Source organism: Agrobacterium radiobacter, assembly GCF_040801995.1.
GTDB lineage: Bacteria > Pseudomonadota > Alphaproteobacteria > Rhizobiales > Rhizobiaceae > Agrobacterium > Agrobacterium radiobacter.
Genome location: NZ_JBEGHX010000001.1, coordinates 992,700 through 1,047,245 on the forward strand (window position 1 = coordinate 992,700; position 54,546 = coordinate 1,047,245).

Here is a 54,546-nt window from a genome sequence, read left to right on the forward strand (position 1 = left end):
GGGTGCTTGCCGATATCGCGCGGCAGGTTGATGAGCGCCAGAGCCTTTTCGTGGTCGATATCTTCAGGCTTCCAGCCCTTGGGCAGCGAGGAGCGCTTGGCCTCCTTGCCGTCGCCACGCTGGATATAGGGCCCGAAACGGCCAGAGCGGAGCGTGAGCTCTTCTCCAGTCATCGGATCGGCGCCCAGCGCCTTCGGCTCGTTCGATGCGGCAGCTTCGGCTTCCGAACCGTCCGAGGTCAGCTGGCGTGTATAGTTGCATTCCGGATAGTTGGAGCAACCGACAAAAGCACCATATTTGCCGAGCTTCAGCGAAAGATTGCCGGTGCCGCAAACCTGACAGATGCGCGGATCGGACCCGTCCTCGCGCTTGGGGAAGACCAGCGGCGCCAGAACCTCGTTCAGCGCATCGAGAACGTTGGTGACGCGCAGTTCCTTGGTATCTTCGATCTGGGCGAAGAAATCCTTCCAGAAATCACGCAGAACCTGCTTCCAGTCCAGTTCGCCGGCGGAGATGCGGTCGAGCTTTTCTTCAAGGGCTGCGGTGAAATCGTATTCGACGTACTTGGTGAAGAAGCTTTCGAGGAAAGCCGTCACCAGCCGGCCGCGCGAATGCGGTATCAGCTTGCGTTTGTCGACGACGATATATTCGCGGTCGCTCAGCGTTTTCAGCGTCGCCGCATAGGTGGAAGGACGGCCGATGCCGAGCTCTTCCATCTTCTTGATCAGCGAGGCTTCCGAATAACGCGGCGGCGGTTCGGTGAAATGCTGGCTGGCATTGATCTTCTGCTTGGCGAGGTTTTCGCGTTCGTTGATCGGCGGCAGACGGCCTTCGTCATCACCGTCGTCGCTCTGCTCGCCATCTTCCTTCTGGTCGGTATAGGCGGCGATGAAACCGTCGAAACGGATCACCGAGCCGACGGCACGAAGACCGGCCTTTTCGCCGTTCTTGTCGGCAAGGATTTCCACCGTGGTGCGTTCGATTTCGGCAGAGGCCATCTGGCTCGCAATGCCGCGCTTCCAGATCAGGTCGTAAAGGCGCAGCTGATCGGGATCGAGGTAACGCTTCACCTGATCCGGCGTGCGGTTGAAATCGGTCGGGCGGATCGCTTCGTGCGCTTCCTGGGCGTTCTTGGCCTTGGTGGAATAGAAACGCGCCTTTTCCGGGACGTAACGGTCGCCGAACTGCTCGCCGATGGCAAGGCGGGCGGCATCGATCGCTTCCGGCGCCATCTGCACGCCGTCGGTACGCATATAGGTGATCAGACCGACGGTCTCGCCGCCGATATCGATGCCTTCGTAAAGCTTCTGCGCCACCTGCATGGTGCGCGAGGCGGAAAAGCCCATGCGCGAGGAGGCCGCCTGCTGCAGCGTCGATGTGGTGAAGGGCGGGCCGGGATTGCGCTTGACGGGCTTCGCCTCGACGCTGTCGACCACATAAGTCGCGCCGTCCAGCAGCGTCTTCAGCCGGTTCGCGTCTTCGCCGGTCTTGATCGCGCGGTTCTGCAATCGCTTGCCGTCAGCGGAAACCAGCTTGGCCTCGAACTCGTCACCGCGCGGGGTCTTCAAAAGCGCGCTGATATTCCAGTACTCTTCGGAAACGAAACGCTCGATCTCGGATTCGCGGTCACAGACGAGACGCAGCGCAACGGACTGCACGCGGCCGGCCGAGCGCGCGCCGGGCAGCTTGCGCCACAGCACCGGCGACAGGTTGAAGCCGACGAGATAATCCAGCGCACGGCGGGCGAGATAGGCGTCTACCAGCGGAATGTCGATGTCGCGCGGGTTCGCCATGGCATCCAGCACCGCCTTTTTGGTGATGGCGTTGAAGACCACGCGCTTGACCGGCTTGTCGCCGAGAACGCGCTTCTTCTTCAAAAGATCGAGAACGTGCCAGGAAATGGCTTCACCTTCGCGATCCGGGTCGGTTGCGAGAAAGAGGCCGTCGGAGGATTTTACCGCATCGGCAATATCCTTCATGCGCTTGGCGGAAGCGCTGTCGACTTCCCAGGACATTTCGAAATCCTGGTCGGGCAGCACCGATCCGTCCTTGGCAGGAAGATCCCTCACATGGCCAAAGGATGCAAGAACCTTATAGCCCGGGCCAAGATACTTGTTGATCGTCTTGGCTTTGGCAGGAGATTCTACGACGACGACATTCATATTGTTTTTCTCTGGAACTGGTCCGTTAACATGGCCGGATCGCCGCGCGATGCCGCAATTGGCCTTCTTTATATTTCGACATGGACAGGTAATGCGCGCGGGTCAAGAGGCAAGGCCGATTTTATCACTCCAAGGTGATTGCAACCTATGGATAATCTATTGTTGTATTGCAATCTTTGGTAAATTGGTTATGATGGGCAACATCATTTGAATCTACTTAATGCTCTTCGTTTCAGGCGTAATTCTTAGGATAAATATATGGTCCCGAACGCAACAAACAATAATGCCGACAATGAAGGGACCAGAGAGAACTTGGCTTACATTCGCCAGATGCTGGCGGAGCTGCGCCAGGTCGCCAGCCGCGAGGGCGCCGACATGCTGTGTTATCTAATCGAGATGGCCTATGTCGAAGTCGGTGATATCCAGAGCGGACGACGCAAGCTGTCAATCCGCGATGAAGAGCGACACGCGCCCCCCGGCATGCCGGTTTAGACGTCCTGCAATATCAAGCTCCAGCAGCACCAGATGAACGGTGGCAGCGGAGAAACCCGTGTGACGGATGATATCGTCCGTTTCCACGGGCGAGGGACCGAGAGCGGCGGCGATGATGCTGCGCTCGTCGTCCCCTGGTGGTGACATCTCCGTGTCGGATCTCGGTTCCTCGATCTTGCGGTCATAGGGCAGTTGCGGCTCCATCAGCGGTCGCAGCGCCTCGAGAATATCGTCGGCCCCCGTGGTCAGCATCGCCCCTTCCTTGATCAGCCGGTTGGTGCCCTCGCAGCGTGCATCAAGTGGGGAGCCGGGCACGGCAAAAACCAGCCGTCCCGCTTCGCCGGCGAGACGCGCCGTGATCAGCGAACCCGAGCGCTCCGCCGCCTCCACGATGACGACGCCGAGCGAGACGCCTGATATCAGGCGGTTGCGGCGCGGGAAGTCACGCGCGCGCGGTTCCCAGCCGAAGGGCATTTCACTGATCGTCGCGCCGCCCTGATCGTATATCTCCTGCAACAGCCCGAAATTTTCCTGCGGGTAAGGACGGTCGAGACCGCCTGCCAGCATGGCAACCGTGCCGGTTGCAAGGCTTGCCCGGTGCGCCGCCGCATCGATGCCGCGCGCCAGACCGGAGGCGATCGCATAACCGGCCCGCCCGCAATCGCGCGCCAGCATGGCGGCGAATTTAGCACCGTTGATGGAGGCGTTGCGCGAGCCGACGATGCCGACGCAGGGCCTTGTCGCCGCATCCGCCGATCCCTTCATGGCGATCAGCGGTGGTGCGCCATCCAGATGTCGCAGGGCAGGCGGGTAATCCGGTTCGCCGATGCCGATGAAACGCGCGCCGAATTTGTCAGCGGTTTCGATCTCGCCTTCCGCCTCCGCCTGTGTCGCGATGCGCGGGCTGCGGGAGGAGCCGCCCCGCCGTGAAAGCTCGGGCAGGGCGTCGAGCGCCTTTTCGGCGCTGCCGAAATGATTGATGAGTTCGCGGAAGGTAACGGGACCGATATTGTCGCTGCGGATCAGCCTCAGCCAGGCGACACGCTGCCGCGCGGAAAGCTCTATGCCCTGCCGTGTCGTTTCCTCATGCGGCATGGCATATCCTCAAATGGGTCTCAGCCCTTTTGCCCGATCCTGCTTTCAGTGCCTGCCAGCAGGCGCGTAATATTCTCGCGGTGTTTCCACCAGGAAATAACGCTGAGCAGCGTCACCAGCAGCGCCGTCTTTTCAGGTCCGAGCACCCAGAGGGCCACAGGAATAACCAGCATGGCAAGCAGCGCCGACAGCGAGGAATAACGGGTGATGAAGGCGGTCGCGAGCCAGATCAGGGCAAAGGCCAGCATCATCAGCGGGGCTACGCCCAGGAGCACGCCGATATAGGTGGCCACACCCTTACCGCCCTTGAAGCCGAGCCAAACCGGAAACAGGTGGCCGAGAAAGGCGAAGAAACCGGCGACCAGCGAAGCCTCATAACCCCAGAGCGCATTGGCGACCAGCACGGCCGCCGTGCCCTTCAGCGCGTCAAGCAGCAGGGTAGCCGCCGCAAGTTTCTTGTTGCCGGTGCGCAGCACATTGGTCGCGCCGATATTGCCGGAGCCAATCTTGCGCACGTCGCCCAGCCCCGCCATGCGGGTGAGAATGAGGCCAAAGGGGATGGAACCGAACAGATAGCCAATCAGCGCTGCCAGCGCGAGAAGGGCAGGCGCCGTCTGCCAGTCAGTCAAAGCACTCATTCAAACGTCCCCTCTGTCGCGCCGGCCGCGTGATCTCTGTTGGTGATCTTATGCCAAGGAATGAACGGCTTTGCCAGCCACATAAGTGGCGACCGCGCGGCCGCTGAAACGGGCATCCTCGAACGGCGTGTTCTTGGATTTCGAGACCAGCTGTTCCTTGGCCACAAGCCACGGTTCGTCGAGGTCGATCAGCGTGATATCGGCCTTCGCGCCAGCCTTCAGCGTTCCCGCATCCAGTCCGAAAATTTTGGCCGGGCGGGTGGAGAGCGCATCGATCAACCGTATCAGCGGAACCTCGCCGCTGTGATGCAGGCGCAGCGCCGCCGCTAGCAGGGTTTCAAGCCCGATCGCGCCGCTCGCCGCATCCGAAAACGGCAGGCGTTTGGTATCGACATCCTGCGGGTCGTGCGAGGAGACGATGATATCGATCGTGCCGTCCTTCAGCGCTTCCACCATGGCTTTGCGGTCGTCTTCGGCGCGCAGCGGTGGCGAGAGTTTGAAGAAGGTCCGGTACTCGCCGATATCGTTCTCATTGAGGGTGAGGTGATTGATCGAGATGCCGCAGGTAGCCTTTACGCCCCGCTGCCGCGCAACGCGGATCGCTTCTGCCGATTCCGGAACGGAAATCTTGGCGGCGTGGTAGATCGCCTGCGTCAGCCCGGCAATGCGCAGGTCGCGCTCCAGCGGAATGATCTCGGCTTCCTTCGGAATGCCCGACAGACCGAGCCAGCTTGCGAAAAGCCCTTCATTCATATCGCCGCCGCCGATATATTTGTCGCGGGTTTCAAGCGCGATGACGGCGCCCAGTTCGCGCGCATAGGTCATGGCGCGGCGCAGCACCAGCGTGTCGGAAAGCGCCCTGCGGCCGTTGGTGAAGGCAACTGCACCGGCTTCCTTCAACATGCCGATCTCGGTCATTTCTTCGCCGTTCAGACCCTTGGTCAGGGCTGCTGCGGGATGGACGTTGACGAGCGCCTTGTCGCGCGCCGTCTTTTTCACATATTCGACCAGCGCGATATCGTCGATGACTGGATCGGTGTCGGGCATCATGATGATGCTGGTGACGCCGCCGGCCGCTGCCGCGCGCGAGGCGGATTCGATGGTTTCGCGGTGTTCGGCACCCGGTTCTCCGACGAAGACGCGGGCGTCCACCAGGCCGGGAACGGCCAGCAGCCCCTTGCAGTCGCGCACCGTCGCACCCTCAGGTGCGCCCTGATTATGCGCATCCTTGCCGGCTGCGAGAATAGCGCCATCGGAACCGATGACGATGCTGCCGGTCTCGTCGAGATTACGGGAAGGATCGACGATGCGGAGATTGTTGAGAACGGTAACGGCACTCATACGCGCTCACCCTGATTTTGCGAGACAAGCAGGGTTTCCATGACGGCCATGCGCACGGCAACCCCCATTTCCACCTGGCTTTCGATGACGCTCTGCGGACCGTCGGCCACTTCTGAGGCGATTTCCACGCCGCGGTTCATCGGGCCGGGATGCATGACCAGCGCATCCTCTTTCGCCGCTTTCAGCTTCTCGGCATCGAGACCGTAGTAATGGAAATACTCGCGCACCGAAGGCACGAAGGAACCGGACATGCGTTCACGCTGCAGCCGCAGCATCATCACCACGTCGGCATTCTTCAGCCCTTCCTTCATGTCGTGGAAGACTTCCACGCTCATGTCGCGAATGCCTGATGGTAGAAGCGTGGCAGGGGCGACGACGCGCACGCGCGCGCCCATCTGGTTGAGCAGGATGATGTTGGAGCGAGCCACGCGCGAATGCAGCACGTCGCCGCAGATCGCCACCGTGATACCCGAAAGCTGGCCCTTGGCGCGACGGATGGTCAGCGCATCGAGCAGGGCCTGTGTCGGGTGCTCGTGCTGGCCGTCGCCGGCATTGACCACGGAGCAGGCGACCTTCTGTGCGAGAAGAGCGGCGGCGCCGGCGGAGGAGTGGCGCACGACCAGCACATCCGGGCGCATGGCGTTCAGCGTCATCGCCGTGTCGATCAGCGTCTCGCCCTTCTTCACCGAGGAATTGCCAACCGACATGTTCATCACGTCTGCGCCGAGGCGCTTTCCGGCAAGCTCGAAGGAGGATTGCGTGCGCGTCGAGGCTTCGAAGAACAGATTGATCTGGGTGAGGCCCCGGAGCGTCGAGGTCTTTTTCTCGCGCTGGCGGCTGATTTTCACCGCCTCATCGGCCTTGTCGAGAAGCAGGGTGATATCCTGATGGGAAAGCCCCTTGATGCCGAGGAGATGGCGATGGGGGAAGAAGACCATGCGGTTTGCCTCCTGACGGGCGCCGCATTTTCCCGTGAAAATGCCCGGAACGCCCGAATGCTGATCCGTGCGCTCCCATTCGCTGTGAACACGCCTCAGGAGTGCCGCGGAATTCGGTCCTGCGCTCTATAGAGATTGCACGGTCGCGGGGCAAGCGCCCGCAACCCCTGAAATGAAAACATGGCGATGTTTCCCCAACCCTAGTGGACAAGTGGCCTGACGATGGTCCGAGCATGCATCAGATGACGCCATGCTCCTTCAAAAGCGCCTGCTCGTCGCCTGACGCCCAGCCGAAAACTCTCGGCGCTCCTTCCAGCCTCTGGACAAAATAGTGAACATCGAAGTTGATTGCGACATCCGATTGTTGCTTGCGGGTAAAGTTCGCTGTCCAGGCAACGTGGGCGACGCAATGATGTTCATCGATCGGCGAGATACGGATATTGCGGATCCGAATCTCCTTCGTTCCGATCGCTCGATAGCGGTCATAACCCTTCTTCATGACCTGCTTTAAGTGGTCGTCGTTCTTTCCGGTCATCACTCCGGCAGGGGATGCGGCGATGAAGTCGGAGGCATAGAGGGAGGCGACCTCCTCCATATCCATGTCGCCTTTGAGAGACTTGTTGAAAAATCGCTCATACCGCTCGAAGAGCTTTCTCACGCTGGTCTCCATGGTTTCCTCCCCCTGTGCAGCCGTTCAGCAAGTCGCCAACCGAAAAAGCCCGTCGCAAGTTCCATATCAGGCGGCGGCCTATGCAGAATCTCTGACGATGGTGCTTCAAACGGGATCGGATGCCTGCCGCAAGCGGAGCGGATTGACCGTGCGGAACCCGACATTTGGTCCGGGTTGGGAATGTTTCGCCGCTTGCTTTATATCATGGCGCCGCCCTGCGGCATTGGGCAGTTTCGGGTGGAATTCTCGGGCCAGATCCGGCCTTTGACGCAGTTGACTGGAATTATCGCAATGCATTCCTATTCTGTTTTCGCCCTGGCCGTACTGGCCCTGCTTTTGACGCCTGGCCCGACGAACACGCTTCTGGCGCTTTCCGGTGCCGGTCGTGGTGTCCGAGCGTCGCTGCCTTTGATGATCGGTGAAATCGCCGGCTATCTGCTGGTCATCCTTGCGCTTGCTGTGCTGTTTTCCGATTTTCTGAAGATGCATACGGGCCTTGCGCAGGCCATCAAGCTCTGTGCCGCCATCTGGGTCGCATTTCTGGCCGTTCGGCTGTGGACCCTGCCGTCTTCGGCGCCAATCGGTGAGGCGATCACTCCTCGTCGGGTTTTCGTCACCACCTGTCTTAACCCGAAGGGGCTGATCGTCGGCCTTGTCTTGTTGCCACAGGCGCCGCTGACCCAGATATGGCCATATATACTGCTGTTTTCTGCTCTCGTGGCTTTCGCGGCGCTTGTGTGGCTGTTTGCAGGGGCGCTTCTCATCCGCCATGCGGGCCAGTCTTCGCCGAGGCTCGTGCGCGGCACCGCCTCGGGCTTCCTTCTGGTGCTGTCGCTCGGTCTTGCCGGAAACGTGTTTGGCATTCTCTAGGCCGGATACCTAAATCAGGGGCACTCCCGAAAAATGCTGAAAGCGGCGGTTTAATCGTCTCAATCGCTTCCTGCGGGTGGAATTATGCAATATCACCCCACTATGCAACGCCAGTACAAAACAGCTAGAAGCAGCGGATGACCCAGAATTCCCGGACAGAAGAAACGCTCGCCGAACTGAACCAGCCAAGCCTCTGGTCCGGTATCAACGCCTATCGTTCCGATCCGCTGATCGTCGATCTCACGTCCGGCCTGTCGCGCAATCTGAGGGACGAGTTCGACCAGCTCGGCCGCTACGTCACTTCGCATGAGGCGCAGGAGCTGGCGCGCATGGCCAATCAGGGCGTGCCGCAGCTGCACACCCACGGCCCGCGCGGCGAACGTCTGGATCAGGTCGAGTTCCATCCCGCCTGGCACGCGCTGATGCGCCGTTCCATGTCATCGGGCCTGCATTCCAGCGTCTGGGAGAACTCTCCCGATACGCGCGGCAATGAACACAAGGCGCGCGCCACGAAATTCTACCTGACCTCGCAGCTCGAGGCTGGCCATCTCTGCCCGCTCACCATGACCAGCGCCTCCGTTGCCGCCATCATGGCCTCGCCGCGCGTGCAGAAGGAATGGGCGCCGAAGATCCTGTCGCGCAAATATGATTCCTCGCAGAAACCGGGCCTGCAGAAAACCGCCGTCACTATCGGCATGGGCATGACGGAAAAGCAGGGCGGCACGGATGTGCGCGCCAATCGCACCACGGCGGAGCGGGTGGGTGAGGGCATCTATCGTCTGTCCGGCCATAAATGGTTCCTCTCTGCGCCGATGAGCGATGGTTTCGTCATGCTCGCCCAGATGGGCGACGGCATGGGCTGCTTCCTTGTGCCGCGTTATCTGGAGGATGGTTCGAAGAACGGCCTGCACTTCCAGCGCCTGAAGGACAAGCTCGGCAACCGCTCCAATGCATCAGCCGAAGTCGAATTCACCGATGCGTTCGGTTATCTGCTGGGCGATCCCGGCAGCGGCATCCGCACGATCCTCGACATGGTGACGCTGACGCGGCTGGACTGCGCGCTGGCATCATCAGGCATGATGCGCGCCTCGCTTGCCGAAGCGGTGCATTACGCCCGCGGTCGTTCGGTTTTTGGCAAGATGCTGGTTACCCAGCCGATCATGACGCGCGTTCTCGCCGACATGGCGCTGGATGTGGCGGCCTCCACTGCGCTCTCCTTCCGGCTGGCGACGGCGTTTGATGCCGCCCGCAACAATCCGGCCGAAGCCGCCTATGCGCGGGTGATGACGCCCATCGTGAAATACTGGTGCTGCAAGATCGCGCCGGCCCTCATCTACGAGGCCATGGAGTGCCTTGGCGGCAATGGTTACGTTGAAGAGCGGCCGATTGCCCGCCACTATCGCGAAGCGCCCGTCAACGCCATCTGGGAAGGCTCCGGCAACGTCATGGCGCTGGATGTGCTGCGGGTTCTCCAGCGCGGCAAGGACCTGTTCGATCTCGTCTTCCAGACGCTGGAGCGTGATCTCGGACCTGCCGGCAAGAAGACCACCGACGTGCTGCGCGCCGCGATCGCCCTTGCCGAACGTGACGAGGGGGCGGCCCGTCTATTGGTGGAGCAGTTTGCACTCGCGGCCGCTGCCGCCGAGCTTTGCCGCCTTGGCGCCGGCAAGATCGCCGATGCCTTCCTCGAAACCCGTCTGGCGGGCGGCTGGCGGCATACTTACGGCATGCTCGATTCCCGCTTCGATCCGAATTATATAATCGATCTTCTTTATCCGCCTGCATCTTGACCGATGCATGCGGATGAAGGTTTTGCAGTCCTGGCGGGAGGGGTCTCGGATTTGACAAACAGCAATGGCGTAAGGCGTGTTCTTATCTGTCACGACAGCTTCGCGCATCGATGCGCGGCAAGGGAAGGCGGCTGCCAATGCTGACCTTCCGTTCCGCCCGCGCTGAGGATGAAGACGCGCTCTACGCCATAAGCCTTGCCACCGGCGATGCCGGGCAGGATGCTACCCCGCTTTACAATGATGGCCGCATGGTCGGGCACATCTATTCCGTGCCCTATCTGCATCTCTGGCCCGATGCCGTTTTTGTGGCTGAGGATGAGGAGGGTGTGTGCGGTTATATTGTCGGCGCGCTCGATACGGCGGTGCACGAAGAGCGGCTGGAGCGGGAATGGTGGCCGCATCTGCGTACTCTTTACCCCGATCCCGGCGGCGACCAGCAGACATGGGACGCCGATCAGCGCCGGGCCCAGTTCATCCACCATCCGCGCCGCACGCCCACCTGGCTCACCGATCCGTTTCCGGCCCATATTCACATGAACCTGCTGCCGCGCACGCAGGGCAAGGGCGGCGGCACCCGGCTTCTGTCGCGCTGGCTCGATATGGCAAGACAGAACAACGTCTACGGCATCCACCTCGGCGCCAGCGAACGCAACCATGCGGGCATGCGCTTCTGGGAAACCCGTGGCTTCAAACGCCTCGAAAGCCATGAGACGCCCGGCAGCGTCTGGTTCGGCATGGCGCTGGAATAAACCGGCTGATTCCGCGGAGCATGGGTTCGGGATTGTTCACGTCGGCTACCCTTCATCCACAGGAACCTTCCGTCCATCCGCCCCGCCACATTGTTCTTCCCTTCATGCTTTGTTAACCCGTTGAGAAAGGCCTTTCAGAAAACGGGTAGGGAATCATGCTGGCGACCGCAGAGGCGATTTCAGCCGACAGACCGGAAAAGCGCATCAAGGATCGCGCTCAGACCGAGAAGGCGATTTTTAACGCGGCGCGATCGCTGCTCGCCGAAGAGGGATTTCAGGGTTTCGGCATCAACGCCGTCGCACGCCGCGCCGGCTGCGACAAGCAGCTGATCTACCGTTATTTCGGCGGCCTCGATGGCTTGATCGAGGCGATCGGCGAGGATCTCGGCTCCTGGGTGAAGGATCGCATTCCCGAGGACACCGGCGGCATGTTTCTTTTGACCTATGGCGATCTCATGGAAAAGCTGGCGCTTTATTTCATGGATGCGCTGCGCAGCGATCCTCTCGTCTGCAAGATCATCGCCTGGGAAGTCTCTGACGGTTCACCGCAGGTGCGTCAGCTGGCCGAAGCCCGCGCCAAGTCGCTGGGCAAGTGGCTGGAGCGCATGCGCGGTTCGCTGGCGGCGCCGAAGGGCGTGGATACAGCGGCGGTCAATGCCGTGCTGTTCGCCGCCATCCAGCACCTCGTCATCTCCGCTGCCACCAGCGGCCAGTTTGCCGGCGTGCCGCTCAAATCGGACCGGGACTGGGACAAGATCTCCACTGCCGTCAAAAGACTGGTGCGTGGTGTTTACGGCTGAACCGGCTTCAGCAGGTGTAGGGCGGTCACGTTCAGGACCAGCGCGTTAAAGAAAAATCAGCCATGTTTTCACCCGGTCGGCAACCGCCCGGCGCATCCGGTCGTTCACGGGATCACATGCTTTTCCACATGCCGGCCGCCCGTCATTAACCATAATGACAGCTTTCATTTGCCTCGCCCGGGCTGCCGGTCCAGTGTGGATTAACGAAATGTTAACCATGCGCAATGACTGCGCATAAGGGAGCCGCAAGTGAGCCGCTGGACAGCTTTAGGCGTCATGATGACGTTTTTTGTGATGCTGCCGTTGGATATCGACGTGCCGGCGCTGAACCTCTGCCTGATGGCCGTGGCGCGCTGGGCGGTGCTTGCTGGCTTTCCCGATGCGGTGTTGGCGCGGGGGCAGGTGGCATGAAGTGGTTTCTGATACTCTGGGCCGGTCCCGTCGCATTGCTGGGCAGCTGGTACTGGCTTTCCTATTACGACATGAGCTTCGGCTTCTACATGCTGACGCGGCAGACCCATGATCTGGTGTTCGAGATATACGGCAATATTCTCGGCCTGCCACCGGAAAGCCTGCCGCCGCTGGTGGCGCGCGCCATCGCGCTAGACAGTCTGATCGTTTTTGCGTTTCTCGCATTCCGCAAGAGAAAGCAGATTGCCGCCTGGTGGCAGGGCCGTCAGTCGGCCGCGCGGGTGAGTGCGGAAAGCCTGTCCAGCGCGCCCTGAAGAATGAAGCTCGCGGCGGCCGAATCGATACGTTCGGCCCGTTTGGCGCGTGAGACGTCCATTTCCAGCAATGCGCGCTCGGCCGCGACTGTTGAAAGCCGCTCATCCCAGAAGATGAAGGGCAGGGCGGTTTTTTCACCCATGGTGCGCACGAAGGCGCGCGTTGCCTGCACGCGGGGACCGGCCGAACCATCCATGTTCATGGGCAGGCCGATGATGAAGGCGGAAACTTTTTCCTTTTCGGCGAAGGCCAGCAGCACTTCCGCATCCTGCGTGAATTTCACCCGTTTGATGACCGGACGCGGCGTTGCAAAGCGCCGCGACAGGTCTGACATGGCAAGCCCGATGGTCTTTGTGCCGAGGTCGAGGCCGGCAATTGCCTGCGCGGGCTGAAGCGTCTGCGCCAGTTCCTCGATGGTGAGTATTGCCATGTCGCGCGCTGTCCTTACCGTTTGCGGACGAATTCAGTGCGCAGCACCAGACCCTTGACCGCATCATGCCTGCAATCGATCTCTTCCGGATTGTCTGTCAGACGGATCGACTTGATGACGGTGCCCTGCTTGATGACCGTGTTGGTGCCCTTGACCTTCAAATCCTTGATCAGGGTGACGGAATCGCCATCTTCAAGCACATTGCCCGCCGCATCGCGTACTTCATTCGCACGCGCCGCTTCTGCAGCCAGTTCGGAGGCCGGTCGCCATTCACCGGTCGCCTCGTCATACACGTACTCGTCATCATTTGCGGCCATGGTCGCCTCTCTTAAATATTGGTAGTGCGGTTGTTCAGGCCGTCCTATGTCATAATATACCGGTAATACAAAGGAGAACTTCCCATGAAAATCACCTGGCTCGGCCATTCCGCCTTCCGCCTCGAAAACGGTAGCGCGAAGATCCTCATCGATCCGTTCTTCACCGGCAACCCCGGTTTTGCCGGACAGGATGGGAAGTCGGCGGCCGAAGGCATCACTCATATTCTCCTGACCCACGGCCATGGCGACCATGTCGGCGACACCGTTCAGCTTGCGCGCGAGACGGGTGCAACCGTACTGGCCAATGCCGATCTTGCCGCATGGCTTTCCGCCAAGGGTGTCGCGAAGGTCGATATGGGTAATACCGGCGGCACGGTGCATTTTGACGGTTTTTCCGTCACCTTCACCAATGCACTGCATTCCTCCGCCCAGATCACCGAGGATGGCGTCTCCCATTCGCTCGGCAGTGCCAATGGCCTGATGCTGCATTTCGAAGACGGTCCGGCCGTTTATCACATGGGCGATACCGACATCTTTTCCGACATGAAGCTGATCAATGAACTGCACCAGCCGGATATCGGCCTCGTGCCGATTGGTGACCGCTTCACCATGGGCGGAGCCGTCGCGGCGCTTGCCTGCCAACGCTTCTTCAAGTTCGAGAATGTCATTCCCTGCCACTATGGTTCCTTCCCGATCATCGACCAGACGCCGGAGAAGTTCGTGACCGGCATGGAGGGGTCGGAAGCCCGTGTCCACACGCCTAAGGCGGGCGATACGCTGTCCTTCTGACGTTTTGCTCAGGCATGTCGTGACCGCAAAAGCACCTCACACTTTTACGCGACATGCTTTCTACCGTTGCGAATGGCGGACATGGTGATTATAGCGGGTAGGAAAATTCTGACCGGAGTAGAACCATGTCCGTCGATCTCGCCACCGTAAAGCGCGTTGCGCGCCTTGCCCGTATCGCAGTCAGCGAAGAAGAAGCACAGAATATGCTCGGCCAGCTGAACGGCATACTCGGTTTCGTGGAGCAGCTTTCGGAAGTGAATGTCGACGGCGTCGAGCCGATGACATCAGTCACCCCGGTGGAGATGAAAAAGCGTGCCGACGTGGTGACCGACGGCAACAAGGCGGAAGACATTGTCGCCAATGCGCCCGCGACCGACCGGGATTTCTTCATGGTCCCGAAAGTGGTCGAATAATCCGACCGCCGTTTGCCGCCCGATTTTTCCAAGATTTCGAAAGCCGTTGCCGACCATGACCGACCTGACGAGCCTGACCATTGCCGAAGCCCGCGAAAAGCTGAAGGCGAAAGAGTTTTCCGCCCTCGAGCTGACCGACGCCTATATTGCCGCCATCGACGCCGCCAACGGCGCGCTGAACGCCTATGTTGCCTTGACGCCTGAAAAGGCGCGCGACATGGCGAAAGCCTCCGATGGCCGCATCGCCGCAGGCGCGGCGGGCGAGCTGGAAGGCGTTCCGCTCGGCGTGAAGGACCTTTTCGCCACCCGTGACATCCACACGCAGGCGTGTTCGCATGTTCTCGATGGCTTCAAGCCGAAATATGAATCCACCGTTACCCAAAATCTCTGGGATCAGGGCGCCGTCATGCTCGGTAAGCTCAACATGGACGAATTCGCCATGGGCTCGTCCAATGAAAGCTCCTGGTACGGCCCAGCCATCAACCCGTGGCGCGCCAACGGTTCCGAGCAGAAGCTCGTACCCGGCGGTTCCTCCGGCGGTTCGGCCGCTGCCGTCGCTGCTCATCTCTGCGCCGGCGCCACCGCAACCGACACGGGCGGCTCCATTCGCCAGCCGGCAGCCTTCACCGGCACCGTTGGCATCAAGCCCACCTATGGCCGTTGCTCGCGCTTCGGCATCGTCGCCTATGCCTCTTCGCTGGATCAGGCCGGCCCGATCGCCCGTGACGTGCGCGACGCCGCTATCCTGTTGAAGACCATGGCAAGCGTTGACGCCAAGGATACGACCTCGGTTGACCTGCCGGTGCCGGATTACGAAAAGGCCATCGGCCAGTCGCTGAAGGGCCTGAAGATCGGTATCCCCAGGGAATACCGCGTTGACGGCATGCCGGAAGAAATCGAAAAGCTCTGGGCCAAGGGCGTGGAATGGCTGCGCGATGCCGGCGCCGAGGTTGTCGATATCTCGCTGCCGCATACCAAATACGCGCTGCCTGCCTATTACATCGTCGCACCGGCGGAAGCCTCGTCCAACCTTGCCCGTTATGACGGCGTTCGTTACGGCCTGCGCGTCGACGGCAAGGACATTGCCGACATGTACGAAAAGAGCCGCGCTGCCGGTTTCGGCAAGGAAGTGCAGCGCCGCATCATGGTCGGCACCTATGTGCTGTCGGCCGGGTATTACGACGCCTATTACCTGAAGGCGCAGAAGGTTCGCACGCTGATCAAGCGTGACTTCGAAAACGTCTTCCACGAAGGCGTCGACGCCATTCTGGCGCCGATCACCCCGTCCTCCGCCTTCGCAGTCGGCGACGAGGAACTCGCCTCCGATCCGGTGAAGATGTATCTGCAGGACGTTTTCACCATCACCGTCAACATGGCCGGCCTTCCCGGCCTTTCGGTTCCGGCCGGCCTTGACGGCAAGGGCCTGCCGCTCGGCCTGCAGCTCATCGGCAAGCCTTTCGAGGAAGAAACGTTGTTCAAGACGGCGCACGCCATCGAGCAGGCAGCCGGCAAGTTCACCCCCGCCAAGTGGTGGTAAGCGGCCTCAAGCTTAGACAGATGAACGAAGCCGATCGCCATGCGGTCGGCTTTGTCGGTTTTGCCGCCTGGCGTTCCGGCGAGGCCTTCGACGACAGCTATCTCGATCCTGATGTCATCGAGCGGGTGAGGGGCGAATTCGAGAGTTTCGCCAAGTCTCCAACTGGTGATGTTGTCGTCGCTGAAATGGGAGGCGTGGTTGCCGGCTGGGGCGCATGCGATGCGGCGCCGCATCACATTTCCGATCTCTGGGTGGACCCGAACTGGCAAGGCAAGGGGATCGGCAAAGCCCTGATCCTTCATTTTCTCAACAAGATGCGCGCGCAAGGCCTGCCGCTTGCCACCATCGACACCCATGCCAGAAACCGCGCAGCCATCGGTCTTTACGAGCGTTGCGGATTTGAGATCGTCTGGCGCGGCATGGAATGGTCCGACATCATGAAAGTCGAGCTTGAAAAGGTGAAGCTCGAGCGCAGGCTCTCGCCATAACCCGCTTTTACGGTCGAGGCTGATTCTCGGCGAAATGCCGGGCGACAGCATTGCCGCCGCCCGGTCGATTTATCTGTTGTCCAACTCACCCCTCACGAGTTCCAGCCCGCGCGTGGTAATGCGGTAAGGTTTGCCGCCCGAGGAGGCGATCGCTCTCTTCCGTTTCAGCTTGCGGAAGGTGAGGAGATTGAGGCCGCTGAAAATCCAGCCGTCACGCGTATAAAGCGCGAGTTTTTCGATTTTGTGGGCGTCATCTCGAACGATTTCAATTCTGCCGCCCTGGGCGAGCAGGTGAAGAATGCGCTGTTCGGCGCGGGAAATGTCCATTTTTGGAAGTCCGGTCGGCGTCATATAGACGCGTGAAAACAAATCCGGGTGCCGTTAAGGCAACCGGCTCGGTTTCAGCATGGCCCGGCGCGCAATAAACTTGCGGGCAGGGCCTTTACCGGGACTCCGATTGAGCGAACATAAAAACTCCGTTCTTGCTCCTTTTGGGTAGCGGGCGAACCCGGCGCGGTCAAGTCCCGCCAGGCGTGAGAAAACCATGCTGGTCGAATCGCGCTGGCAATGGTTTAATTTCAACGGCCATGGAGGGTGCGGCTTGATCGTCATTCGCAATGCGCATGAGCAGGAAGCGGAGGTTCTGGCGGCCATCGGCCTCAGGGCATGGCGACAGGCAACCGCAGCTCTCGGCATCACCCCGACCCTTTACGACAATGCGGCCAGCGCCTTTTCCAATTTTACCCGCTCGTCATGGCTGGCAATCAGGGTGGCGGAATTCGGTGGCTCGGTTGCGGGCTGGGCGGCGCGCGAACATTTTGACGAGACGATTTCCGATTTCTGGATCGATCCGGATTTTCAGCGCCGGCGGGTCGGCAGTCGTCTGCTGGGTGATGTGGAAAGGCTGATAGAGGACAGGGGGTTCGAGACCATCCGGCTTGAAACCCACGCCCAGAACGAACCGGCCGTCGCCTTTTTCCGCCACCATGGCTATAGCGTCCGCTGGCTCTCCGTTTCCTATGCGCCAAAGCTCGATCGCGAAGTGCAGTCGGTAGGCCTGCAGAAGCAATTGGCGGAGGTTGAGAGTGGTCTTTATGGGCCGGCTTTCTGAGAGAGAGTTTGCAGAGCATCCACCAGCCGCATCGGCCAGTCTGGCATGATGGCAAGCGATGCGATAAGGCCCACCTGCAATATCACGATTGATATCAGGATGCTGCGGAAGGGTTCCTTACGTGTTTTATGCCGCAGCAGGCGTTGTGCCGAGATCGCACCCAAGCTGCCGCCAATGAGCGCAAGCGATAACAGCGTGCTTTCCCGGATACGCCATTCGCCATTCCTCGCCGCTTGCTTGTCCCACCAATAGACAAGAAAGACGAAAAGATTGAAGGCGATATAGGCCGTGAAGCAGAGAGCGATCGTCACCATGGCGTGAATTGAAACCGGGAAGCGTAAAAAACGCGTATCCGGTATGGGCTAAAATCCCGGGCCTGGCGTGACAGGGTGCAAGATGTCTTGCGCCCGCGCTCCATTTGTTCTACCCACCAAGGCCAAAGAACCCGTATATCGTGAGCTTCAGATGACCCTTGTAGACGTGCGCACCCCCGACCCGAAACGCTTCATTCCCGGCGCCACCGGCGATTGGGAAATCGTGATCGGCATGGAGGTGCATGCGCAGGTTCTCTCCAATTCCAAGCTGTTTTCCGGTGCATCGACCACCTTCGGCAATGCGCCAAACTCCAACGTGTCGCTGGTGGATGCCGCCATGCCCGGCATGTTGCCCGTCATCAACGAGGAATGCGTCAAGCAGGCGGTGCGTACCGGTCTCGGCCTGAAGGCGAAGATCAACAACCGTTCGATCTTCGACCGTAAGAACTACTTCTATCCGGACCTGCCGCAGGGCTACCAGATTTCGCAGTTCAAAGATCCGATCATCGGTGAGGGCACTATCACCATTTCGCTCGGTCCGGACCGTCAGGGCAATTTCGAGGATATCGAGATCGGCATCGAGCGTCTGCATCTGGAGCAGGACGCCGGCAAGTCCATGCACGACCAGCATCCGACCATGTCCTTCGTGGACCTGAACCGTTCGGGCGTGGCGCTGATGGAAATCGTTTCCAAGCCGGACATGCGCTCGTCGGATGAGGCCAAGGCCTATCTGACCAAGCTGCGCTCGATCGTGCGTTATCTCGGCACCTGCGACGGCAACATGGATGAAGGCTCGATGCGCGCCGACGTCAACGTTTCCGTGCGCCGTCCGGGCGAAGGTTTCGGCACGCGCTGTGAAATCAAGAACGTCAACTCCATCCGTTTCGTTGGTCAGGCCATCGAATATGAGGCGCGTCGCCAGGTCGCCATTCTGGAAGACGGCGGCTCCATCGATCAGGAAACCCGCCTGTTCGATCCAGGCAAGGGCGAGACACGTTCGATGCGCTCCAAGGAAGACGCGCATGATTACCGCTATTTCCCCGATCCGGACCTGCTGCCGCTGGAATTCGACGATGCTTTCGTCGAGGCGCTGAAGGTCGATCTGCCGGAGCTTCCCGACGACAAGAAGGCGCGCTTCGTGGCCGATCTTGGCCTGTCGGTCTATGACGCCTCGATCCTCGTTTCGGAGAAGGCGATCGCCGATTATTACGAGGCCGTCGCCGCCGGCCGCGATGCGAAGGCTGCCGCCAACTGGGTCATCAACGACCTGCTCGGCGCCCTCAATAAGTTCGGCAAGGATATCGAGACGACGCCGGTTTCGCCGGAACAGCTCGGCGGCATCATCGATCTCATCAAGTCTGAGACCATTTCCGGCAAGATCGCCAAGGACCTGTTCGAAATCGTCTGGAACGAGGGCGGCAACCCGGCGGAAATCGTCGAGGCGCGCGGCATGAAGCAGGTGACGGATACCGGCGCCATCGAAAAGGCCGTGGACGAGATTATCGCCGCCAACCCGGATCAGGTTGAAAAGGTCAAGGCGAAGCCGACGCTCGCCGGCTGGTTCGTCGGCCAGGTCATGAAGGCCACGGGCGGCAAGGCCAACCCGCAGGCGGTGCAGGCACTGGTGAAGGCCAAGCTCGGCATCGAGGAAGAGTAAGCGAAAGCTGCTTCCTGCCGGTAGGAGGCATCGAGGCACAAAGCTCTCCTTCGTCATCCTCGGGCCTGTCCCGAGGATCTAGATACCCACAAGGCCAAACGTGCTCAGATCCTCGGGACAAGCCCGAGGATCACGTCGAGAGTGCGGGAGGCTCGACATATATCTGCCGGGATCAACGCCCGGCTTTTCTGTTTCAAGACGGAGCCCAAACATGTTTTTCATCCGCACGGCAAGTCTGCGGGACATCGAGCCGGTCCGCACCTTGCTCGCCACGACATGGCACGCGACCTATGATGCGATCTATGGCGTCGACAAGGTGAACCAGCTGATCCTCGCATGGCATTCGCCGCAAGCCATGAAAGACCGTATCGAGAAAAAGGGCGGCGAATTTCTGGTGGCTGATGACGGCAGGCGGATTGGGGGCATGGCCTATGGCTCCATGTCCACCAAGATGGCGAAGACGGCCCTGCTGCACCAGCTTTACGTCGCGCCCGACCTTCAGCGCCAGGGCGTCGGCCGTGATCTGTTCGCGGAACTGGAAACCTGTTTTCCGGATGCGGAAATCATGCGGCTTGAAGTCGAGCCTAAAAATACTGTCGCAATCGCCTTTTATGAAGGCGTCGGGTTTGTCGAGGTGGACCGAATCGAGCGCATGGCGGGCATCGAGGGTCTGCCCGGCATCGTTATGGAAAAGAGCCTGACCCGATGAATGCGACATTGCAGAATCTCATTATCCGCACGGCGCGCGAAGACGACCTTCCCGCCCTTGCCGCCATTTTTGCCGCCGACGAGATTGGCGGCCATGGCGATACGGCCGAAGAATCGGCGCAGCCGGATTATCTTGCAGCCTTCCGCGCCATTGAGGCATCGCCGAGCGAAACGCTCTATGTGGCGGAACTGGATGGCGAGGTCGTCGGCACCTTCCAGACGGCGATCCTGACCAAGCTCGTCGGGCGAGGGGCAAAGTCCATGGTGATCGAGGCGGTGCAGACGCGCGCCGACATGCGCGGTCGCGGTATCGGCGCGGTGATGATCAATCATTGCCTGGAAGAAGCCCGCCGTCAGGGCCTCAACGCCGCGCAACTGACGTCCAACATGGCCCGGCTGGACGCGCACCGCTTCTACGAGCGGCTGGGTTTCGAGAAGCGGCATTTGGGCTTCAGGATGAAGCTGAAATAGCACGGATATATCTTGAAATGCTGGACAATTGCTGTGAGGGGCGGCATAAGCATGTCTTGTGCCGTGCACGGAAAATCGCTGCGGCGCATTCAAGCCCGAGGAACGCATAATGAAGACTCTCCTGACGCAAATCTTCACCTGGTGGAATGGCCAGACGATCGGAACGCGGTTTCACACCTGGCGTTTCGGCAAGAAGGTCGGGCAGGACGAGTTGGGCAACACCTATTACGAAGGCGGCACCACCTCCTGGGGCATGCCGCGCCGGTGGGTGATCTATAATGGTTATGCCGAAGCTTCCGCCATTCCGCCCGGCTGGCATGGCTGGATGCATTACCGCACCGACGTGCCGCCAAGCCAGGAAAGCTACGTTGCGCGCGAGTGGCAGAAGCCGCACCAGCCGAACCATACTGGCACGTCCAAGGCCTATCGGCCTCAGGGATCGCTGGCTGTTGCCGGCGAGCGCCCGCGTGTGACCGGCGACTACGACGCCTGGACCCCTGGCAACTAAGCTTTTGTGACGCGCGGTGTTGTGCAAAACACCGCGCTTGCATCTGGCCTCACCGGTTTTTGCCACATTCCGCCCTTAGGCGTTGATCCGGTCGGCATCGCGACACAGGCAAATTTTGGAGACCACTATATGAGGAAAATCACGCGGGATCGTTCTTTGCGTGCGCTGACAGTGTCGCTGTTTGCGGCGGTCTCTGCTGTTCTCCTCGTGTCGCCCGTCTCCGCCGCTCGTCTGGAGAACCGCGTCGCCGTGTTTTCCGGCATCGACAAGATCACCGGCCGCATCACCTCCTTCGATGTCTATATCGATGAGACTGTGCAGTTCGGCGCGCTTCAGGTGACGCCGAAGGTCTGTTATTCCCGCGACCAGACGGAAACCCAGAAGATCGACGCTTTTATCGAGGTCGATGAGATCACGCTTGATCGCAAGATAAAGCGGATTTTTACGGGCTGGATGTTCGCCGACAGCCCCGGTCTCAATGCCGTGGAACACCCGATCTACGACGTGTGGCTGACAGGCTGCAAGCAGGACTCGGAAGTTCCTGCTCCCTCTACGGCAAGCAAGTAATTTAACCGACGACCGTGCCTATTTCTGGCGTCTGAGCTTCTCCGCCAAATCGGCCAGGGCTTTGCTTTTGCTTTCCAATTGTTCGATCATTTCTTCCCGCGTCAGTTCGGGGTCAATCGCGATCGGCACGGTGAACTTATTTGGTCGATCGCCAGCGGGAGGTGAGGGGAATCTGATTTCAGAAAATGCCCTCTTCACGGCCGTTCGGGTTTGATAGGTGCTATCCCTTACGTTTTTGACTTGAACGGCCTGTATTTTCCCCGCCGGGTCAACGCGGAAAGTAACAAGGAGGACCTGCCGCTTGTTTGTCCGCACGACCTTGAATTCCGGGCGGCCGGTTGTGCCCGTCAAGGCTCGGGAAACTTCGTTTCGCCAGGCGGCCAGCGGGTTCGGGAGCTGTTCAGCAGCGGTGACATTCACCGCCAGCGTCAGCATCAATAACAAGGCCGCAATCCAGCGCATGACCAACCCCCGATGAATAAAATATCATGACCGGATAAGTCATGTTTTTGAGGGTTGCAAGCAAAATCTCAGGTTGTTTTCAGCGTGGATTTTCTTGCGCAGGCAAATTTTCGAAGGGCACATCCGGCCTATCGACAGCCGCTTCCAGTATCGTTGCATATTCCGACTTTGGAATATCGATTGCCCCGAATGTCTTTAAATGTTCGGTCGTAAATTGCGTGTCGAGCAGCGTAAATCCCTGCTGCCGCAAACGCTCCACCAGATGTACGAGGCATATCTTCGATGCATTGGTGCGGCGGGAAAACATGCTCTCGCCGAAGAAGGCGGCGCCAAGCGAGACGCCGTAAAGCCCGCCGACAAGCTCTTCGCCCTCCCATGCCTCGACACTGTGCGCATGGCCGATCTGGTGCAACTCGGTATAGAGCCGGCGGATGGTGGCGTTGATCCACGTGCTTGGTCTATCTGGCGCTTCCGCCGCGCATCCGGCCGTGACAGCTTCGAAGGCAGTGTTGAAGCGTATCTCGAACGGCTTCCTGCGCATCGCCTTGGCGAGGCTTTTGGAAATATGGAAGGAGGTGAGGGGGATGATACCCCTAATCTCCGGCTCGACCCAGAAGAGCTCGGGATCGTCAGCCGAATCGGCCATGGGAAACAGGCCGGCGGAATAGGCGCGCAGCAGAATATCGACCGTTATGCCGTTGTTTCTACTGCGACGCCCAACCATGGCGTCTTAGTGAGACGCGTCACCGGCCAGGTATTTCTCCAGCCAGTGAATGTCGTAATCGCCCTTCAGAATATCCTCGTTTTCGAGGAGGTCCTGGAAAAGCGGCAGCGTGGTCTTGATGCCGTCGACGACGAACTCGTCCAGCGCCCGACGCAGACGGCGGATGCACTCGTCACGGTCGCGGCCGTGAACGATCAGCTTGCCGATCATGCTGTCGTAATAGGGCGGGATCTTGTAACCCTGATAGGCGCCCGAATCGACGCGCACGCCAAGACCGCCCGGCGTATGGAAATAGGTCAGCGTGCCCGGCGAGGGAACGAAGGTGCGCGGGTCTTCGGCGTTGATACGGCATTCGATGGCATGGCCATGGAATTCGATATCAGCCTGCGTGACCGACAGACCCTGGCCCGAAGCGACCCTGATCTGTTCCTGCACGAGATCCATACCGGTGATCGCTTCCGTGACCGGATGCTCCACCTGAAGACGGGTGTTCATTTCGATGAAATAGAACTCGCCGTTTTCATAAAGGAACTCGATGGTGCCTGCACCGCGATATTTCAGCTTGCGCATGGCGTCGGCGCAGATTTCGCCGATCTTCATGCGCTGTTCGACGGTCAAAGCCGGCGAATTGGCTTCTTCCAGCACCTTCTGGTGACGGCGCTGCAACGAGCAATCGCGTTCGCCAAGGTGAACGGCATTGCCTTCGCCATCGCCGAAAACCTGCACTTCGATATGGCGCGGCTTGCCGAGATATTTTTCCATGTAGACGGCGTCGTTGCCGAAGGCTGCTGCCGCTTCGGAACGGGCAGTCGCAACCGCCTCTTCCAGATCGGCCTCGGTCTTCGCCACCTTCATGCCGCGACCACCGCCGCCCGCCGTCGCCTTGATGAGGACTGGGAAGCCGATCGTGCGGGCAATTTCGAGCGCGTTTTCAGGCTTCACTTCGCCATCAGAGCCGGGAACGACGGGAATGCCGAGTTCCTGCGCCGTCTGCTTGGCGGTGATCTTGTCGCCCATGATGCGGATATGTTCGGCGGTCGGTCCGATGAAGGTGATGCCGTGTGCGTCGAGAATATCGGCGAACTTGGCATTTTCCGACAGGAAGCCGTAACCGGGGTGAACCGCGTCCGCACCTGTTATTTCGCAGGCCGCAACGATCTGGTGGATGTTGAGGTAGCTGTCACGCGAGGGCGGCGGGCCGATGCAAACGCTTTCGTCGGCAAGGCGCACATGCATGGCGTCTGCGTCGGCCGTGGAATGTACGGCTACCGTCGGAATGCCAAGCTCTTTCGCGGCGCGCAGGACGCGTAGCGCGATCTCGCCGCGGTTGGCTATGAGGATCTTCGAAACCATGCTGAACCGCCTTTATTCGATGACCACGAGGGCTTCGCCATACTCCACGGGCTGAGCGTCGTTGACGACGATTTCCACGACCTTGCCGGACTTGGGAGCCGGGATCTGGTTCATGGTCTTCATGGCTTCGACGATGAGAATGGTCTGGCCTTCCTTGACGGTCGCGCCCACTTCGATGAAGGGACGTGCGCCCGGGGCAGGCGAAAGATAGACCGTGCCGACCATCGGCGAGGACACGGTGTTGGCCGGGTTACGGGCCGGTGCTGCTGCCGCTGCGGGAGCAGCAGGTGCGGCCATTGCCGGCGCGGCGGCCGGGGCAGGTGCCGGCGCATAAGCGGCGGGCGCTGCAGCATAGACCGTGGCGGGAGCGGGAGCGGCGCGGGAGACGCGGATGCGCAGGTCTTCCTGCTCCACTTCGATTTCCGAAAGGTCGGTATCGTTGAGGATATTCGCGAGCTCGCGGATCAGTTCCTTGTCGATACCCTGTTTCTTTTCAGACATGACAAACCCTATTCTTTGTTTCTTTTTATGCCGTGATGTTTTTCAGCGCGTGAAGCGCCATGATATATCCATATGGTCCAAAACCGCAGACCATGCCCTTCGCCGCGGGTGATACCATCGATTTGTGACGGAACTCTTCCCGGGCGTGGATGTTGGAAATGTGCACTTCCACGACGGGCGTGGAAATCGCGCGAATGGCGTCATGCAACGCGATCGACGTGTGGCTGTAGGCGCCGGGATTGATGACGACGCCCGCCGCCCGCTCGCCCGCCTCCTGCAACCAGTCCACCAGCACGCCTTCGTGGTTGGACTGGCGGAATTCCACTGCGAAACCGAGATCGGCACCGGCCGCAAGACAATCATTCTCGATGTCCTTCAGCGTCTTGCCACCATAGATACCCGGTTCCCTTTTTCCCAGCATGTTGAGATTGGGGCCGTTGATGACGATGATGATGTTGCTCATTCACGTTTCCATAAGAAAATCAGCGACACCTATAGACTGCGCAGACGTCAAGGAAAAGCCCCCGCAAGCCGTAAACAGCCCGCTTGGCGGGCATCTCACAGGGAATGCAGTGGCTTTTTTAGCAATCAGGAGCAGGTGGCTTTTCCACAGCTGCGCATATTGGCGATTTTTTCCTTCAGCGGGTCGGCACCGACCGCGCCGAAAACCGCTTCGTCGCCGACGATATAGGACGGCGTTCCGGTGATGCCGAGGCTGGTTGCCAGCTTGTAAGTCTCCTGCACCTGCTCGTCATTGGGGTTTTCCGCCATCGATTTGCGGATGTCGGCTTCCTTGAGACCGAGCGAGGTCGCGACTTCCATGGCGCTGTCTTCATTCGCCCGTCCGCGGCCACCGAGCAGGGTGCGCTGGAACTCGGGGTACTTGGCCGGAGCAAGCAGTTTGACGGCGTTGGAAACGCGGTGCGCGGCGACCGATTCCGGTCCCAGAATCGGGAACTCCTTAAGGACGACGCGCACCTTCTTGTCGCCCTTCAGGATTTTATCCATGTCAGCCATGGCGCGTTTGCAATAACCGCAATTGTAATCGAAGAACTCGACCAGCGTGACGTCGCCATCCGGATTGCCGAGCGCCAGATCGAATTTCGATTCGAAGATGGCCTTCTTGTTGTCGGCGACGGCTTCCGCCGCCTTGGCGTTACGCGTCGCATATTGCTTGCGTTCAAGCGCATCCTGAACCTCGAGCATGATTTCCGGGTTCTCGATGAGATATTGCTTGATGAACTCGCCCATTTCCTTCTTCTGCTGCTCATCGAGCGCATGGGCGGGCAGGGAGGCGAATACCGTCGAAAGGGCCGTCACGCTGGCGAGAAGGGTGGAACGGAGAAAATGCGCCATATCGGTCCTCATTCTGTGCGGCCGGAGCCTCTTGAAATCTTATGAAGGCAATTACCTTACTTTAAGCCAAATGCCATACGGCAAAAATACTTGTCCGCATTATGATCGCATGATTGTGAAGATTGTGATTCTGCGGCAAGTCTCTGAAATACGGTTCAGGAAAGAGCATGCCCTTGATCACGATGTCGAAGCGGAGCGCAGTCGAACCCTTTCACGCCATGGATATTCTGGCGGAAGCGAACAGGCGCAGGCAGGCGGGACGCCCCGTCATTTCCATGGCGGTCGGCCAGCCCTCCCATCCCGCGCCGAAAGCGTCGCTCGAAGCCGCTGAGGCCGCGCTGAAACACGGGCGGATCGGTTATACCGATGCGCTCGGCCTGCGCGAATTGCGTGAGGCGATCGCCGGCCATTACCGGCTGCGTCACCAGGTCGCCATCGATCCGGGCCGCATCGCGGTGACCACCGGTTCGTCTGCTGCCTTCAATCTCGCCTTCCTCAGCCTTTTCGATGCCGGAGACCATGTCGCCATCGCGAGGCCCGGCTATCCCGCCTATCGGAATATTCTCAAGGCGCTCGGCCTTAATGTCGTGGAAGTGCCGGTCACGGCCGAAACCGGTTATACGCTGACGCCGGCAAGCCTCGAACGCGCGGAAACAAGAGCCGGCTGCAAGCTGAAGGGCGTGCTTCTGGCAAGCCCGGCCAATCCGACTGGCACCGTCACCGGCCGCGAGGCGCTGAAGCGGCTGGCGAGCTATTGCGAAAGCCGCGACATGGCTTTCATTTCCGACGAAATCTATCACGGTCTGACCTTCGTCGGCGAAGAGACGAGCGCGCTCGAAATCACCGATAATGCCGTGATCATCAATTCCTTTTCCAAATATTATTGCATGACCGGCTGGCGCATTGGCTGGATGGTGCTGCCGGAGAATCTCGTCCGTCCGGTCGAGTGTCTGGCCCAGAGCCTCTATATTTCCCCGCCGGAACTTTCGCAGCTTGCGGCGACTGCAGCCTTTTCGGCGGCGGAGGAACTGGATGTCTACAGGGAAAGCTATCGCACCAACCGCGATTTCCTGATGGCGCGCCTGCCGGAAATCGGCCTGCCGCTGGCATCGCCCATGGATGGCGCTTTTTACGCCTATGTCGATACAAGCCGCTTCTCCAACGACAGCATGGATTTCGCCAAGCGCATGCTGGCGGAAATCGATGTGGCGGCGACGCCAGGCATGGATTTCGATCCCGAAGAAGGCCATCGCGCGCTGCGCATTTCCTATGCGGGTTCCGTGTCTGACATTGCCGAGGCCGTTGGACGTATTGCCGGCTGGCTGAAATAAGCCCGGATCATCCGCTCGGGGAGATCAGGCGGGTGTGCAGCTAAAGGTGCTGTTGAATGCCTTTTCACCCTTTGCGGTGAAGGTCAGCACCCGGCCGTTTCCGCGCCGCAGCCAGTCACGCTGCTGCATGGCTTCCAGAAGAGACGCGCCAAGCCCGCCGCCGAGGTGATGGCGGCGTTCGCTCCAGTCAAGACAATGCAGGCAGACCGGGCGGCGCGCCTTTTCCAGTGGCGAAAGGTCGATGCCGAAGCTCGAGAAGAAGTCACGTCCGCTATCCGTTAGGGCAGGATCATCACCTAACGTCACGAGCCCCTTCGCGGTAATAGCGGCAAGCAGCGCCACGCCGCTTTCTCCGGCCAGATGGTCGTAGCAGATGCGCGCTTCACGCAGAGCCTTGTCCTTCGGTCCGGTGCGGACGCGGATTGCCCCTGTGCGTTGGGCAAGGCCCATAAGCGCTTCCAGAACCTGTGCAACATCCTCGTCTGATAGACGGAAGTAACGATGCCGCCCCTGTTTTTCTGCCTTCAATAATTGTGCTTCTGAGAGTTTGGACAGGTGCCCGCTCGCGGTCTGCAGGGTTACACCAGCGGCTTCCGCAAGCTCGCTTGCGGTGAGCGCGCGCCCATCCATCAGCGCCGTCAGGATATTGGCGCGGGCAGGGTCGCCGATCAGGGCGGCGACGTTGGCGATGAGAGGTCCGTCTTTCATACTTCGATGATAGCCGAAGCATTGATGCTAGGCAATAGCGTAAAAAGATGCGGCAGAACACTAAGGAGAGTGACGATGCTGACCTGTTTCATCCGCTACGAGATCGACCCCTTCAAGGTCGATGCCTTCGAACAATATGCCCGCAACTGGGGTGAGGCGATCCCACGCTGCGGCGCCGATCTCATTGGTTATTACGCACCGAAGGAGGGATCGAGCACGATCGCCTATGGTGTTTACAACATCGAAAACCTCGCCGCTTACGAAGCCTACAGGGCGCGTCTTGCCGCCGATCCGGCCGGGCGGGAAAATTATGAATTCGCCCGGCGCGAGCAGTTCATCCGCCGCGAGGACCGGCTGTTTCTACGTCTTGCTTCCGCCCCGCATGCCGGAGGCGGGCAATGATCGCCGTCATCTTCGAGGTCTGGCCGGCCGACGGCGAAAAACAGCATTATCTCGATATCGCCGCCAGCCTGCGGGCGGGGCTCGAAACCATTGATGGGTTCCTCTCCGTCGAACGGTTCCAGAGCATCAGCAATCCGCAAAAGATGCTGTCCTTGTCGTTTTTCCGGGATGAGGAGGCGGTGAAAGCGTGGCGCAATACCCCGCCGCATCGCACTGCGCAGTCGCTGGGCCGGTCCGGTGTTTTTTCCGATTATCGCCTGCGCATCGCGCATGTGATGCGCGACTACGGCTTGCAGGACAGGGAGGAGGCGCCAGCCGACAGCCGTGTAGCGCATCCGGCAGAAGGAAGTGTGTCAGGCTGACATTTCCAGCATCAGTTTTTCTGCACGCCGCTCCAAGTCTTTCTGGTTCGAACTCGTCTTTGAAACCCGTTATAGATGGGGCACTTTATGGATGAAGGCCTGGAAATGGAGAAAACGATGTCGGCAGAAAAAGTGGCGATTGTAACGGCGGGCGGCAGCGGCATGGGTGCGGCTGTGGCAAAACGCCTGGCCGCGGACGGTTACAAACTGGCGATCCTGTCATCCTCCGGCAAGGGAGAGGCGCTGGCAAAGGAACTGGGCGGCATCGGGGTCACCGGTTCCAACCAGTCCAATGACGATCTCCAGCGGCTGGCGGACAGGACACTCGAAACATTCGGCCGCATCGACGTGCTGGTGAACAGCGCCGGGCATGGCCCGCGCGCCTCCATTCTCGACATTACCGACGAGCAATGGCACACGGGCCTCGATGTCTATCTGATGAACGTCATCCGCCCGACGCGTATCATCGCGCCCGTCATGGTGAAGCAAAAGGCGGGCGCGATCGTCAATATCTCGACGGCCTGGGCTTTTGAACCGAGCAGCATGTTTCCGACATCCGCCGTGTTCCGCGCCGGCCTTGCCTCCTACACCAAGATATTTGCCGATACCTACGCGGCCGACAATGTGCGTATGAACAATGTGCTACCCGGCTGGATTGACAGTCTGCCGGCCACGGAAGAACGCCGAGAGGCCGTGCCGATGCAGCGTTACGGCAAGAGCGAGGAAATCGCCGCCACCGTAGCATTCCTTGCGTCGGAAGGGGCGGGGTATATTACCGGCCAGAATATCCGGGTTGATGGTGGCCTGACGCGGTCTGTTTGACGGCCTGGCCTTCCCAACTCTCATCCCTGTGCTTGTCACAGGGATCCAGCAAGCCCAAGTCCTTGGGCTGAAAGGACTCTCCCGCCACGCGGACGCGCGTCGACTGGATTCCTGTGACAAGCACAGGAATGAGGAAATGTCAGCGGGTCAAGAAAACGCCCGTTCTTTGCATCGACAAAACAAAACGCCCGCAACGATGTTGCGGGCGTTTTTCATTCAGTCTTTCATCTCTCAGAAGAAGCCTTTGCGCTGCCACCAGCCGCCCTTGCGCGGCTTCGGCTCGTCGCCATCGGGGTTCGGCGAAGACGAGGTCACCACCGGCTCCGAACTGGAGACATTGCTGCCCCGGTTGGCGCGGACTTTTTCTTCCGTGGCCGGTGCTTCCGCTTCCGGAGCCAGATCGGCCGAAGCCTCACCAGCTTCTTCAACCGCGACCTCGGCGACTGTTTCCTCGACGATCACCGGCTCCACCGTTTCAACGGCTTCAGCTTTCGGCGCTTCCTCGGTTTCAGTCTTGACCTTCGCCTTGCGGGTGCGGCGTGGCTTCTTCGGCACTTCCTCTTCCGCAACCTCGGCAACCACACCTTCCACCGCGGCGGCGGCGGTCGGTTCTTCGGTTACAGATGCTTCAACGGAAACCTCTTCGCTTTCGCTCTCACCTTCAGCTTCCGAGCCGGCAGCATCAAGAGCTTCGTCTTCCGCACGGTTGCGGCGTCCACCGCGCTTGCCGCGACGGCGGCGCTTGCGCTTGCCATCCTCTTCGGAACCTACTGCTTCCGCTGCACCGTTTTCGTTTTCAGCATCGGCCTCATCGGTTTCGATGCCATCGTCGTCACCTTCGGCATCATCGCCTTCCGCATCGCCGGACTGGGCGTCGAGCGCACCGTTCTGGTCGCCCTGGCCACCCTTGCCGCGACGGCGACGACGACGCTTGCGCTTGCGCTTGCCTTCTTCACTATTGTCGCCCTGTGGCTGCTGCTGGCGTGGCTCGGAGGTCTGCGCCTTGACGATTTCTTCCTCGTCTTCGTCCTCTTCCACCTCGGCGACGAAATCGTCTTCCTCTTCCACGAAGCTCGGCAGCATCTGGATGAGGCTTTCGATCTTCACCGGATTTTCGACGGCTTCACCACGGTCGATGGCGAAATGCTGCGCGCCGACGCCGGCGTCAGCAGCGATGATAATGGACACGCCGAAGCGGCCTTCATAATCGACGATCGTGCCGCGCTTGTGGTTGAGCAGGTAAAGCGCCGTTTCCGGCGTGCAGCGCACCGTGATGTTATGCGTGGTGTTGCGCAGCAGATATTCCTCGACGCCGCGCAGAACATGCAGGGCGATGGAGGATTCCGAGCGGACATGACCCGTGCCGCCGCAATGCTGGCAGACCTGCGTGGTCGATTCCAGCACCGAAGCGCGGATGCGCTGGCGCGACATTTCCAGAAGGCCGAAATGCGAGATGCGGCCGACCTGGATGCGGGCGCGGTCGTTCTTCAGGCAATCCTTGAGCTTCTTCTCGACGGAGCGGTTGTTGCGCTTTTCTTCCATGTCGATGAAGTCGATGACGACAAGACCGGCAAGGTCGCGCAGGCGCAGCTGGCGCGCCACTTCTTCCGCAGCCTCGAGGTTCGTCGTCAGCGCGGTTTCCTCGATAGAATGCTCGCGCGTCGAACGGCCGGAGTTGACGTCGATGGAAACCAGCGCTTCCGTCTGGTTGATGATGAGGTAACCGCCGGACTTCAGCGTGACCTGCGGCTGCAGCATCCGGTCGAGCTGGGCTTCGATACCGGAGCGCGAGAAGATCGGATGAATGTCGCGGTAAGGCTGAACCACCTTGGCGTGGCTCGGCATCAGCATCTTCATGAAGTCTTTGGCTTCACGGTAGCCTTCTTCGCCCGAAACGATGATCTCGCCTATATCCTTGTTGTAAAGGTCGCGGATCGAACGCTTGATGAGCGAGCCTTCCTCATAAACGAGGCAGGGGGCCGTGGAGTTCAGCGTCAGCGTGCGGACGTTTTCCCACAGGCGCATCAGATATTCGAAGTCGCGCTTGATTTCGACGCGGGTGCGGTTGGCGCCTGCGGTACGCAGAATGACGCCCATGCCCTGCGGAACCTCCAGATCGCGCGCGATTTCCTTCAGGCGCTTGCGGTCGGTCGGCTGGGTGATCTTGCGGGAAATACCACCGCCGCGCGCCGTGTTCGGCATCAGCACGGAATAACGACCGGCAAGCGACAGATAGGTGGTGAGTGCGGCACCCTTGTTGCCGCGTTCTTCCTTGGCCACCTGCACCAGAAGGATCTGACGGCGCTTGATGACTTCCTGAATGCGATACTGCTTGCGCGGCTTGCGGGCGACGCGGTCCGGAACTTCTTCCATGGCGTCTTCGGCGCCGACGGATTCGATCACTTCCTTTTCGTGATGATCGTCATCATCGTCGTCATCATCGTCATTGCCACGACGAAGACCTTCGACTTCCTCGGAAATCGTGTCGGTGTCGACCATGGCGGCCATTTCGCCACCGGTGCTGCCGTCGTCTTCGGAGGAGGCTTCGGCGGCCGCTGCGGCTTCTTCTTCGGCGGTCTTCTTCTTCGCGCGGGGGCGGCGGGTGCGCTTCTTCGGCTTTTCTTCCTCGGCGGGCGCTTCCACGGCTACGGCCTCGACGGCGGTTTCCTCGGAAACCTCTTCCGCGACAGGCGCAGTCTCTTCCACGACGACCGTTTCAGTGGTTTCGCTGGCGGAAACAATGCCGACATCCGGCTGATCCACCTGCGAAAGGTCGATCATGGGGGCGCCGGGCTCGGGTGCATCAGCGGATTCGAAGTCGTCGCTGCGGCGATGATCCTCGGCTTCCGCCTTCAGGAGAGCCTGACGGTCGGCAAGCGGGATCTGGTAATAATCCGGATGGATTTCCGCAAAAGCGAGAAAGCCGTGGCGATTGCCACCGTAATCGACGAAGGCCGCCTGAAGGGAGGGCTCAACGCGAGTGACCTTGGCAAGATAGATATTGCCGCGGATCTGTTTTTTGTGCTCCGATTCGAAATCGAATTCTTCGATCCGGTTCCCACGGACAACGACTACGCGTGTCTCCTCTTCGTGGGAGGCGTCGATAAGCATTTTGTCTGCCATGTAAGCTGTGCTCCTCGGCGCAGCCTTGTTTTATACGAGAACAGGCCCGCCACACGGACGAGCCTTTCATATGAGTGCAAGGATGTGCCGGAAATGAAGTCTCCAGCCGGGCCTCTGTAAACTGGCAGCATCCGGACCGACGGCGAGGCATTTGGCCTGCTCCTGGTATCCGGTTCATGTGAAAACTGCTGCGACATCATTGGCCAGGCGGAACGACAATAATATATAGACCCCTTGGGGTCCGATGAATTTGCTCTCCTCAGAGCAGCGGTGGCAGCGCCACCGGGTAGGTCTCCGGCCACGGCCGGAATTGATCCAGTTTCAGGATAAATGTAACGACGGCAGATGATTGCCCGTTTTGCAGCGCCAGCGTCTTTTCCGATTGGCAGCCGGCGGGCATCTATCCCGTCAACACTTTTAACCCTCATCCGTGTTGTATGTTTTCTCTGTCATAATAGCAATAGGCTGGCTAAATATGCCATATTGTTGGTGGAATTTCCGGGTTAACAATTGGTTCACCAAGGCCTGCGATTGTGGGGCGCAAACGCGCAAACTATCGTACGGCGTGGTTGAAACGGCACTGTTGCCGGCGTTTTTCCGCGCCGTTTATCGAAAATGACTGACATACGGAATTTCTTGAGGACCATGGATTTCACGCGCAACGCAGCGATATCAGGCGGGGCAGGGCGGCTTGGCGCGCGAATCGCGCGGGCTTTGGCGGCTCTGGCATTTTCTGTCGCCGCCTCTGTTTCCGTCGTGCCGGCAGCCCATGCCGTGGAGCCGCTTGTCGCCCATCAGGCGCGTATCATCGGTGATGAGGCGCGCACGCGCATCGTTCTCGATTTTGCGGAAGAGCCGGAATTCGACGTTCACTATCTCGATTCGCCCGCGCGCATCGTCGTGGACTTTCCCGCGGTGAATTTCGCTTTCCCCACATCCGACCTCAAGCCAACAGGTCTTTTCTCGGACATCCGCTTCGGCACCATGGGCCAGAACAGCGCCCGCATCGTGCTGACGGCGAAAAAGCCGGTTCAGGTGACTGTTGCCGAAACGAAGAAGGCTGACGACGGGCAATCTTTCCGTTTCGTGCTCGATGCCGAGATCACCACCAAGGGCAAGTTCGCGGAACTGGTGAAGGATCAGCAATGGCAGGCGCCCGCCCCGGTAACGACTGCCGCGATCACGCCTGACGACAAGACATCGCGTCCTGCGGAATTTGTCATCGCGGTCGATGCCGGTCATGGCGGCATCGATGCCGGCGCCACCGGCGGCACGACGGGCACCGAGGAAAAGGTCATCACTTTGACCTTTGCGAAGGAACTCGCGGAACGGTTGAACCGCGAACCCGGCATCAAGGCGTTTCTGACGCGCGATTCCGATACATTCCTTGCCCTGTCCGAACGGGTGACGATTGCCCGCCAGAACAATGCCAACCTCTTTATATCGCTGCATGCGGATACATTGAAGCAAAAGGGTATCCGCGGCGCGACCGTTTATACATTGTCAGACCGGGCGTCGGACCGGCAGGCGCAGGAACTGGCGGAGCGCGAAAACAAGTCCGACCAGATTGCGGGTGTTGCGGCCTCCAGCGAGCCGCCGGAGGTCGCCGATATTCTTCTCGATTTCACCCGCCGCGAAACTCAGGCCTTTTCGGTGACGCTCGCAGAAAACATCGTCTCATCCTTCGAGGGGCAGGTGGGCCTCATCAACAATCCGCACCGTTATGCCGGTTTCATGGTGCTGCGCGCTCATGACGTGCCGTCGGTGCTGCTGGAACTCGGTTTCCTCTCCAATGCGGAAGACGAAAAGCTGCTTCTCGACGGGGAATGGCGCAAGAAGGTGGCCGATACGCTGGCAACGGCTGTCGGGCGATACCGCGCCAAGGCCATGGCGAACGGCGGCTGAGAAGGTAGCCAGCGGAGCGACGGTGCTGTTGCCGCCCTGCCATTGACCGCCGAAAAGCTGTTCAATTCTTTGGCCTTGCGGACGATTGCGGAGGCGAAGCCCTATTTTACTCACATTCGCCGCGTTACTCGAAGCGCGGATTCGGTGGCGATCCGCAAGCGTCCGCAACGCGATTGCGGGCCTGCCGCCCGGTAACATATCAGCGAATGCTGCCGTATCCGGCTTGTCATCGAAGGTATGGTGTGCAAAACGGCACGCGATATGCAAGGATGCGCCCGTAAATCGTCGGGCGTTGATGGTTACGATTCGAATTATCGGTAGCTTGGTATGATCAGACTGATTGGATATTTTTTCGGCTTGGCCAGCGTACTCTTCCTGTGCGCCGCCGTCGTCGGTGCGATTTATTTGCACGGCGTGACGAAGGACCTGCCGGATTACGCAGTTCTGAGCACCTATGAGCCGCCGGTAACGACGCGCGTGCATGCCGGCAACGGTGCGCTGATGGCGGAATACGCCCATGAAAAGCGCCTGTTCCTGCCGATCCAGGCCATTCCCGACCGCGTGAAGGCCGCTTTCCTGTCCGCCGAAGACAAGAATTTCTACAACCACCCGGGTGTCGACATCTTCGGTCTCGGCCGCGCCATTCTCGTCAATCTCCAGAATGTCGGCTCCGGTCGCCGTCCGGTCGGCGCATCCACCATCACCCAGCAGGTGGCGAAGAACTTCCTTCTGACCAACGACCAGACCATTGACCGCAAGCTCAAGGAAGCCATTCTCTCCTTCCGCATCGAGCAGACCTATTCCAAGGACAAGATCCTTGAACTCTATCTCAACGAGATCTTTTTCGGCCTGAATTCCTACGGCATCGCCGGTGCGGCGCTTACCTATTTCAACAAGTCTGTAACGGAACTGACGATTGCTGAGACCGCTTATCTCGCATCGCTGCCGAAGGGACCGAACAACTATCATCCCATCCGCCGTGAAAAGGCTGCTCTGGAGCGCCGCGACTGGGTGATCGACCGTATGGCCGAAAACGGCTACATCACCGTCGCCGACGCCACTGATGCGAAGAAGCAGCCGCTCGGCGTCAACCTGCGCCGGGGTGGCGCGCATATTTTCGCGTCCGATTATTTCGCCGAGGAAGTCCGCCGCCAGATCGTCGAGAAATATGGCGAGGAAGCGCTTCTTGAGGGCGGGCTCTCGGTTCGTACCTCTTTCGATCCGCAAATCCAGATGGAGGCGCGCAAGGCGCTTCAGGACGGGCTTGTGCAATATGACGAGCGCCGCGGCTTCCGCGGACCGGTGGAAAAGATCGAGACGGCCGGCGACTGGACGGCGGCGCTGGCCAAGGTCAAGGGTCTCCGGGACGTTCCGGAATGGAAGGTCGCGGTCGTGCTCGCGGTTGCCAACGATGGCGTCGATATCGGCGTCCAGGCCGATCCCGATGCGGAAGATGGCGACAAGCGCACGCGCGGCCATATCTCTGCTGAAAACATGCGCTGGGCTTTCCGTGATGCAAGCGGCAAAAGAGCAACCGCCAAGTCGCCGGTCGGTGTCGTGACCGCGGGTGACGTCGTTTATGCACAGCCGCTTTCCGGCTCCGGCAATGAATATCGCCTGCGCCAGCCGCCAAAAGTGCAGGGCGGCATGGTGGTGATGGACCCGCATACCGGCCGTGTTCTGGCGATGGTCGGCGGCTTCTCCTATGCGCAGTCGGAATTCAACCGCTCGACGCAGGCCATGCGCCAGCCCGGCTCCTCCTTCAAGCCGTTCATCTATGCGGCCGCGCTCGACAACGGCTATACGCCCGCCTCGGTCATTCTCGACGCGCCGATTGAGGTGGTATCTGGCAATCAGGTCTGGAAGCCGCAGAATTACGGCGGGGGTTCCGCCGGTCCTTCGACCCTGCGTCTCGGTATTGAAAAATCCCGTAACCTCATGACCGTGCGTCTGGCGCAGGACATGGGCATGAATCTGGTCGCGGAATATGCCGAGCGCTTCGGCATCTATGACAAGATGCCGCCGCTTCTGTCCATGTCTCTGGGTTCGGGCGAAACGACCGTCATGCGCATGGTTTCTGCCTATTCGGTCATCGCCAATGGCGGCAAGCAGATCAAGCCGACGCTGATCGACCGTATTCAGGACCGCTACGGCAAGACGATCTTCCGCCATGAGGAACGCGCCTGCGAAGGCTGTAACGCGACCAGCTGGCAGAACCAGGACGAGCCTGTCATCGTCGACAATCGCGAACAGGTTCTCGATCCGATGACCGCATACCAGACGACGTCGATGCTTGAAGGTGTTGTTCAGCGCGGCACGGCGGCGGGCAAGATCAAGGTCGATCTGCCGGTTGCCGGCAAGACGGGCACCACCAACGATGAAAAGGACGCCTGGTTCGTCGGTTACACGCCGGACATGGTTGCCGGCCTCTATATCGGTTTCGATTCGCCCGCACCTCTCGGTCGCGGCGGCACCGGCGGCTCCCTGTCTGCTCCGATCTTCGGTGAATTCATCGCTGATGCGGCCAAGCACATGGAGCCGAGCAAGTTCATCGTGCCTGCTGGCATGAACTTCGTCGCCGTCAACCGAAAGACCGGCATGGCGGCGGTCGAGGGCGAGCCGGACACCATCATGGAAGCCTTCAAGCCGGGAACGGGTCCCGCTTCCACCTTCTCTGTCATCGGCGATGACGGATACATGTCGCAGGAAGACATTCTGAAGACCTCGCCGCAGGCGCAGCAGGCCATCACCGGCGGTGGCGGCGGTCTTTATTGACATTAGTCCTGACGTTTGGCGGGGGCGCGGGTCTTTACATCCGCGCCCCCCGCATTTATTTGAGCAACGAGTTTCAATGAAGGTGAAGAACCAGCGAAATGCGCAATGAAATCGTGAACGTAGTCGACGAAATCAAGCAGGCCATAAGCCTGCTGAGGAGGCATCTTTGACTGGGACCAGGCGATAAGACGACTGGACTGGTTGAATAACAAGGCAGAGGACCCGACCCTCTGGAACGATGCCACTGAGGCCCAGAAGCTGATGCGCGAACGCCAGCAGCTGGATGACAGCATCAACGGCGTCAAGGCGCTGGAGCAGCAGCTCCGCGACAATATCGAGCTGATCGAACTCGGCGAGATGGAAGGCGATGACGAGATCGTCAAGGACGCCGAAGATGCCCTGAAGGCGCTGAAGAGCGAGGCGAACCGCCGCCAGGTGGAAGCCATGCTTTCAGGCGAGGCCGATGGCAACGACACCTATGTCGAAGTGCATTCCGGCGCCGGCGGCACCGAAAGTCAGGACTGGGCGAACATGCTTCTGCGCATGTATACCCGCTGGGCCGACCGCGAAGGTTTCAAGGTCGAGGTTCTCGAAGTTCACGACGGCGAAGAAGCCGGCATCAAGTCCGCGACGATCCTCGTCAAGGGCCACAATGCATTCGGCTGGATGAAAACGGAATCGGGCGTGCACCGCCTCGTTCGTATTTCGCCCTATGACAGCAATGCGCGTCGCCACACATCGTTCTCCTCCGTCTGGGTTTATCCCGTCGTCGACGATTCGATCCAGATCGACATCAATGAGAGCGATTGCCGTATCGATACCTATCGTTCGTCCGGTGCGGGCGGCCAGCACGTCAACACGACAGACTCGGCCGTGCGTATCACGCATATTCCGACCGGTATTGCCGTTGCCTGCCAGCAGGAGCGTTCGCAGCACAAGAACCGCGCCAAGGCGTGGGACATGCTGCGCGCCCGCCTCTATGAGGTGGAGCTGCAGAAGCGGGAAGAGGCGGCAAACGCCCAGGCCGCGTCCAAGACGGATATCGGCTGGGGCCACCAGATCCGTTCCTACGTTCTGCAGCCTTACCAGCTGGTCAAGGATCTGCGCACCGGCGTGGAAAGTACAGCACCCGGCAACGTGCTGGATGGCGACCTGAACGAATTCATGGAAGCCGCACTCGCCCACCGCATCAGCGGCGGCGCGGATGTGGAAGTCTCGGATATCGATTAAGGCGTCCGGCGCGTCGACTGGAAAATTGCCCCTCGCAAACCCATTGCGAGGGGTTTTTCGTTGGAGGACTAGCATGAAACAGGCGCTCTATATCGTCGACGTCCAGCCGGGCTTCAATCCGCCGGCTGGGCTGGTGGCGGAAATATCCGCACTCGCCCTGACCATGCCCAGCATCGCCACCGTCGAGCGTCATGATGAAAGTGTGACGCCCTTCGAGCGGCAACTCGGCTGGAAGCCGGGCAGGGATGACGAGTCGCTTGTTGCGGCAGATCGCATATTCATCAAACACGGTTATGCGCCTCCACGGGAGGTCATCGACTATCTCCTGTCGCTGAAACTCGACAGGGTGCTGGTCTGCGGCATTCAAGCTGATACCTGCGTGCTGGCCGCTGGTTTTGCCCTTTTTGATGCGGGGCTGCATCCCACGCTGTTGCCGTGGCTGACGGTAGGCTCCAGTCTCGACCGCAGTGGTGAACTCGGTGCAAGATTATGGAAACATCATTTTGGAGCGGTTCTTGTCGGGCCGGAGGCACTGGAAGCATAGCCTTGCCCGGCCGCGTATCCGGTCCGATCAGTTCGAAGCTTTTTCGATCTTCATCTCACCCAGCTCGTCGATCAGGATCGTCCAGCTTTCCGCTTCCTTGCTCATCGGGTCCGTCTTCAGATAAACGGTCACGAACAGGCCGGGCGAGGCGGGCGCGCCATTCGAGCTTTCAGGACGAATATCCGTGACATAGGATTTCATCTGGCTGAATTCCTCCAGCTCGATATTTTCGAGGAGATTCGGCCCATCGGCGGTAAAGACGATGCGCTGCAGGTAGATTTTCGCCGTGCCGTCGCCCTGGCGGATGGCGATGACCTTGTAATAACCGCGCGTGGGCGAGGCAGGCGGCGGCCGCAGCTGTCCGTCAGGACCTTTCACCGGCTCAAGATTCCGATCTTCCCACATGCCGCTGCTGACGACGAAGATTGCCGAAACCGGCAGGGCGTCGATCGCTTCCGTCTGCGCCCGCCCAGGAAGCACGGCGGCGGCGAAAAGGAAAGCAGCGAGGATAGGTCTTGTCAATTGCATGGCCATTATCGATTGTGGGCGTCAATTGTTGAACTGTTCGGCGAGAACCCGGTCCGACCATGAACGATCCGGATCCGAGAGAATTCTGGCCGTCCTGTCCTGCGATTGTGCGATCCTAACGTGACGAACGGATTTCACCTCGGTGTGGTCGGCCACCGCGTTCACCGGGCGCTTGTCGCGTTCCAGAACATGAATGTCGACCGTAACCTTATTCGGCAAAAGCGCGCCGCGCCAGCGTCGCGGCCGGAAAGCACTGACGGGGGTCAGCGCCAGAAGCGGTGATTCCAGCGGCAGGATCGGTCCATGGGCGGAGAAATTGTAGGCTGTCGACCCTGCGGGGGTCGCCACCATCATGCCGTCGCAGATCAGCTCTTCCAGCCGCACCTTGCCGTCCACCTCGACACGAAGCTTGGCGGCCTGATGGGACTGGCGAAACAGGCTGACCTCGTTCATGGCGAGGGCGGTGAACTCGTCGCCGTCGGAATCCGTTGTCGTCATGCGCAAGGGATGGAAATCATTGCCGCTCGCCACCGCGATGCGCTCGAGCAGGCCTTCCACCCGGTAGTCATTCATCAGGAAGCCGACGGACCCCCGGTTCATGCCATAGACACGCTTGCCGGAATTCATCGTCTCGTTGAGAATCTGCAGCATGAAGCCATCGCCGCCGAGTGCAACGATCACCTCCGCCTCTGCGAACGGCGTGTCGCCGTAAATGCCTTTCAGCACGCTCAGCGCCGTCTGCGCCTCCTCTGTTGCGGAGGCGACGAAGGACAGTGAATAGGTAGAATGCGACATTCGCTTCCCTCGACAACGGCGCAGACCGGGCCGGTCCGAGCAAGGCACTGTAACCTGTTGAAGCGGCTTGAAATCTTTAAACCTCGATGAAGAGATCGATAGCTAGCCGCCAGACGCACCCTTGGTACATGAAGACGGCGGCTGGCGACAAGGCCTTTCGCAGGCGCAGGCGTTCCCTGACGGCGGGCCGCATCACTCCGGTCCACAGCTTCTTGATTTGCGCCCGCCGACAAGGGTTGCGATGCGGGACGGCCTGATGCAGTTTGCCAAGGCAGCCGGAATGACGAGTGGCAGGAGACGGATGTGGCGCTGAACTACGATATCTACGATGTCTTTACCGAGACGAAAATGGCGGGAAATCCGCTGGCGGTCATGTATGACGCCGATGATCTTCCCCAAGGCACGATGCAGGCGATTGCGCGGGAAATGAACCTTTCCGAGACGGTTTTCGTCAACCGCTCCACCAACCCGGCGCATGCAGCTTCGCTGCGTATCTTCACGCCATCAGGCGAATTGCCCTTTGCCGGCCATCCGACGGTGGGTGCTGCTGTCGCCATCGCCGAGCGAAATCGCGGCGAGGGTGATGACGACATCGATACGGTCTGTGTGCTGGAGGAGAAGGTGGGGCCGGTGCGCTGCGCGGTGAAGATGCGCGCCGACGCCGTCAGCTTCGCGGAATTCGACCTGCCGCGTAAATCATCCCGAGTCGACCTGCCGCTCGATCACACCGCTCTTGCCGATGCGCTCGGCGTCAGCGAAGGACATCTCGGCTTTGAGAATCATGTGCCGTCTATCTGGACAGCAGGTGTGCCGTTCCTGCTCGTGCCGCTGCACAATATCGCCGCCATCAGGGACATGGATTTCGACGCCAATCTGTGGCTGCGCACCGCGCCGCTGGTCGAGGGACGCCTGGCGGCGGCCTATATCTACTGTCGCGGCGGCGTCAATCACGCGGCAAAGTTCCACGCCCGCATGTTCTCCCCGGATATGGGCATTTCGGAAGACCCCGCAACCGGTTCCGCCGCCGCCGCCCTTTCCGGCGCGATCCACCATTTCGACGGGCTGACGGACGGCCATCATCCGCTCCTGATAGAGCAGGGCGTGGAGATGGAAAGACCGTCCCACATCCATCTACGCATGGACATCAAGGACAACGAAATAGCCCGCGCGCGCATCGGCGGTCATGCGGTGCGTGTGGCGTCGGGCACGTTCGAGATTTGAGGCGAACGGTCGTTTGATTGTCCGGTAACATCCCGTACCGGTGGCTTCTGTGATCGCGCGCCGCGCGACGCCTGATGGAGCGGACACAGAGATGTCCGTCCTTGACATATATCCCGACGAGGGTTTTAAATTCGCGCGCATCTCCGCGAACCGGCGGAGATTTGCGCACCAGATCATGGTTTTTTAGCACATAGAGGTCCCAATGCGCCGAGTCCCTTCTCACGAAAATCACCTTGGAGTTTCTGAGAAGTTGAGGGTTCATGCGCACTTTGAATCTGGGCATTCTCGCCCACGTAGACGCAGGCAAGACTAGCCTTACGGAGCGTCTCCTATTTGACACCGGCGTAATCGACAGGCTGGGCAGCGTCGATACCGGTAATACACAGACAGACAGCCTCGAACTGGAGCGGCAGCGCGGCATCACCATCAGGGCCGCTGTCGTGTCCTTCACCATTGGCGATACCGTCGTCAATCTCATCGATACGCCCGGCCATCCCGATTTCATTGCGGAAGTCGAGCGTGTGTTGGGGCTGCTTGATGCAGCGGTGGTTGTGGTTTCGGCCGTGGAAGGCGTGCAGGCGCAAACGCGGATACTTGTTCGGGCGTTGCAACGTCTCGCAGTCCCGTTCGTATTCTTCATCAACAAGGTCGATCGCCCCGGCGCGCGCTATGATGAGGTCGTGCAGAACCTCGCCGATCAGTTGAGGGTGCGCCCGATCGCCATGTCGACTGTCACTGGCGCTGGCGGCAAGTCCGCGCGGGTGGAGGCTACGGATGTGAAGAGCGAGCCATTTTTCTCCATCCTCTGCGAAATCCTTGCCGAGAATGACGAGGACCTGTTGCGCGACTATCTTTTGACGCCCGACGGTGTGGAGGCCGAAAGACTCCTCCAATCGCTCGCGCATCAGACCGCCCATGGGCTGGTGCATCCGGCTTTTGCCGGTGCGGCGATGACGGGAGCCGGCCTGCCGGCTTTGATATCTGCCATTGTCGACATGCTGCCCGCTCGTCAACCCGACCCCGAGGGAGAAGTCTCGGGAAAAATCTTCAAGATCGAACGCGGATGGGGCGGTGAAAAGCTGTCATATCTGCATTTGACATCTGGAACGATCCAGCTCCGGCAGTATCTGCCTTTGCCGCAGGGACCGGTAAGAGTGACCGGAATACAGCTGTTCGAGGACGGTCACGTTCACAATTCGACGCATCTCCGCGCCGGTCAGATCGCCCGCGTCACCGGCTTTACGAGTGCCCGGATCGGCGACAGGGTTGGCGCGGACGCGGTTGCCGACAGCCCGTTTCATTTCGCTCCACCCACGCTTGAAACACGAGTCGTTTCCCGCCGTCCGGCTGAGCACGCGGCGCTCTGGCTGGCGCTGAACCAGCTGACCGAGCAGGATCCGCTTATCGGATTGCGAAGGAACGACGAGACGAACGAGGTTTTCGTATCGCTCTATGGCGAGGTGCAAAAGGAGATCATCCAATCGGAACTGTTGACGGGGTTTGGCATCGAGGCCGAATTTGAGGACAGCACGATTATCTGCGTGGAAAGGCTGGCAGGTATCGGGCACGGACTTCAAACCATCTTCAAGGCACCAAACCCCTTTATCGCCACCGTCGGATTGCGGGTCGAGCCAAGACCGGATGGTGCGGGAAACAGCTTCGCACTGGAGGTGGAGGTGGGCCAGATGCCCGCAAGCTTTTATCGAGCGGTCGAGGAGACCGTATTCGAAACGCTGAAGCAGGGCATATTCGGTTGGCGGGTGGTGGATTGCCATGTCGCCATGACGGCCGCCCGGCAGAGTGCACCGTCAAGCACGGCTGCCGATTTCCGGCAGCTGACACCATGGGTGCTGGCAATGGCGCTGACCGAAGCGCAAACCTACGTTTGTGAACCGATCGATCACTTCCACCTCGAAGCGCCGGCGGCAGCGATGACACGCCTGAGCACCGTTCTTGCCAAAGCGGGTGCAGTCACCAGAAACGCCGTTATCTCCGGCGGCATGGCAAGGCTTGAAGGGACGATAGCGTCGGCAATGGTTCAGGGTGTTCAGCAGCAGGTGCCGGGGCTGACGGGTGGCATGGGCGCGATGGAAACGTCGTTCAGCCACTATGCACGGGCGGATAATCCGCCGCCGCCGCGCCGGCGGTCGGGTGCTGATCCGTTCAATGAGCGCGATTATCTGCTGAGCCTGCGCCGAAATGCAGAATGACCGCCGCGGAAATCAAATATTCCGCGACGGTCATTTTTCACATCAGACTTGAACAGGCAACGCGGAGAGGGATCCTCTCCGCGTGACCTCCTGTCAGTTGAACCGGCCCGCGGCATGGGCAAGCATCGTATAGACCTTGCCGGTATCGGAGGTGAGGTAGGACTGGGTGACTGTCCGGTCGCGATCCGTGCGGGCCACATCGGCGAGCAGCTTTTCGAAATCGGTGATGTAGCGGTCCACGGCGGTGCGGAATTCAGCCTCCCGCTCGTATTTGCGCTTGATCTCGTCAAACGTCGTCTGGCCCTTCAGCGTGTAGAGGCGACGGGTGAAGACGTCGCGCTCGCCGCGCTGGTAACGGCGCCACAGTTCCACCGATGCATCGTGATCGATGGCGCGGGCGATATCGACCGAAAGCGAATTCAGCGATTCCACCATGTGGCGCGGATTGCGGGTGTCGGCCGCACGGGTCGGCTGCTGCTCGGCGCTTGCGCGGGGTGCGGAAGCGGCAGTCGTTTCCTGCGAGGCGCCACGCAGAAGATCGCTGATCCAGCCACCGCCTTCTTCACGACGTCCGGCGGGAGCGGCAGCGGGAGCCGGGGCAGGTGCCTGACGGTTCTCGACCTGGCGGTTTTCAAGCGGCAGGGTGCCACGCAAGGCAGGGGCAGCAGCAGGCTGCGGCTGTGCCGGGCGCTGTTGTACCGGAGCGGCTGCTGCCGGCTGCGGACGCGTCTCGACGCGGCGTTCAGCGGCAGGCTGGGTCGCGGCGATGGCACGGGCGACCGGTTCGGACACTTCCATCTGGTGGGTCGAACGACCGACAAGGTGGGAAATATCCTGCAGGGCCTTGATCTGCTCGGAAACGGCGCGGCGCATGGCGGCAGCGCTTTCCTTGGCTTCTTCCGGCAGGTCGAAGGCACCGCGCTTCAGTTCGGCGCGTGTCGCATCCAGCTCGCGGCGGATGTCGTGGCTGGAGCGGCGGATTTCGTCCGTTGCGCCGGCAAAGCGGCTAACGGCTTCCTCGACGGCCTGACGCAGCGTTTCCTTGAGGTTGGCGGCGGCGGCATTCGATTTTTCCGAGGCGCTGCCCAGAAGATTGTCGACTTCCGAAAGCGAGGACTCGACACCGCCGCGCAGGCGGTTCACCAGCTCGTCGGAGTATTTCTGCGCGTCGGAGAGCGTGCTTTCGATCGAGCGGCTGGCATCCTGACCGGCGGAGAGCAGGGCGCCCCGCATGGTCTGTGCCGCCGAGCGGGCGCGCTGTTCGGTCTCGTCGAGCGAGCGGCCGATATCGGTGAAGGACGCCTGCAGATTGTCACGCAGATTGCCGGCGACATTCTGCGAACGCTCTTCGGCTTCGTTGAGCGTGGTTTCCACGACGCCGACGACGTTGCGCATGGCGCTTTCGATTTCCTCGGAGCGCTTGACGAGGCCGACGGACAGGCTGCGCAGCGCATCCTGGCGTTCCTCCAGCGTGCCGACGAGGCTCGACTGTGCGGCATTGAGCAGTTCGGATGCCTGGCTCAGCACCTTCGAATGTTCTTCGAAGCGTCCGACGATACCGGCAACCTGCGCCAGCGTCTGGCCGGAAATATTCGACAGGCGGTCGATCTTTCCTTCGAGCAGACGGCTGGAGCTGGACACCATGTCGGCGGCCTGCGAGGCGGATTCGGAGAAGCGGGTCGCCGAGGCGTTCAATGCCTCATCTGCCGCGCCGAAGCCCTGTGCGGCGCGCTCAACGGCGGAATTGAAGTTGGTTGCCGACTGTTCAACGATCTCGGCCATGCTGTTATGGGTCTGCGACAGCATGTCCGTGCTCTGGCGGGTGGCGGCGACCAGCTTGTTGGCGGCATCGCTGCCGGCGCGGGCATATTTGTCGATGCCCTGTTCGACGGCGTCCGCCATAGCAGTATGGGTCTCGGACAGCATATCCGTGCTCTGGCGGGTGGCTGCGACGAGCTTGCCCGCCGCATCCGTTCCGGCAGCGGCATAGTCACTGATCGCCTGTTCCACCATGCCGACCATGCCGCTGTTGCTCTGCGAGAGAAGCTCGGCGCTCTGCTGGGCGGCGGAAACGATCTTCTCGGCGGCTTCGCGGCCGATGGTGGCATATTCGTCGACGATAGGCTTGGCTTTCTCCTCGATCAGGCGAGACAGCTCCGCAGAGCGGCTGGCCAGCATCGAGTTGAGTTCGCGGGTGCGGTTGTCCAGCGCCGAGCGGATGGATTCGCCGCGCGCGTCGAGGGCCGATTCGACACCCGTCAGCGTTTCGGAAATGACACCGACCTGAGAGCGGACGACGGCTTCAGCCTCGGCAACCTTGTTGACGATAATGTTGCCTGCCTCGGAGAAGGTCTGGGCCACGGCGGCGGCCTGGCCGGAGAGACGGGTCTGCGCATCCGAGATGCGGTTAACGATCTCGCCGGAGCGCTCTTCGATGGCCTTGGTGAAGGCTTCGTTCTGCGCCTGCACCTGTTCTGCAAATTCCGAACCGGATTTCGAGAGCAGGGCGGATGAGCGGGCCGCTTCATCGCCGATGCTCTGGGTGGCCGACGTGACCGCGCCGCGCAGGCTGACAGCGAGATCGCTCGCCTTGCCTTCAATGGTGCGGTTGACGTTTTCGAGGCCGATCGTCAGCGCACGGTCCATGGTGCCGAGGCGCTCATCGATGCGGGCCGTGCCGTTATCGAAGGTTTCTGCCAGGCGGCTGGTGCGGCTTTCCAGCGTATCTGCGACACGCGTGGTCTGCTCGTCCAGAATGCCGGTGATGCGCTCGGCGGCCTCGTCGCTGGTGCGGGCGAACACGGCCGTCTTGTCTTCCAGCGCGTCGGCGAAGCGGCGGCCGGCGTCCTCGATCGAGCTGTTGACGTTGGCGAGATCGCCACCGACGCGGGTCTGCAGGGTGTCGAGAGAGGTCTCGATGCGGGCGCCTGTCTCGTCGAGACGGGTTGTGACATTGCCGATCGATGTTTCGATGCGGGCGGAGAGGGCGTCGGTGGCCCCGCCGATTTCGCGGGCTGCCTCGCCGATCTTGACGGCGATATCACCGGCGCTGTTGCGAAGACGCTCTTCCAGCGTCGCAGCACTGCCGTCGATTGCCTTCTGCAGCGTGTCCTGCTGGGTCTCGAGCGACAGTTCAAGCATGCTGGCGCTGGAGGCGACCGTGGTGCCGATCATCATAGCCTGCTCGGAAAGCATGTCGCCCATCTGCGTCGTGGCGGAGCTGAGCGTCGCAGCAAGGTCCGCCTGGCGCTGGTCGAGCGCCGTGCGAATATCCTCATGCGATTGCGAGAGGTTGGTTTCGAGGCGGGACACACCTTCTTCCACCGTCTGGGCAAAACGGGTGCTGCCGTCTTCAACGACGCTTTCGATGCGGTTGGCCGCGCCCGAGACACTCTGCTCGATCAGGCCGCTATTGCGCTCCAGCGAGCCGGCAATGCGCTCGGCCTGTGAGCCGAGCATGGTTTCGAGCCGCTCGTGACCGCTGGCAAGCGCGTTTTCAAGCGTGAATGCGGTGGATTCGAGACGCTGGCCGACACCGGCCGCCGCAAGCGAAAGCGACGATGCTCTGGCATCCATCGCCTCGGCGATACGCTCCTCGACACCAGAAATCGTCATATCGAGCGCAAGAGTGCGGCTGTCCAGCGCATCCGCGATGCGTTCTTCCGCGCCTGCCACGATGCCGGAAAGGGCAGCGGTACGGCTGTCCAATGCGTCTGCAATGCGGTCTTCGACACCGGAAACGGCGTTCTGCAGGGCCGTGGTGCGACCATCGAGAATATCGGCGATCTTTTCCTCGACGCCGGAGAAGCTCATGTCGAGCGCCATGGTGCGGCTGTCGAGAACATCCGTAATCCGCTCTTCGGCGCCGGAAACGACGGTCTTCAGCGAATCCGTGCGGCTGTCAAGCGCGCTGGCAATACGGGTCTCGGCGCCGGCCACCAGTTCGCCAAGGGCTGCGGTGCGCGTGTCGAGCGCTTCGGTGATTTTTTCCTCCGCGCCGGAGAATGCCATGTCGAGCGCCATGGTACGGCTGTCGAGCGCATCGGCGATGCGTTCTTCAGCGCCGGAGACCACGGCGTTGAGAGCGGCGGTGCGGCCATCCAGCGTTTCCGCGATACGGGTTTCAGCACCGGCGACCACGTCGCCGAAGGTGGCCGTGCGGCTGTCGAGCGCGCCGGCGATTTTCTCTTCAGCGCTCGCCACAATGCCGGTGAGGGCAGAGGTACGGTTGTCGAGCGTCTCGGACAGTCTTTCCTCGACATTGGCAAAGGTCATGTCGAGCGACAGGGTGCGGCTGTCCATCGTATCGGCGATGCGTTCCTCGACGCCGGAAATGGCGCTGGAAAGAGCGGCCGTGCGGCCGTCAAGCGTATCGGCGATGCGGCTTTCCGCACCGGCGACGACGTCGTGCAGGGCAGCCGTGCGGCTTTCCAGCGTATCGGAAATACGATCCTCGATGCCGGAAACAGCACCGGTGATGGCGGCAGCCCGGGTTTCGAGCGTTTCCGAAAGGCGGCGCTCGACATCGGCAACGACACTGTTGATCGCGGCGGCGCGTTCGTCGAGCATGGCGGCAAGGCGTTCGGCCGTGCCGGAGACGGAGCCGGTAATCGCCATCGAACGGCTGGCGAGTGCCTCGTCGAAACGGTTCTGGCTGGCTGAGAGCGCGCCGAACAGGGCGTTGCTTCGTTCCGACAGCACAGCGTCGATCTTCTCGTGAGAATTGGCGAAGGCGTCGGTGATTTCGGCGGTGCGCTGGCCGATCGCGTCGCTGAAGGCCTGTGTCCGGATTTCAAGCGCGCTTTCCAGCATTTCCTGACCCGTGCCCAGCGCAGTTGCAAGCGCCAGCGACTGATCGGTCATGGTGGTGCCGATACGCTCCAGACCGGCGCTCAGCATGGTGTCGAGCGCTTCGGAGCCGCCGGCAACGGTTTCGTTGATGCGGGCGAGACTTTCCATCAGCTTGCTGTCGAGGCTGCCGGCGCGCTGGTCGAAGGCACTGGCGAATTGCGCCACATGCACGTCGAAGGCCGAGTTGACCTGGCCTACCGTCGCCTGCATGCGCTCCTCGTAGAGGCCGGAGCGAAGATCGAGATCCATGATCGCATCGTCGGCCGTGCTCTGCAGGCTCTGGCGGAAGGAGAGGCCCTTTTCTTCAAGCGTCGTGGACAGCTTGTCGAGAACCGTATCGAGCGAACCGCCGATGACCTGCTGGCCGCGTTCGATATTGCGATTGAGTTCCAGCGTGCGGTTGGACAGCGTCTCGTTGAGCTGGCGGGTGCGTTCCTCAAGCGCGCTGTTGAGGCTTTCCACGCCGCTATCCAGCGTCGAAGCATGGATCGCGAAACGCTCCAGCAGCACTTCACCGCGCTCGTCCAGCGTCGAGGTGAGATTATGCAGGCGCATGTCGAATTCGTTGGAGATCGTCGAGCCCGAAGAGTTCAGCGCCTGGAGCAGGTTTTCGGTCTTGGCGGCGATCAGGCTGCCCATCGCTTCGGTCGAGGCGCGCGATTTTTCGAGCAGCGCAGCCGAACGCGTGTCGATCATAGAGGCGAAAGCCTCGCCGGTCGTGGCGATCCGCATCGAAAGCTCTTCGCCAACGATGGAAAGCTCTTCTTTAATCTGTTCCTGCGCGCCGACGATGGAGGAGCGGATGCGCTCGGCATGATTGACGATGGCGTCACGCTCGGCGGTCAGTTCCTGCACGAGGCTGCGCACGCGCAGTTCATTGTCGGCATAGCTGCGCTCGAGCGCGTTGACTTCGGAATGAACGAGTGTCTCGAGTTCCGTCGCGCGGGCGATTGTGCGCTCGATACCGTCATTCATGGCCGAGACTTCGCGGCGAACCGCCTGGCCGACCGACATGATGCGGTCGGATGCTACGGTTTCCGGTTCCGCAAGGCGAAGGGCGACTTCGGCCATGGAGCGGGCGGCATTCCGCAGATCGCGGGCACGCGCCATCATGATCGCGAAGGCGAAGAACAGCATGATGGGAACGAGGATGCCGACGACGATTGCCATCAGGCCGGGGATTGCGGTGAGATCAGCCAGCGAGGCGATGTTCCACAGCGTGTTGCCATAAAGAAGATGTGCGATACCAAGGCCGCCGAGCGCCCAGATGACCGACATGATCGTGGCGTTGCGAAGTGCGCCGCCAATGGAGCCGCCTTCAAGCGATTTCAGGATCATGGCCGGGCTGCGCTTGGAACCGTCATTGGCCGCCTCGAGATTGGGCGATCTGGGCGTCTGTTCGGCAGGCGCGCGCGCGGCCTCGGGAGCAGGGGTCTGTCTGCTTGCTTCCTTCAATCTGGCCTCCGGCTGCTTCGGCGCTGCAGTTTTCCGCGTCTCCGGCTTTTCTTCGAAAGCGCCAAGCTGCAGGGCATCTTCCAATGCCTGAAATGCAGTCTCGTCGACAGAGTCGCTGATCTTGTTATTCGCCATGCGGTTACGCCTCGTTACACATACGCCCGGCTTCATGCCGTTGACCACTTGCGATCCGCAAGCAGACTGCCGCCATCATGCCAGCGGAACATTATCCCTTGAAGAGAGAACAATTCCGCCATTTACCAAATCCCGAATTGCTGGTGGTCCAGCTTTCGGGCGAAATTACATCACTGTGCCGCAATAACAAAGCTTGAGCTTAAGCCTCGCAGGAACGGCAGTACCGTAGTGACACATTTAGGTGTTCGAAACAATTAATGCGGATTTGCGGCGGTGGCGAAGTGTCGGCTTTTTAACAGTTTTTAAACCTGAGTTTCACGCTGAACGCCTTGTTTCGCATAAGTTTAACATAAATTAACCATAGCAGAAGATTTTCGCCCGCGTCACGCCGTAATTTAAGCTGATAGCAGCCGCCCGGATGCGTGAATACGACACAGATGTGACACGAAACAGGAAACGGTGAGACAGGATTTCAGCCATGGCAGCGGTCAGTATTGTTTTCGAAGCTCCCGATAATTGCGGCGGCGCGCCTGCCACCGGTAAAAAACCGATCGATTTCGATCATCTCGCCCGGCAGACGATGGGCGACAAGGATCTGGAGATCGAGGTGCTGCAACTCTTCAGCCGCAACGCCCGCGCCGCCCTGCATGAAATGGCGGGTGCGGACGACAAGACCGTCATGGCGACGGCCCACCGTCTGAAGGGGTCGGCGCAGGCCGTCGGTGCATCCGCCGTTTCCGCAGCCGCGGCAGCAGTGGAAGACAAGGGCAAGGACAGCGCGGCGATCGCAAAACTCGCGGCAACCATTGTCGAAGCCGAAAATTTCATCCTCAAGCTTTGCCGCTGAGGCGTAATCCATCAAATTTGCCATTTTGCAAGGCCGGTTGCGTCTAAGCGCCCTCGAAGCGGGTTGCCAAGGCGGAGCGGCCTTTCTATGTGTTTAGAACAGTTCTTAGATCACATTTTGGATTTCCGGCATGACAAAACTGACCATCGTTGCCTTTGACGGCACGCCCCATGAACTCGACGTGAGCAACGGCTCCACCGTCATGGAGAATGCGGTGCGCAACTCCATTCCCGGCATCGATGCGGAATGCGGCGGCGCCTGCGCCTGTGCGACCTGTCATGTCTATGTCGACGACGCCTGGGCCGAGCGCGTCGGCGGACCGGAACCGATGGAAGAGGACATGCTGGACTTCGCCTTCGACGTGCGCCCCACCTCGCGGCTCTCCTGTCAGATCAAGATGAATGACGAGCTTGATGGTCTCGTCGTTCATGTTCCCGAGCGTCAGGGCTGAAAATTTCCGTATTGCTTCACGCAGAAAAAGCCCCGCTCACCTAGTAGCGGGGAGCGGGGCGAGGCGGGTACGCGCATGCAGGCGAGGGAGGAAACACCTGCGAGCCCTCAAGTGCGCACCGGGAGAACCGGAGACGGTTGCAACCGCCGGACCCGCCTTGGGCCGCAACCATTTCAAACCGTATGAACAAGCTACAATGAGTCTTGCCGACCGCACCACGGCGAGAATTCACGGGTGATATAGGACATGACGTTACGTCATGTCCGTGATTTTCCCCGAGATTCTGGAAGGTACGGCCAATGACCGTCAGCGACGATTCTGGCCCTGCTCGAGCCGGTTTTTCAAAAGCCGGGTCATGCGGGCATCGAAATTTTTCGATTCCACGACGTCGAAGCGCATTTGGTCCCGGTCATGCTCGTCCATCACCGTCTGGGTGATCTTGCCGACCATTTCCTGTAGCGTCTCGCAGCTTTTCTGCGGCCGAAGCGAGGTCAGCTGTCTTTCAAGCGAACGGGCATGGGTGCGGGCGATTTCCGCATGGCGCTCCTCGTGGCGCTTGATATCGGCAAGCAGCGTATCCCAGATGAAGGCCAGTTCCGCCGTGGTGCGACGGCGGTTTTTCCATTGCGGCAGGAGAATGCGGGTGTTTAGCACCACTTTGGCGGTTCCGACGCTGCAAAGGCCGTTTTTCTCCACATAGGTGAGCTCGCCCCCGAATTTGATTTCGGTAGCGCCGGGATGGCGCGCGCCGGTATTGCGGGTCAGGGGGCCGTGCTTGGAAAGCTGCTGGTCGAGATCGGCCGCCGTTTTGCCGCCAATCGAAAAATAGGAATAGGTCTTGCGGACGATGGTGTCGGAAAATGCCGATCCGGGTAGGGAAAGTGCCATTGCGCCCGCCAAAGCGACGCAAAGAGCACGTGATGATTTAGTCATGACCCGGCCTTCCGGTTGAACTTCAAAAAGGTTTGCTGCATAGGCGGAGCGGAACTTATAAGAATTGGCATAACACTCCGTTATTCCCGAAAGGCGCGTGTTACGTGATAACAGCCGGCAGCAACGCGTGGCAAGCGGCCCATGGTCGCTCCCTGAAACTTGATGGGCGTGGCCGTATTATGGCCATCGTCAATGCAACGCCCGATTCCTTTTCCGATGGCGGCCGTTATCTTGCCGTCGATTCGGCTTTTTCCCATGCGCTGACCTGCGTGGAAGAGGGTGCTGACATCATCGATATCGGCGGTGAATCCACGCGGCCGGGTGCCGCCGCGGTGACGGAAGCCGAGGAGCAGGACCGGGTGCTGCCCGTCATCGAGAAGCTGCGCCGCGAGACGGATGTGCTGATTTCCGTCGATACCTACCGCGCTTCGACGGCGAAGCTGGCGATCAGCGCCGGCGCACATATCGTCAATGACGTCTTCGGCCTGCAGAAGGACATGGAAATGGCCGGCGTGGTCGCCGCCACCCGCGCCGGGGTCTGCATCATGCATACCGGCCGCGACCGGCAGAAGCTTGCCGATGTGGTCGCCGACCAGTTCGAATTCCTCAATCGCTCGCTCGAGATCGCCGAGGATGCGGGTATAGCCCGCGATGCCGTCGTGCTCGATCCCGGTTTTGGTTTTGCCAAGGACGAGCGGGAAAATGTCGAACTGATGGCACGTTTCGGCGAGCTTGCCGCTTTCGGCCTTCCGGTTCTCGCCGGTACGTCGCGCAAGCGTTTCATCGGGTCGCTGACGGGCCGGGATGCGGCAGCGGAACGCGATATCGGAACGGCTGCGACCACCGCGATCCTGAGGTTGGCGGGTGCTTCGATTTTTCGCGTGCACAATGTCGCTGCAACGCGCGATGCACTGGCAATCGCCGATGCGGTTCTTGCCAAAACGTCGGCAAAGGCCGATGCGTAGATCAATGAGTGCCGGAATGCCATGTCCCCAAGAGGGGGCGGCTTTCTGGAGAAACAGTCCTGCCATGGAGGCGATGCGATGAGCCGCTATACCATCATCCTGAAAAACTGTTCTTTCTTCGCCCGTCATGGTCTTCTCGAGCAGGAGGAGGTGCTGGGCCAGCGCTTTTTCGTCGATGCCGAGATGGAAGTCGAGGCGGGTGATGCGCTGGAAACCGACGATATTGAAAATACCGTCGATTACGGCGTGGCCTTTGCCGTCATCGAAAAAATCGTCGTGGGGCAGCGCCGCTATCTCATCGAGGCGCTGGCGAACGATATCGCCAAGGCGCTGCGTGCCCGTTATCCGCAGATCGTCTGGCTCAGGATCACAGTGCGCAAACCATCGGCGCCGGTTCCCGGCATTCTCGATTATGCGCAGGTGAGCGTTGAACACCGTGCCTGAGAAGAAGACCGTCGCCGCATTGGGCCTTGGCGGCAATATCGGCGATCCCGCCGCCGCCATGGCAAGGGCGCTCCGCGAACTCGATGCACACGAGGATTGCCGCGTGCTGGCCGTTTCCGGACTTTATCGCACGCCGCCCTGGGGCAAGACGGATCAGGCGGATTTCTTCAATTGCTGCGCTTTGGTCGAAACCTCACTTTCAGCGCCCGCGCTCTTGCAATTGTGCCTTGATATCGAAAAGGGCATGAAACGCGTGCGGACGGAGCGCTGGGGTCCACGCACCATCGATATTGATGTGCTTACCTATGGGAATGAGTCTCTCGTAACGGAAAGCATTGAAGTGCCGCATCCACGCATGACGGAACGCGCTTTCGTGCTGATGCCGCTCGCCGATATTGCATCCGATCTCGAAGTCAGGGGCAAGGCCGTGCGGGAATGGCTACGGCAGGCGGACAAAACAGGCATTGTCAGCGCAAACGAAAAGCGGGAGTGGTGGACACTCCCGCTTGGTGATGGCTGAGAAGAGTATGGC

Annotated in this window: 54 protein-coding genes (1 of these 54 cut by a window edge); 32 read left to right on the forward strand and 22 right to left on the reverse strand. The window is 60.3% G+C overall.

Going from position 1 to position 54,546, the window contains the following annotated elements; all coding sequences use genetic code 11:
• Nucleotides 1-2,162 carry the 5' portion of a type I DNA topoisomerase gene (gene topA, locus MRBLRC7O_RS05040; RefSeq protein WP_080866097.1) on the reverse strand. The gene continues 523 nt to the left of window position 1, outside the view, so the window shows 2,162 of its 2,685 coding nt (coding positions 1-2,162); it begins with the start codon at nt 2,160-2,162; the stop codon falls past the left edge of the window.
• A 258-nt stretch (nt 2,163-2,420) separates the two neighbouring features.
• Here topA and MRBLRC7O_RS05045 point away from each other — a divergent pair, with 258 nt between their 5' ends.
• Nucleotides 2,421-2,654, forward strand: coding sequence for a hypothetical protein (locus tag MRBLRC7O_RS05045; RefSeq protein ID WP_020012349.1), 234 nt, complete (start codon nt 2,421-2,423; stop codon nt 2,652-2,654).
• Here the strand turns inward: MRBLRC7O_RS05045 and dprA are convergent.
• The 5 genes from dprA to MRBLRC7O_RS05070 form a co-directional block, all read right to left on the reverse strand.
• Nucleotides 2,607-3,749, reverse strand: a complete 1,143-nt coding sequence (gene dprA, locus MRBLRC7O_RS05050) for a DNA-processing protein DprA (RefSeq protein ID WP_080866098.1) — start codon at nt 3,747-3,749, stop codon at nt 2,607-2,609. The genes MRBLRC7O_RS05045 and dprA overlap by 48 nt on opposite strands.
• A gap of 20 nt (nt 3,750-3,769) precedes the next feature.
• Nucleotides 3,770-4,387 carry a glycerol-3-phosphate 1-O-acyltransferase PlsY gene (gene plsY / locus MRBLRC7O_RS05055; RefSeq protein ID WP_162686132.1) on the reverse strand — a complete coding sequence of 206 codons (618 nt, stop codon included), beginning with the start codon at nt 4,385-4,387 and terminating at the stop codon, nt 3,770-3,772.
• 48 nt (nt 4,388-4,435) lie between these two features.
• Entirely contained in the window at nt 4,436-5,728 is a 1,293-nt protein-coding gene (locus tag MRBLRC7O_RS05060; protein ID WP_003502440.1) for a dihydroorotase, read from the reverse strand.
• Nucleotides 5,725-6,666 (reverse strand): aspartate carbamoyltransferase catalytic subunit, encoded by a 942-nt coding sequence (locus tag MRBLRC7O_RS05065; protein WP_080866099.1) that lies wholly within the window; start codon nt 6,664-6,666, stop codon nt 5,725-5,727. The genes MRBLRC7O_RS05060 and MRBLRC7O_RS05065 overlap by 4 nt, the downstream gene beginning before the upstream one ends.
• Nucleotides 6,667-6,904: 238 nt before the next feature.
• On the reverse strand, nt 6,905-7,336 hold the full coding sequence (locus MRBLRC7O_RS05070; RefSeq protein ID WP_003502444.1) for a DUF6841 family protein: 432 nt from the start codon (nt 7,334-7,336) through the stop codon (nt 6,905-6,907).
• Between the two features lie 291 nt (nt 7,337-7,627).
• Between MRBLRC7O_RS05070 and MRBLRC7O_RS05075 the strand changes: the two genes are divergently transcribed.
• From MRBLRC7O_RS05075 to MRBLRC7O_RS05100, 6 genes are all read left to right on the forward strand, one after another.
• Complete coding sequence (locus MRBLRC7O_RS05075) at nt 7,628-8,206, forward strand: LysE family translocator (RefSeq protein WP_035212507.1); 579 nt, start codon at nt 7,628-7,630, stop codon at nt 8,204-8,206.
• A 137-nt stretch (nt 8,207-8,343) separates the two neighbouring features.
• On the forward strand, nt 8,344-9,996 hold the full coding sequence (locus MRBLRC7O_RS05080) for an acyl-CoA dehydrogenase family protein (RefSeq protein ID WP_003502448.1): 1,653 nt from the start codon (nt 8,344-8,346) through the stop codon (nt 9,994-9,996).
• A 137-nt stretch (nt 9,997-10,133) separates the two neighbouring features.
• Nucleotides 10,134-10,745, forward strand: coding sequence for a GNAT family N-acetyltransferase (locus MRBLRC7O_RS05085; RefSeq protein ID WP_003502450.1), 612 nt, complete (start codon nt 10,134-10,136; stop codon nt 10,743-10,745).
• Nucleotides 10,746-10,900: 155 nt separating this feature from the next.
• On the forward strand, nt 10,901-11,545 hold the full coding sequence (locus MRBLRC7O_RS05090) for a TetR/AcrR family transcriptional regulator (protein ID WP_003502452.1): 645 nt from the start codon (nt 10,901-10,903) through the stop codon (nt 11,543-11,545).
• Between the two features lie 249 nt (nt 11,546-11,794).
• Entirely contained in the window at nt 11,795-11,956 is a 162-nt protein-coding gene (locus tag MRBLRC7O_RS05095; protein WP_020812168.1) for a hypothetical protein, read from the forward strand.
• The gene (locus MRBLRC7O_RS05100) at nt 11,953-12,270 is read left to right on the forward strand and encodes a DUF6105 family protein (protein WP_080866101.1); all 318 of its coding nucleotides are present in this window, start codon (nt 11,953-11,955) and stop codon (nt 12,268-12,270) included. Before MRBLRC7O_RS05095 ends, MRBLRC7O_RS05100 begins: the two co-directional genes overlap by 4 nt.
• On the opposite strand, the gene ruvX is transcribed toward MRBLRC7O_RS05100, so the two are convergent.
• On the reverse strand, nt 12,222-12,701 hold the full coding sequence (gene ruvX / locus MRBLRC7O_RS05105; protein ID WP_003502458.1) for a Holliday junction resolvase RuvX: 480 nt from the start codon (nt 12,699-12,701) through the stop codon (nt 12,222-12,224). The two genes, MRBLRC7O_RS05100 and ruvX, sit on opposite strands and share 49 nt — an antisense overlap.
• 14 nt (nt 12,702-12,715) lie before the next feature.
• A complete protein-coding gene (locus MRBLRC7O_RS05110; RefSeq protein WP_003502460.1) occupies nt 12,716-13,018 on the reverse strand; it encodes an alkylphosphonate utilization protein in 303 nt (100 codons plus the stop codon).
• Nucleotides 13,019-13,102: 84 nt separating this feature from the next.
• Between MRBLRC7O_RS05110 and MRBLRC7O_RS05115 the strand changes: the two genes are divergently transcribed.
• The 4 genes from MRBLRC7O_RS05115 to MRBLRC7O_RS05130 all read left to right on the forward strand — a co-directional run bounded on the left by MRBLRC7O_RS05115 (nt 13,103) and on the right by MRBLRC7O_RS05130 (nt 16,245).
• Complete coding sequence (locus tag MRBLRC7O_RS05115; protein WP_003502462.1) at nt 13,103-13,807, forward strand: metal-dependent hydrolase; 705 nt, start codon at nt 13,103-13,105, stop codon at nt 13,805-13,807.
• A 125-nt stretch (nt 13,808-13,932) separates the two neighbouring features.
• Nucleotides 13,933-14,220, forward strand: coding sequence for an Asp-tRNA(Asn)/Glu-tRNA(Gln) amidotransferase subunit GatC (gatC, locus tag MRBLRC7O_RS05120; RefSeq protein WP_003496362.1), 288 nt, complete (start codon nt 13,933-13,935; stop codon nt 14,218-14,220).
• Nucleotides 14,221-14,275: 55 nt separating this feature from the next.
• Nucleotides 14,276-15,757 (forward strand): Asp-tRNA(Asn)/Glu-tRNA(Gln) amidotransferase subunit GatA, encoded by a 1,482-nt coding sequence (gene gatA / locus MRBLRC7O_RS05125; protein ID WP_080866102.1) that lies wholly within the window; start codon nt 14,276-14,278, stop codon nt 15,755-15,757.
• Nucleotides 15,758-15,777: 20 nt separating this feature from the next.
• The gene (locus MRBLRC7O_RS05130; RefSeq protein WP_080866103.1) at nt 15,778-16,245 is read left to right on the forward strand and encodes a GNAT family N-acetyltransferase; all 468 of its coding nucleotides are present in this window, start codon (nt 15,778-15,780) and stop codon (nt 16,243-16,245) included.
• 69 nt (nt 16,246-16,314) lie between these two features.
• Here MRBLRC7O_RS05130 and MRBLRC7O_RS05135 read toward each other — a convergent pair whose 3' ends face one another.
• The gene (locus MRBLRC7O_RS05135; RefSeq protein ID WP_059753193.1) at nt 16,315-16,572 is read right to left on the reverse strand and encodes a YjhX family toxin; all 258 of its coding nucleotides are present in this window, start codon (nt 16,570-16,572) and stop codon (nt 16,315-16,317) included.
• A 274-nt stretch (nt 16,573-16,846) separates the two neighbouring features.
• Between MRBLRC7O_RS05135 and MRBLRC7O_RS05140 the strand changes: the two genes are divergently transcribed.
• A complete protein-coding gene (locus MRBLRC7O_RS05140) occupies nt 16,847-17,356 on the forward strand; it encodes a GNAT family N-acetyltransferase (RefSeq protein ID WP_020012369.1) in 510 nt (169 codons plus the stop codon).
• On the opposite strand, the gene MRBLRC7O_RS05145 is transcribed toward MRBLRC7O_RS05140, so the two are convergent.
• Nucleotides 17,338-17,670 carry a DUF1294 domain-containing protein gene (locus MRBLRC7O_RS05145; protein ID WP_060724116.1) on the reverse strand — a complete coding sequence of 111 codons (333 nt, stop codon included), beginning with the start codon at nt 17,668-17,670 and terminating at the stop codon, nt 17,338-17,340. The genes MRBLRC7O_RS05140 and MRBLRC7O_RS05145 overlap by 19 nt on opposite strands.
• Nucleotides 17,671-17,821: 151 nt before the next feature.
• Between MRBLRC7O_RS05145 and gatB the strand changes: the two genes are divergently transcribed.
• The 5 genes from gatB (at nt 17,822) to MRBLRC7O_RS05170 (ending at nt 21,581) form a co-directional block, all read left to right on the forward strand.
• On the forward strand, nt 17,822-19,327 hold the full coding sequence (gene gatB / locus MRBLRC7O_RS05150) for an Asp-tRNA(Asn)/Glu-tRNA(Gln) amidotransferase subunit GatB (protein ID WP_003502477.1): 1,506 nt from the start codon (nt 17,822-17,824) through the stop codon (nt 19,325-19,327).
• 211 nt (nt 19,328-19,538) lie between these two features.
• On the forward strand, nt 19,539-20,036 hold the full coding sequence (locus MRBLRC7O_RS05155; protein WP_020012372.1) for a GNAT family N-acetyltransferase: 498 nt from the start codon (nt 19,539-19,541) through the stop codon (nt 20,034-20,036).
• Entirely contained in the window at nt 20,033-20,506 is a 474-nt protein-coding gene (locus tag MRBLRC7O_RS05160; RefSeq protein WP_020012373.1) for a GNAT family N-acetyltransferase, read from the forward strand. The genes MRBLRC7O_RS05155 and MRBLRC7O_RS05160 overlap by 4 nt, the downstream gene beginning before the upstream one ends.
• Nucleotides 20,507-20,615: 109 nt before the next feature.
• Complete coding sequence (locus tag MRBLRC7O_RS05165; protein WP_080866104.1) at nt 20,616-21,014, forward strand: NADH:ubiquinone oxidoreductase subunit NDUFA12; 399 nt, start codon at nt 20,616-20,618, stop codon at nt 21,012-21,014.
• A 129-nt stretch (nt 21,015-21,143) separates the two neighbouring features.
• Nucleotides 21,144-21,581 (forward strand): DUF2155 domain-containing protein, encoded by a 438-nt coding sequence (locus tag MRBLRC7O_RS05170; protein WP_026364075.1) that lies wholly within the window; start codon nt 21,144-21,146, stop codon nt 21,579-21,581.
• 18 nt (nt 21,582-21,599) lie between these two features.
• Here MRBLRC7O_RS05170 and MRBLRC7O_RS05175 read toward each other — a convergent pair whose 3' ends face one another.
• The 6 genes from MRBLRC7O_RS05175 to MRBLRC7O_RS05200 all read right to left on the reverse strand — a co-directional run bounded on the left by MRBLRC7O_RS05175 (nt 21,600) and on the right by MRBLRC7O_RS05200 (nt 25,977).
• Complete coding sequence (locus MRBLRC7O_RS05175) at nt 21,600-22,043, reverse strand: hypothetical protein (RefSeq protein ID WP_035212392.1); 444 nt, start codon at nt 22,041-22,043, stop codon at nt 21,600-21,602.
• A 79-nt stretch (nt 22,044-22,122) separates the two neighbouring features.
• A complete protein-coding gene (aat, locus tag MRBLRC7O_RS05180) occupies nt 22,123-22,767 on the reverse strand; it encodes a leucyl/phenylalanyl-tRNA--protein transferase (protein WP_080866105.1) in 645 nt (214 codons plus the stop codon).
• A 6-nt stretch (nt 22,768-22,773) separates the two neighbouring features.
• A complete protein-coding gene (gene accC, locus MRBLRC7O_RS05185) occupies nt 22,774-24,120 on the reverse strand; it encodes an acetyl-CoA carboxylase biotin carboxylase subunit (RefSeq protein WP_003502491.1) in 1,347 nt (448 codons plus the stop codon).
• 12 nt (nt 24,121-24,132) lie between these two features.
• Nucleotides 24,133-24,621 (reverse strand): acetyl-CoA carboxylase biotin carboxyl carrier protein, encoded by a 489-nt coding sequence (gene accB, locus MRBLRC7O_RS05190; RefSeq protein WP_003502493.1) that lies wholly within the window; start codon nt 24,619-24,621, stop codon nt 24,133-24,135.
• A 25-nt stretch (nt 24,622-24,646) separates the two neighbouring features.
• A complete protein-coding gene (gene aroQ, locus MRBLRC7O_RS05195; RefSeq protein WP_003502495.1) occupies nt 24,647-25,084 on the reverse strand; it encodes a type II 3-dehydroquinate dehydratase in 438 nt (145 codons plus the stop codon).
• Between the two features lie 125 nt (nt 25,085-25,209).
• Entirely contained in the window at nt 25,210-25,977 is a 768-nt protein-coding gene (locus MRBLRC7O_RS05200) for a DsbA family protein (protein ID WP_003502496.1), read from the reverse strand.
• Nucleotides 25,978-26,150: 173 nt separating this feature from the next.
• Here MRBLRC7O_RS05200 and MRBLRC7O_RS05205 point away from each other — a divergent pair, with 173 nt between their 5' ends.
• Nucleotides 26,151-27,308 carry a pyridoxal phosphate-dependent aminotransferase gene (locus MRBLRC7O_RS05205; RefSeq protein WP_003502497.1) on the forward strand — a complete coding sequence of 386 codons (1,158 nt, stop codon included), beginning with the start codon at nt 26,151-26,153 and terminating at the stop codon, nt 27,306-27,308.
• Between the two features lie 24 nt (nt 27,309-27,332).
• On the opposite strand, the gene MRBLRC7O_RS05210 is transcribed toward MRBLRC7O_RS05205, so the two are convergent.
• Nucleotides 27,333-28,016, reverse strand: coding sequence for an ArsR/SmtB family transcription factor (locus MRBLRC7O_RS05210; RefSeq protein ID WP_003502498.1), 684 nt, complete (start codon nt 28,014-28,016; stop codon nt 27,333-27,335).
• Between the two features lie 75 nt (nt 28,017-28,091).
• On the opposite strand from MRBLRC7O_RS05210, the gene MRBLRC7O_RS05215 reads away from it, so the two are divergent.
• The 3 genes from MRBLRC7O_RS05215 to MRBLRC7O_RS05225 all read left to right on the forward strand — a co-directional run bounded on the left by MRBLRC7O_RS05215 (nt 28,092) and on the right by MRBLRC7O_RS05225 (nt 29,602).
• Nucleotides 28,092-28,418, forward strand: a complete 327-nt coding sequence (locus MRBLRC7O_RS05215; protein WP_003502499.1) for an NIPSNAP family protein — start codon at nt 28,092-28,094, stop codon at nt 28,416-28,418.
• Nucleotides 28,415-28,780 carry an antibiotic biosynthesis monooxygenase family protein gene (locus tag MRBLRC7O_RS05220; protein ID WP_060726165.1) on the forward strand — a complete coding sequence of 122 codons (366 nt, stop codon included), beginning with the start codon at nt 28,415-28,417 and terminating at the stop codon, nt 28,778-28,780. The genes MRBLRC7O_RS05215 and MRBLRC7O_RS05220 overlap by 4 nt, the downstream gene beginning before the upstream one ends.
• Nucleotides 28,781-28,897: 117 nt before the next feature.
• Nucleotides 28,898-29,602: an SDR family oxidoreductase gene (locus tag MRBLRC7O_RS05225; RefSeq protein WP_003502501.1), complete on the forward strand. Its 705-nt coding sequence runs from the start codon at nt 28,898-28,900 to the stop codon at nt 29,600-29,602.
• Nucleotides 29,603-29,833: 231 nt separating this feature from the next.
• On the opposite strand, the gene MRBLRC7O_RS05230 is transcribed toward MRBLRC7O_RS05225, so the two are convergent.
• Nucleotides 29,834-32,725 (reverse strand): Rne/Rng family ribonuclease, encoded by a 2,892-nt coding sequence (locus MRBLRC7O_RS05230; protein WP_077998399.1) that lies wholly within the window; start codon nt 32,723-32,725, stop codon nt 29,834-29,836.
• Between the two features lie 645 nt (nt 32,726-33,370).
• Here MRBLRC7O_RS05230 and MRBLRC7O_RS05235 point away from each other — a divergent pair.
• From MRBLRC7O_RS05235 to MRBLRC7O_RS05250, 4 genes are all read left to right on the forward strand, one after another.
• The gene (locus MRBLRC7O_RS05235; protein WP_003502504.1) at nt 33,371-34,630 is read left to right on the forward strand and encodes an N-acetylmuramoyl-L-alanine amidase; all 1,260 of its coding nucleotides are present in this window, start codon (nt 33,371-33,373) and stop codon (nt 34,628-34,630) included.
• A 327-nt stretch (nt 34,631-34,957) separates the two neighbouring features.
• A complete protein-coding gene (locus MRBLRC7O_RS05240) occupies nt 34,958-37,405 on the forward strand; it encodes a penicillin-binding protein 1A (protein ID WP_003502506.1) in 2,448 nt (815 codons plus the stop codon).
• 98 nt (nt 37,406-37,503) lie between these two features.
• Nucleotides 37,504-38,635, forward strand: a protein-coding gene (gene prfB / locus MRBLRC7O_RS05245; protein ID WP_099085460.1) for a peptide chain release factor 2 whose coding sequence is annotated in 2 segments (ribosomal slippage) — nt 37,504-37,572 and nt 37,574-38,635 — 1,131 coding nt in all. Because the reading frame shifts where the segments join, the coding sequence is not laid out codon by codon here.
• Between the two features lie 73 nt (nt 38,636-38,708).
• Nucleotides 38,709-39,179: a cysteine hydrolase family protein gene (locus MRBLRC7O_RS05250; RefSeq protein WP_080866106.1), complete on the forward strand. Its 471-nt coding sequence runs from the start codon at nt 38,709-38,711 to the stop codon at nt 39,177-39,179.
• A 27-nt stretch (nt 39,180-39,206) separates the two neighbouring features.
• Here the strand turns inward: MRBLRC7O_RS05250 and MRBLRC7O_RS05255 are convergent, their stop codons facing one another.
• Nucleotides 39,207-39,707 carry a hypothetical protein gene (locus MRBLRC7O_RS05255; protein ID WP_080866571.1) on the reverse strand — a complete coding sequence of 167 codons (501 nt, stop codon included), beginning with the start codon at nt 39,705-39,707 and terminating at the stop codon, nt 39,207-39,209.
• Between the two features lie 21 nt (nt 39,708-39,728).
• Nucleotides 39,729-40,502 (reverse strand): NAD kinase, encoded by a 774-nt coding sequence (locus tag MRBLRC7O_RS05260; protein ID WP_080866107.1) that lies wholly within the window; start codon nt 40,500-40,502, stop codon nt 39,729-39,731.
• A 303-nt stretch (nt 40,503-40,805) separates the two neighbouring features.
• On the opposite strand from MRBLRC7O_RS05260, the gene MRBLRC7O_RS05265 reads away from it, so the two are divergent.
• Nucleotides 40,806-41,723 (forward strand): PhzF family phenazine biosynthesis protein, encoded by a 918-nt coding sequence (locus tag MRBLRC7O_RS05265; protein ID WP_367727369.1) that lies wholly within the window; start codon nt 40,806-40,808, stop codon nt 41,721-41,723.
• A 260-nt stretch (nt 41,724-41,983) separates the two neighbouring features.
• Complete coding sequence (locus MRBLRC7O_RS05270; protein ID WP_111820789.1) at nt 41,984-43,933, forward strand: elongation factor G; 1,950 nt, start codon at nt 41,984-41,986, stop codon at nt 43,931-43,933.
• A 93-nt stretch (nt 43,934-44,026) separates the two neighbouring features.
• Here MRBLRC7O_RS05270 and MRBLRC7O_RS05275 read toward each other — a convergent pair whose 3' ends face one another.
• Nucleotides 44,027-50,374, reverse strand: a complete 6,348-nt coding sequence (locus MRBLRC7O_RS05275; protein WP_080866110.1) for an apolipoprotein A-IV repeat region-like domain-containing protein — start codon at nt 50,372-50,374, stop codon at nt 44,027-44,029.
• A 478-nt stretch (nt 50,375-50,852) separates the two neighbouring features.
• On the opposite strand from MRBLRC7O_RS05275, the gene MRBLRC7O_RS05280 reads away from it, so the two are divergent.
• Nucleotides 50,853-51,221: an Hpt domain-containing protein gene (locus MRBLRC7O_RS05280; protein WP_003502525.1), complete on the forward strand. Its 369-nt coding sequence runs from the start codon at nt 50,853-50,855 to the stop codon at nt 51,219-51,221.
• A 130-nt stretch (nt 51,222-51,351) separates the two neighbouring features.
• The gene (locus MRBLRC7O_RS05285) at nt 51,352-51,672 is read left to right on the forward strand and encodes a 2Fe-2S iron-sulfur cluster-binding protein (RefSeq protein ID WP_003502527.1); all 321 of its coding nucleotides are present in this window, start codon (nt 51,352-51,354) and stop codon (nt 51,670-51,672) included.
• Between the two features lie 306 nt (nt 51,673-51,978).
• Here MRBLRC7O_RS05285 and MRBLRC7O_RS05290 read toward each other — a convergent pair whose 3' ends face one another.
• Nucleotides 51,979-52,605, reverse strand: coding sequence for a DUF922 domain-containing Zn-dependent protease (locus tag MRBLRC7O_RS05290; RefSeq protein WP_031234002.1), 627 nt, complete (start codon nt 52,603-52,605; stop codon nt 51,979-51,981).
• 179 nt (nt 52,606-52,784) lie between these two features.
• On the opposite strand from MRBLRC7O_RS05290, the gene folP reads away from it, so the two are divergent.
• The 3 genes from folP to folK all read left to right on the forward strand — a co-directional run bounded on the left by folP (nt 52,785) and on the right by folK (nt 54,534).
• Nucleotides 52,785-53,570: a dihydropteroate synthase gene (gene folP, locus MRBLRC7O_RS05295; RefSeq protein ID WP_003502531.1), complete on the forward strand. Its 786-nt coding sequence runs from the start codon at nt 52,785-52,787 to the stop codon at nt 53,568-53,570.
• 78 nt (nt 53,571-53,648) lie between these two features.
• A complete protein-coding gene (gene folB, locus MRBLRC7O_RS05300; protein WP_003502532.1) occupies nt 53,649-54,014 on the forward strand; it encodes a dihydroneopterin aldolase in 366 nt (121 codons plus the stop codon).
• Nucleotides 53,998-54,534, forward strand: coding sequence for a 2-amino-4-hydroxy-6-hydroxymethyldihydropteridine diphosphokinase (gene folK, locus MRBLRC7O_RS05305; protein ID WP_003502533.1), 537 nt, complete (start codon nt 53,998-54,000; stop codon nt 54,532-54,534). Before folB ends, folK begins: the two co-directional genes overlap by 17 nt.
• Nucleotides 54,535-54,546: the final 12 nt, after the last annotated feature.

Bases quoted from the DNA above. Each gene is read 5' to 3' on its own strand.
- MRBLRC7O_RS05280 (WP_003502525.1), top strand. From the start codon at position 50,853: ATGGCAGCGGTCAGTATTGTTTTCGAAGCTCCCGATAATTGCGGCGGC.
- aroQ (WP_003502495.1), bottom strand. From the start codon at position 25,084: ATGAGCAACATCATCATCGTCATCAACGGCCCCAATCTCAACATGCTG.
- MRBLRC7O_RS05165 (WP_080866104.1), top strand. From the start codon at position 20,616: ATGAAGACTCTCCTGACGCAAATCTTCACCTGGTGGAATGGCCAGACG.
- MRBLRC7O_RS05250 (WP_080866106.1), top strand. From the start codon at position 38,709: ATGAAACAGGCGCTCTATATCGTCGACGTCCAGCCGGGCTTCAATCCG.
- MRBLRC7O_RS05200 (WP_003502496.1), bottom strand. From the start codon at position 25,977: ATGGCGCATTTTCTCCGTTCCACCCTTCTCGCCAGCGTGACGGCCCTT.
- dprA (WP_080866098.1), bottom strand. From the start codon at position 3,749: ATGCCGCATGAGGAAACGACACGGCAGGGCATAGAGCTTTCCGCGCGG.
- MRBLRC7O_RS05145 (WP_060724116.1), bottom strand. From the start codon at position 17,670: ATGGTGACGATCGCTCTCTGCTTCACGGCCTATATCGCCTTCAATCTT.
- plsY (WP_162686132.1), bottom strand. From the start codon at position 4,387: ATGAGTGCTTTGACTGACTGGCAGACGGCGCCTGCCCTTCTCGCGCTG.
- MRBLRC7O_RS05175 (WP_035212392.1), bottom strand. From the start codon at position 22,043: ATGCGCTGGATTGCGGCCTTGTTATTGATGCTGACGCTGGCGGTGAAT.
- ruvX (WP_003502458.1), bottom strand. From the start codon at position 12,701: ATGGCAATACTCACCATCGAGGAACTGGCGCAGACGCTTCAGCCCGCG.
- MRBLRC7O_RS05260 (WP_080866107.1), bottom strand. From the start codon at position 40,502: ATGTCGCATTCTACCTATTCACTGTCCTTCGTCGCCTCCGCAACAGAG.
- MRBLRC7O_RS05045 (WP_020012349.1), top strand. From the start codon at position 2,421: ATGGTCCCGAACGCAACAAACAATAATGCCGACAATGAAGGGACCAGA.
- MRBLRC7O_RS05235 (WP_003502504.1), top strand. From the start codon at position 33,371: ATGGATTTCACGCGCAACGCAGCGATATCAGGCGGGGCAGGGCGGCTT.
- MRBLRC7O_RS05160 (WP_020012373.1), top strand. From the start codon at position 20,033: ATGAATGCGACATTGCAGAATCTCATTATCCGCACGGCGCGCGAAGAC.
- gatB (WP_003502477.1), top strand. From the start codon at position 17,822: ATGACCCTTGTAGACGTGCGCACCCCCGACCCGAAACGCTTCATTCCC.
- MRBLRC7O_RS05270 (WP_111820789.1), top strand. From the start codon at position 41,984: ATGCGCACTTTGAATCTGGGCATTCTCGCCCACGTAGACGCAGGCAAG.
- MRBLRC7O_RS05100 (WP_080866101.1), top strand. From the start codon at position 11,953: ATGAAGTGGTTTCTGATACTCTGGGCCGGTCCCGTCGCATTGCTGGGC.
- gatA (WP_080866102.1), top strand. From the start codon at position 14,276: ATGACCGACCTGACGAGCCTGACCATTGCCGAAGCCCGCGAAAAGCTG.
- gatC (WP_003496362.1), top strand. From the start codon at position 13,933: ATGTCCGTCGATCTCGCCACCGTAAAGCGCGTTGCGCGCCTTGCCCGT.
- MRBLRC7O_RS05130 (WP_080866103.1), top strand. From the start codon at position 15,778: ATGAACGAAGCCGATCGCCATGCGGTCGGCTTTGTCGGTTTTGCCGCC.
- MRBLRC7O_RS05080 (WP_003502448.1), top strand. From the start codon at position 8,344: ATGACCCAGAATTCCCGGACAGAAGAAACGCTCGCCGAACTGAACCAG.
- accB (WP_003502493.1), bottom strand. From the start codon at position 24,621: ATGTCTGAAAAGAAACAGGGTATCGACAAGGAACTGATCCGCGAGCTC.
- accC (WP_003502491.1), bottom strand. From the start codon at position 24,120: ATGGTTTCGAAGATCCTCATAGCCAACCGCGGCGAGATCGCGCTACGC.
- MRBLRC7O_RS05070 (WP_003502444.1), bottom strand. From the start codon at position 7,336: ATGGAGACCAGCGTGAGAAAGCTCTTCGAGCGGTATGAGCGATTTTTC.
- MRBLRC7O_RS05170 (WP_026364075.1), top strand. From the start codon at position 21,144: ATGAGGAAAATCACGCGGGATCGTTCTTTGCGTGCGCTGACAGTGTCG.
- folB (WP_003502532.1), top strand. From the start codon at position 53,649: ATGAGCCGCTATACCATCATCCTGAAAAACTGTTCTTTCTTCGCCCGT.
- MRBLRC7O_RS05090 (WP_003502452.1), top strand. From the start codon at position 10,901: ATGCTGGCGACCGCAGAGGCGATTTCAGCCGACAGACCGGAAAAGCGC.
- MRBLRC7O_RS05135 (WP_059753193.1), bottom strand. From the start codon at position 16,572: ATGGACATTTCCCGCGCCGAACAGCGCATTCTTCACCTGCTCGCCCAG.
- MRBLRC7O_RS05115 (WP_003502462.1), top strand. From the start codon at position 13,103: ATGAAAATCACCTGGCTCGGCCATTCCGCCTTCCGCCTCGAAAACGGT.
- MRBLRC7O_RS05085 (WP_003502450.1), top strand. From the start codon at position 10,134: ATGCTGACCTTCCGTTCCGCCCGCGCTGAGGATGAAGACGCGCTCTAC.
- MRBLRC7O_RS05225 (WP_003502501.1), top strand. From the start codon at position 28,898: ATGTCGGCAGAAAAAGTGGCGATTGTAACGGCGGGCGGCAGCGGCATG.
- MRBLRC7O_RS05155 (WP_020012372.1), top strand. From the start codon at position 19,539: ATGTTTTTCATCCGCACGGCAAGTCTGCGGGACATCGAGCCGGTCCGC.
- MRBLRC7O_RS05110 (WP_003502460.1), bottom strand. From the start codon at position 13,018: ATGGCCGCAAATGATGACGAGTACGTGTATGACGAGGCGACCGGTGAA.
- MRBLRC7O_RS05215 (WP_003502499.1), top strand. From the start codon at position 28,092: ATGCTGACCTGTTTCATCCGCTACGAGATCGACCCCTTCAAGGTCGAT.
- MRBLRC7O_RS05210 (WP_003502498.1), bottom strand. From the start codon at position 28,016: ATGAAAGACGGACCTCTCATCGCCAACGTCGCCGCCCTGATCGGCGAC.
- MRBLRC7O_RS05075 (WP_035212507.1), top strand. From the start codon at position 7,628: ATGCATTCCTATTCTGTTTTCGCCCTGGCCGTACTGGCCCTGCTTTTG.
- MRBLRC7O_RS05060 (WP_003502440.1), bottom strand. From the start codon at position 5,728: ATGAGTGCCGTTACCGTTCTCAACAATCTCCGCATCGTCGATCCTTCC.
- MRBLRC7O_RS05240 (WP_003502506.1), top strand. From the start codon at position 34,958: ATGATCAGACTGATTGGATATTTTTTCGGCTTGGCCAGCGTACTCTTC.
- folP (WP_003502531.1), top strand. From the start codon at position 52,785: ATGGCCATCGTCAATGCAACGCCCGATTCCTTTTCCGATGGCGGCCGT.
- MRBLRC7O_RS05220 (WP_060726165.1), top strand. From the start codon at position 28,415: ATGATCGCCGTCATCTTCGAGGTCTGGCCGGCCGACGGCGAAAAACAG.
- MRBLRC7O_RS05255 (WP_080866571.1), bottom strand. From the start codon at position 39,707: ATGCAATTGACAAGACCTATCCTCGCTGCTTTCCTTTTCGCCGCCGCC.
- MRBLRC7O_RS05230 (WP_077998399.1), bottom strand. From the start codon at position 32,725: ATGGCAGACAAAATGCTTATCGACGCCTCCCACGAAGAGGAGACACGC.
- aat (WP_080866105.1), bottom strand. From the start codon at position 22,767: ATGGTTGGGCGTCGCAGTAGAAACAACGGCATAACGGTCGATATTCTG.
- MRBLRC7O_RS05285 (WP_003502527.1), top strand. From the start codon at position 51,352: ATGACAAAACTGACCATCGTTGCCTTTGACGGCACGCCCCATGAACTC.
- MRBLRC7O_RS05290 (WP_031234002.1), bottom strand. From the start codon at position 52,605: ATGACTAAATCATCACGTGCTCTTTGCGTCGCTTTGGCGGGCGCAATG.
- MRBLRC7O_RS05065 (WP_080866099.1), bottom strand. From the start codon at position 6,666: ATGGTCTTCTTCCCCCATCGCCATCTCCTCGGCATCAAGGGGCTTTCC.
- MRBLRC7O_RS05275 (WP_080866110.1), bottom strand. From the start codon at position 50,374: ATGGCGAATAACAAGATCAGCGACTCTGTCGACGAGACTGCATTTCAG.